The following is a 57,671-nucleotide window of genomic DNA, read 5'->3' as shown; positions in this document are numbered from 1 at the left end:
GCGTTCCCATCATTAGTGGGTAGCCCAATCATCAAAGGCCCTGTAGCCGCTCACCTTGATATTGTTATCAATGGTAAACCTGGTACGGCAATGCAGTCATTTAGCGCGCTACTTACACCACAACAGCTTGCTGCAGTGGTGACTTATGAGCGCAATGCCTGGGGTAATAACTCTGGTGATGCCGTTCAGGCTTCTGATGTTGATGGTCACGGAAAGTAAGGGATTAACATGAGCACAATTACACAAGACTCACCAGCCGCTAACGACGTGAGCCATGATGACCACCACCATGGCGCGCCAAAAGGTATTATGCGCTGGCTGTTAACCACTAACCATAAAGATATTGGCACCCTCTATCTTTGGTTCAGTTTTATTATGTTTTTAACCGGTGGCGCGATGGCAATGGTGATCCGCGCAGAGCTATTTCAGCCCGGATTGCAATTAGTCGAACCCAACTTCTTTAACCAGATGACCACTGTTCACGGTTTAGTGATGGTATTTGGCGCTGTGATGCCGGCCTTTACAGGCCTAGCTAACTGGCTAATTCCGATGATGATTGGTGCTCCCGATATGGCGCTACCGCGAATGAATAACTGGAGCTTTTGGATCCTACCTTTCGCATTTTCCATTTTGTTAAGCTCACTTTTTATGGAAGGTGGCGGCCCCAATTTCGGCTGGACATTCTACGCACCACTATCGACAACCTATAGCCCTGACAGTACCGCTCTATTTGTATTTGCAGTTCATATCATGGGGATTAGCTCAATCATGGGCGCGATTAATGTGGTCGTCACTATCGTCAATATGCGTGCCCCCGGTATGACTTGGATGAAGCTGCCGTTATTTGTTTGGACCTGGTTAATTACCGCCTTTTTACTTATTGCGGTCATGCCTGTGCTCGCTGGCACAGTGACTATGGTACTCACCGATAAATACTTCGGCACTAGCTTTTTTGATGCCGCCGGCGGCGGGGATCCTGTCATGTTCCAGCATCTTTTCTGGTTCTTTGGCCACCCTGAGGTGTACATCATGATCTTGCCGTCATTCGGTATCATCTCGGCAATTGTGCCAGCCTTTAGCCGTAAGCGCTTATTTGGTTACTCATCGATGGTTTACGCCACTGCGAGTATCGCCGTTTTGTCGTTCCTGGTGTGGGCGCATCACATGTTTACTACGGGTATGCCGGTATTTGCTGAATTGTTCTTTATGTATTGCACCATGCTGATTGCAGTGCCGACAGGCGTAAAAGTATTTAACTGGGTTGCGACCATGTGGCGAGGTTCTATTACCTTTGAAACTCCCATGTTATTTGCGGTGGCCTTTATTATCTTGTTCACCATAGGGGGCTTTTCGGGACTAATGCTGGCGATCACTCCTGCTGACTTCCAATACCATGATACCTACTTTGTGGTGGCGCATTTTCATTATGTATTGGTGACTGGAGCAATATTCTCCATCATGGCAGCGGCCTATTATTGGCTACCCAAATGGACCGGCCATATGTACAGCGAAACCTTAGGGCGCTGGCACTTCTGGTGTTCGGTAATTTCAGTCAACGTGCTGTTTTTTCCAATGCACTTCTTAGGCTTAGCCGGAATGCCAAGGCGTATTCCTGATTATGCTATCCAGTTCGCTGATGTGAACCAGATTGTATCGATCGGCGGCTTCGCATTTGGCCTTTCGCAGCTGATCTTTTTAGCCGTAGTGATTAAGTGTATTCGTGGTGGTGAAAAGGCTCCAGCCAAACCATGGGAAGGCGCCGAAGGATTAGAATGGACCATTCCTAGCCCTGCGCCATATCACTCATTTACCACCCCGCCAGAGGTGAAATAAAGATGACTGAGATGAAGCGTAACGCCAATCGCAAATTGCTCGCCATGCTAATTATTGGCGCTGTGGGCATGTTTGGGTTTGGTTTTGCGCTTGTTCCTTTATATGACGTGCTTTGCGACGCATTGGGTATTAACGGTAAACCCGCAAGTACCGCCAGTGTTTATCAGCCTGTCGTAGTGGATAAAAACAGAACCATAACGGTTGAGTTTGTGTCTCAAGTGCAAAGCGACATGCCTTGGACATTTAAACCTCAGGTTAATACCATGCAAGTGCATCCCGGTGAGCTTATTCGTACTCATTTTGTCGCTACGAATTTATCGGCAGAGCATATTGTGGGGCAGGCTATTCCGTCTGTTTCTCCCGGACAGGGGGCGGCATACTTTAATAAGACGGAATGCTTCTGTTTCAATCAGCAGGTATTGCAGGCTAACGCTGCAGCCGAGCTACCACTCATCTTTTTTGTGGATCCCCAATTGCCGGATTCAATCTCGACCCTGACCCTCTCTTATACCCTCTACAACATCACCGACAAGGGCTATGTAGTAAGTGCCACAAGTAATGTCGTGGAGCAAGGAGCTGCACAATGACAACTGAACATATAGATGAAAACTACTCCAGCAATAAAAACGTCGCTGTGATTAACACAGTGACTAAAACTGGGGCTAAAGCCGTTACAGGGCAAGGAGCGGCTAAATGACAACTGAACATAAACACGAAAACTACTACGTACCAGAGCAAAGTGCGTGGCCCATTATTGGCGCGATAGGTTTATTTCTTATCGCCTTTGGTGCTGGAAGCTATGTCTCTGAATTAAAAACAGAAGGCGGCAGTGGTGGCTATATTTTGCTAGCTGGTATTGCGGTTATCATTTTCATGATTTTTGGCTGGTTTAGAACCGTTATCGCCGAATCTATGGCAGGGCTCTACTCCAAACAGATGGATCGCTCCTTTAGGCAAGGAATGAGCTGGTTTATCTTTTCTGAAGTCATGTTCTTTGCAGCTTTTTTTGGCGCCTTATTTTATGCCCGAATTATCGCAATACCTTGGCTTGGCGGCGCCTCAAATAATGAGATGACCCATGAAGTATTATGGCCAATGTTTGAAGCTGCTTGGCCCTTACTGACAACGCCAGATGGCAGCCTGACCCAAGCGATGGACTGGACAGGACTACCGCTCTACAACACCTTAATTCTTTTGACCTCTTCGATAACATTGCATTTTGCTCACGTAGGGTTAGAAAAAAATAAGCGTACCGCGTTAACCGTTTGGCTATCGATAACCATTTTACTTGGGGTAGCGTTCTTATTCTTGCAAGTGGAAGAGTATGTCCATGCCTACCAAGAAATGGGGCTGACATTAAATTCAGGCATTTACGGTAACACCTTTTTCTTGCTAACCGGCTTCCATGGCATGCACGTTACCCTAGGAACGGTATTCCTTATGGTGTTGTTTTTACGAGTGCTTAAAGGGCACTTTACCCCAGATAAGCACTTTGCTTTTCAAGCAGGGGCTTGGTATTGGCACTTTGTCGATGTGGTTTGGCTGTGCTTGTTTTTCTTTGTTTATGTGCTTTAACCACTCATATTGCCGATATTAATACGATCACATAAACAATAATGTCATCAGTAGGGTCTGGAGTTAGGTGTTATGACTCCCGTCCCTAATGCCACCAGCAGTAACAGCACCACGAGTACAGAAAAGAGGACTCGGCGACCTAAGAATTGACTCATGGGGATACTCTTTTCTCCTTTCACCATAATAAATAGGGCTCGACCTAAATTAACCAGTATGAATAGCAGTAGCAGTACGAAAACTAATTTAAAGACAAACAAAGCAGACATGGCGCTTCCTCGCGTTAAGATGAATCTTGCTTGGTTATTTATTGTGCTTTCTACTGTGATTGTGTTTTCTATTTTGGTCAAGTTAGGTTTTTGGCAGCTTGAAAGAGCTCAATATAAGGCTCTCTGGCAGCAACAACTAACAGATAGACAAGCAGCTTCTGTATTAAACTATTCGCAACTGCTCAGCCTCCCTAAAGATGAGCCTTTAACAGGGTTTAAGCTAAAAACGGCGGTGACTCCCATCTCAACCAATGTTTTCTTGCTCGATAATCAAGTCTATGAGGGTAGAGTAGGCTACATTGCCTTACAAGCTTTGCAGGTCAGTGCATCAGAGCCATGGTTGTTAGTTGAACTCGGCTTTATCTCAGCGAGTATGGATCGCTCTAAGCTACCAAACGTAACAGCGATTACCAATCCTATAATGCTAGAGGGGCGGGTTTACCAAAAGCAGTTTAATCCGATGAGCTTTGATCTGATGGCTGAAGCTGGTTGGCCCAAACGCATCCAAAATCTCAATATCCCACAGCTGTCTGAACAACTTAATCAATCGCTCTCCGGCGTCGTATTACAGCCGAGTAATCTTGACAACCTATACCCTCATCCGTGGCAACCAATCCCGTTATCGTCGCAGAAGCATCAAGGTTATGCCGTACAGTGGTTTGCAATGGCAGGCGTATTTATATTGATCATGGGCTATTTATTTTTTCGCATGTTAAAACAACGATATAACAAGTAATCATATTGCTCTATTGCTAACGAAGGTTAGACGATGTAGGTTAGAAATTAAGCTCCTAGCCGTAATGGGAAGACTTAATTTTAATCATCAAATTTGATGGATTTTAGTAAGATAAAGAGGAGATGGAATGAACTCCCCCCAAAAAAGCGGCAAAAAAACACTGATACTGTTATTACTGGCTTTTGTCCTGCCTGTGATAGCGGCAAAACTGGTGCTCAGCTTTGACCTGTACCAAGGCGGAGCCACCAATAAGGGGCAATTGCTCGATACCGATACCAGCTATCAGAATCTAGCTATGGTGAATCCACTGCCCCATGAATGGCAGTTGCTCTACCTACTTCCTAGCCACTGTAATGCCGTCTGCGAAGATAGGCTCTATATTCTTCAGCAAAGTCATACCGCACTGGGTCGACATCAAGACCGTGTTCATACCATTATTTTGGTTAATGAGCACAGTGATACGACTGTACTCGACGCCTTTGATTTTGTAACCGCAACCCCCTCTAAAGCACTTAGCCAGCTGCTTGATCAGCAAGAATTAGTGATAGTCGATCCCTTAGGTAGCTTAGTGATGAGCTACCCAGTAGCTGAAGATCATCAAGCACAAATCATGCAAGGCAAAGCCTTAGTGGCTGACCTACGTAAGTTACTCAAACTATCACGGATTGGCTAAGGAGACGTTTGATATGCAGATTAAGTCGCTATTGAAAGTCACATTAGTGTTTACTTTATGCGTGATTCTGATGGGAGCATATACTCGACTATCGGATGCTGGTCTTGGCTGCCCAGACTGGCCCGGCTGCTATGGCATGCTCAAAGTCCCTACCCAAACTCATGAGCTAAACCAGGTGCAACAAGCCTTTCCAGAACATACAGTTGAAGCAGATAAAGCATGGCTTGAGATGATCCACCGTTACATTGCCGGTGCCTTGGGTTTATTGGTATTACTCATCTTAATCCTCAGCCTTAAGACTAAGGATGCGCCTAAGAAACTGCCTATGTTTATTGCAGCGCTTATCATCTTCCAAGCTGCGCTCGGCATGTGGACAGTGACGATGAAACTGATGCCGATTATCGTTATGGCACATCTATTGGGCGGGTTTGCACTGTTCTCGCTGCTGTTATTACTTTATCTACGCAGTAAACCGCTTAGGATCCCTGGTGGTGATGCTCCTGCACGAAAGATGGCAGGCTTTGCCGCCATCTGCATTGGAGTTTTGTTACTGCAAATTATTTTAGGTGGCTGGACTTCATCAAATTATGCCGCGCTGGCCTGCACCACCTTGCCATTTTGTGAGGGAAACTGGGTTGATAATCTGAGCTTTGCTCAAGCCTTCTCGCCATTTCAAGGTGAACACGCCAGTTATGAATATGGTGTTTTAGACTATTCAGCCAGAATGACCATTCATGTTGCCCATCGTATCGGCGCTGTGATTACCGCGGTCATGCTGCTGTATTTAGCCTTCAAGCTTATTCGCACCGCTAACTCAAACATCATGCGTAATACCGCATGGCTATTAGTCGCTTTGGTCATTGTGCAAGTCGCACTGGGGATCAGCAACGTCGTTCTGCACCTACCACTGGGCATCGCGGTTTCTCATAATGGCGGCGCTGCACTATTACTACTGACGTTAGTTTTTATTAATTACGCCTTATGGCGCAAAGCATAGGGGCCTTTTATGACAACCAATAATGCCCTTTTCATTTCGCAACACAATATCGAGAGGTTTCACTAATGCAAAAACCAATCGCACTCCAGCAAGACCACTCGACGCCGCTTATTCAATGGCGCGCTTATTACGAAATGACCAAACCTAAAGTCGTGGCACTCATGTTGCTCACCGTACTCGTCGGCATGTGCTTAGCCGTACCAGGCGCTGTGCCCATCGTGCCCTTAATTGCGGGCATGGCAGGGATAGGCATGATGGCAGGTTCCGCTGCAGCCTTTAATCATCTTATCGATCGTCGTATTGATGGCTTAATGGCTCGTACCTATAACCGCCCGCTGCCTAAAGGCCGAGTATCGATAGCAAAAGCACTGACGTTTTCATTTGGCCTTGGGATCCTGGGTTTTGTCGTACTGTACGCCCTAGTTAACCCATTAACAGCATGGCTCACCTTTGCAAGTTTGATAGGTTATGCCGTGGTTTATACCGCCTACTTAAAGCGTGCGACGCCACAAAACATTGTGGTTGGCGGCTTAGCGGGAGCCATGCCACCATTACTTGGCTGGACTGCGGTTACCGGCGAATTTCACGGTAATGCACTGCTGCTTGTCATCATCATTTTTGCTTGGACTCCACCGCATTTTTGGGCGCTAGCCATTCATCGTAAAGCCGAATATGCCAAGGTCGATATCCCTATGTTACCTGTGACTCATGGTGTCGAATTCACAAAAACCTGTATTTTCCTCTATACAATTTTGTTAGCCATCGCCTGCTTATTACCCGTATTAGTAGGCATGTGTGGTCCGGTTTATTTGGTGAGTTCAACATTGCTGAGCGCTGTTTTTATCTATAAAGCTTGGCAACTTAAGTTTCACGAAGCACCCGGCATGGCGATGCAGCTATTTAAGTTTTCAATCTATCATCTGATGCTACTGTTTATCGCCTTGCTGGTTGATCACTACTTGTGGGTATAAGCCTGTTTGCATAACCATTTGACGATAAGAAATATTTACAGCTGTTATTAGGTATTAATGCGCTAGGAGAAAAAAGATGAAGCTCACATGGATTATTACAGCTATTTTAATGGTCGCTGCAGGTGCCTACGCAGGAATTCAACTAAACCAGGCTAAACCGTTAGCGCTGCAAACTAGCTTCGAGTATCCATCGCCGCAACCGTTAGCCCCATTTTCACTCACAGACCAGCGTGGTAATACATTCACCAACGCTGACTTAAATGGAAAATGGAGCCTGTTTTTCATCGGATATACCTCTTGCCCCGACGTTTGCCCGACGACCATGGGTAAATTGACCTCGGCGTACCCAAGCCTGGCGCAAGATAAAGATCTACAGGTTATCTTTCTATCTGTTGACCCACAAAGGGACTCGAGTAGCACATTGGAAAATTACATGCGCTTCTTTAATCCAGAATTTGTGGCTATCACCGGCGAACATAAGCAACTGCTGCCAGTCACCCGTAGTCTAGGTTTTGTTTATGCCATGGTAGGGGAAGGAGATAATTACCAAGTTGACCATAGCGCCTCATTTGCCCTAGTGTCACCTAAAGGTGAGAAGGTTGCGATTATCAAGCCAAAATCAGAGATCCCCGGACAATTACCTCAGATAAAAAATCGCGATTTAATTCATGACGTCAATGCAATTATTGATAAGTACTCCAGTTAACTCAGCTCAAGATTTGAGTTAAAAAACGCACAATACAAGCCTGCACACACTTTTCCTTTCATCGTGGCTTCGGTGTTGTCAGTGTTGTGAGCTAAGTAAGTGCTTCGTGGTATATCGCTTTTAAAGCAAAGAACCCAGCTTATGCTGGGTTCTTTGCTTTGTGTTTAGTCATCAAATTTAAGCTTAACTTTTGGCTTAACTTTTGGCTTAACTTAGCGACATTTCCTTTGCAGGGGCTTTGTTATCATCTAATTAGCTATTCTGCTATCCACTGACCGTTAGATTTAGGTCGGATCCAAGGCTGTGAGAACCAGTAATAACTGCCTTTACTCTTACTCGGAGCCGTACAGTTATAACGTGAACGACCTGCGGGCAGATCCAACTCAGCCTGAATACTGAACTCATTTTCAGAGATCCAGTTAGGCTTCTTAGCCCCCTGCCCCTGAATAAAGCACATTAACTGTGATGCATTGATATCGCTCATGTCCAAAGTCACTTTAATCTCAGGTCGCCACTGACCTTGCTGCAACTGTGGATTGCTGTTGGTTTGCGAAATCACCGGCATATTTAAGCTATGTAGTTTTACCTTTAAACTGTTGAGGTCGGCATACACGCCAGCAACAGGAAAACGCGGTAGTGCCGTTAGCGGTGAATACGGACCGGCTGCACCCGACTGCTGACCAAATGCCACAAAACCATGTTTCTCAAGCATCGCTTCAATCTGTTGATTGTACTCACCATAAGGGTAAGCCAACATTTTCAAATTTTGTCCGGTCGCTTTAGCGATTTCTTTTTCGGTTCGCAGAATATTGGCTTCAATGCGTGCCAACCATTGTGCATCACTCTCACCCGCTTCTTTACGAATTAAGTGCTCATGCCCCCAGCTGTGGTTGGCAATTTCAGCTCCCTCATTAGACAAGGTGATAAGCTGCTGCCAGCTCATCATTTCGCCATATTCTTTGAGGATCGGCTCAACCGAGACAAAAAGCGTGTAGGGGAATTTATATTGCTTTAAAATGGGGTGCGCTGTATTAGCAATGCTGCGATAACCATCATCGAAGGTGATCGCAATCGTTTTTGCTGACAGCGTTTTTTTTGCCTTAATAGACTCCACCACCGTTGAAAGTGGTACCACATTAAAGTTGTTTTCCGTCAGGTACTGCATCTGCTCTTTGAACTGTGCAGGAGTAACACTGGTGATCGCAGGCGTGCTATCTGATACATGATGATATTGTAGAATCACCGCCGCGTGAGCCGAAAAACCTGTCAGCGCAAGTAGCGCTAGCAACACGTTTTTAACCATAAATATTAGACCTCTAAAATGATTGCCTTACTGTTAAACCCACAAAAAAACCGACAGCTATTTGCCCTTGCGCTCCCCATGATCCTCTCGAATATCACGGTGCCGCTACTTGGACTCGTCGATACTGCCGTTGTTGGACATCTTAGTAACGCCTATTATTTAGGCGGCGTGGCAGTTGGGTCAACGATTATAACCTTAATTTTGTGGTTATTAGGTTTTTTACGCATGGCAACCACTGGATTAGTGGCGCAAGCCTACGGCGCAAACGATACCCAGCAACAATTTAAGCTACTGGTTCAGGCCGCAAGTTTAGCATTACTATTTGGTATTGCTGCCATTGCCCTGCAATGGCCCATCCTTAACCTTGCCATGGCGATGTCCGACGCCAGCGTTGAAGTTGAACGCTATTGTCGTGAATATTTTCAAGTGCGGATCTGGTCGACCCCGTTTGCCCTCATGAATTTAGTCATGCTTGGCTGGCTGCTAGGACGCCAACAACCTAAGGCTGCAATGTGGCAGCTTATTATCGCCAACCTAGCCAATATTGTGTTGGATATCCTCTTCGTTCTCGTTTTCGGTTGGGGAGTTAAAGGCGCAGCATTCGCATCTGTCATTGCCGATATCTCAGGTTTCCTCGTCGCACTGACTATGGTACGCGGACAGCTTAATAAGCTTGGTGGCTTTAAGCTATTTCACGTGGTCAAGCAATTGTCACTGCAAAGCTACGGCAAACTAATGGGCCTCAACACCGACATATTTGTGCGTAGTTTATGCCTACAGCTATCATTTGCGTTTATGACATTTTACGGTGCAGGCTTAGGTGATAATACTGTTGCTGCCAACGCCGTATTGCTCAACCTGCTACTGCTTATCTCTTATGCACTCGATGGTATTGCCTATTATGCTGAAGCTGAAGTTGGCCGAGCCTATGGTCAAAAAAACAGTCGTTTAATGCAAGAGTCGGTGACATTAGCCTGGGCTTGGTCTGCTATCGCCGCATTAGGCTTTACGCTGTTTTTTGCCTTAGCCGGCTCGCACATTATTGCGCTGCTGACCAGTATTAGTGAGGTCAAAGAGGTCGCTGAGCAATATCTTATCTGGGTGATATTCTTGCCTTTGCTCGCCTTCGGCTCCTACTTGTTTGATGGTGTGTATATTGGTGCGGCTAAGGGTAAAGTGATGCGTAATAGTATGATTCTATCGACCTTTGGCGTGTTCTTCCCTGTGTGGTATTTGCTAGAACCGCAGGGTAACTTTGCACTATGGGCTGCGATGAGCTGCTTTATGCTGGCTCGCAGTGCCTCACTGTCGCTGCATTACTGGTTCAAGCTCAGATTGGCATTGGTATAAGTAAGCAGACATAAAAAAACGCGACCTAGCTTAGCGCTAGAGTCGCGTTTTTTAAGAAGACATCTGTATTACTGGTAAGAGTGCTCACCATGTTGATGCTCTGTGACGTCTTTAACGCCTGTTAGCTCACCAGGGAACATTTCAAGCAATTGCTTCTCGATACCATCTTTAAGCGTTACATCAACCATAGAACAACCATTACAACCACCACCGAACTGAAGCACCGCAATGCCCTCTTCAGAGATTTCGACTAGCGAGATGTTACCACCGTGGCTAGCTAGCTGTGGGTTGATTTCAGAGTGGATCACGTACTCGATACGCTCTGATAATGAAGCGTCATCTGACACTTTACGCATCTTAGCGTTTGGTGCTTTCAGCGTTAACTGAGAGCCCAACTGATCGGTAACGAAGTCAATAGTGGCTTCTTCTAGGAATGGTGCGCTCTTCTCGTCGACCATGGCGTTAAAGCCATTAAATTCTAGTTCAGTGTCGTCCGCTTCAACAGCATCTGGTGGACAATATGATACGCCACACTCAGCCTGCGCAGTACCTGGGCTGATAACAAATACTCGAATGTGAGTTCCTTCAGGCTGATCTGATAACAATTTAACAAAATGCGCCTGAGCTGCTTCGGAAATGGTAATCATGAAAACATGCTCCGTCAGGGATAAACCTGAGTGTTTTAGTAAGAATTAGCCCTATAATACTCTTACTCTGCAATCCTTTGTAGCCCCTAAGGCTCACAGATTAAGAATAAACACTAATTAGATCACAGTTTTTTATCTTCCCATAGAGTGGTTTTGTCGACGTGGAGCTGTTAATTTAACAACAATATTATAAATATAACGAAAAACTCCATGCTTAGAATCGGTTTCATTTTTTTATGCGCTTTTTTGATATTCCCCTCTTTTTTTGCTGAAGCAAAAAAGACGCGTTTAACCGATAACCCCCTTTATGGCGTAACCACAACCAGTCCCGAAGCATTTTTAGGTTACCCACTGGGAGAGCGTTTACTGCGCCACGATCAAATTAACTATTACCTTAAAGAAATTGCTAAGCAAAACCCCAGAGTCTCCATCGAACATACTGGCCAAAGCCATGAAGCAAGACAACAGCTCACCGCGGTTATCACCTCGCCAGAAAACCAAGCCAAACTCGATGAGATCTTAGCGCAAAGACAGCAGATCAAATATCTAGGCAAGCAAAGTGGGCCACTGATTATATGGCTAGCCTATTCAATTCATGGTGATGAAATTAGCGGTGCTCATAGCGCGATTAAACTGAGTCATATGCTAGCCACCAGCGAAGATAAGTGGGTTACCGATCTACTCGATAAGGCAGTCGTGCTAATTACGCCAAGCCAAAACCCCGACGGCCTAGACCGTTTTTCAACTTGGGCTAACGGTTATGCTGGCAAAGTGGCGGTGAGCGACCCTAACCACAAAGAACACAAACAAGGTTGGCCGACAGGTCGCAGCAATCACTATTTAGCCGATCTCAACCGTGACTGGCTGTTTCTACGTCATCCTGAATCACAGGGACGTGTTGCCTTGTTCCATCGTTGGCAGCCGCATTATGTCGGCGACTTTCATGAGATGGGCCATAACAACACATACTTTTTTCAGCCCGGTGTGCCAGATAGAACCCACCCATTAACGCCAGCAGCAAACCAAAAGTTAACCGCAAAATTGGCCGCTTATCACCAAGCTGCTCTCGATGATAAAAAGCAGAGCTATTTCAGCCGTCAATTATTCGATGATTTTTTCTATGGCAAAGGCTCAACCTACCCTGACATTAACGGCGCCATAGGGGTGCTGTTTGAACAAGCCAGTGCCCGTGGGCAACAGCAAGACTCTAAAAATGGTCTGGTGAGTTTGCAAGAGGCGATAGAAAATCAATATGCCACTTCAATATCAAGCCTTAAAGGCGCGCTAGCCTTAAAGTCTGAACTTGAGCAATACCAGGCTGACTTTTTCAAAAACAAACACCAACAAGCGATGAAGAAAAAACCTCGCCAGGCTGGACTGTTATTGAGCACAAATCATGATCCAGGCCGAATTAACGCACTGGCTAAGCTGCTAACTCAACATCAGATAGAGTATTACTATCTCACTAATCCGCTTACCCAGGGTGGTATCGAGTTCGAGGTCAACAGCAGTATTTTTATCCCGCAAAATCAGGCGCAGTCGTCACTACTTCAAGCCATGTTTGATGATAGAACAGAGTTTATCGACCCGACGTTCTATGACATTTCAACTTGGAACTTACAGCATGCTTTCGACCTAACATTGCGCCGTAATATCAAACTCGAGTTAAGTGTATTAAGTCAAAACGCACCAGAGTTTAAGCCCGATAGTTGGGACGACAGTACTACTGTTGCTTTGCTAGTTGATTGGCGCGAGAGCCAAGCGGCTTTGCTACTTCAACAACTTCTAGAGCAGGGAGTCATGGTCAAATTTGCGGCCAAACCCTTTAGCCTTGTCGTAGCCGAGCAAGAGATAGATTTTGCTGCAGGGACACTGCAAATTCCGTTAAAGCAGGACAACTTATCAACCAACGAGATCAGCCAGAAGGTGGGCAAATTCGCCCAAAAACTTAAGGTTAACATTGTGGCAGTGAACACCAGCGCCGCAAAAAAAGGCATCGATCTTGGTAGCCCTGACTTTAAGGTCATTAAGCCCATCCGGCCATTAATCCTCAGCGGCAAAGGCACCTCAATTGCCGAAGTGGGTCAGCTTTGGTATTACCTAGATAATACCTTAGGAGTGGCCACTACCTTAGTCGATATTAATAACCTTGCCTCAGTAAAACTCAGTGACTACAGCCACATTATTATGGCCGATGGTAACTACCTCACCTTAAATGAAAGGTTTGCTCGTAAGCTGGGGCAATTTGCTTCAAACGGGGGCGTAGTGATAGCACAAAAAGGTGCGCTAGATTGGCTTAGTAATTCGAATCTGCTAAAAACTAATTTACGTAGCGATCGTTTTTACAAACAACTATTCGATGCCGACGGCTTAACCTTCGACAAAAAGTCTACATTCAAAGCGAAGCAAGAAATTGGCGGCGCTATCTTGGAGTTAAAACTTGATACTAGCCATCCAATTAACTTTGGCCTAAATGGCGATCGGCTTCCGGTACTGAAAAACAAAGTGCTAGGCTTTTCGCAAACAACTAACGACTTTACCGTGGCAGCAAAGTACACCTCGGATCCTCTGCTAAGCGGCTATTTAGCCCAAGAATATCAGAGCAGCTTTAGCAACTCGCCCGCGATTATCATCGAGTCTCGCAATCAAGGCGCTGTTGTGGGGATGGCTGATAATTTGCTCTTTAGAAATATCTGGTTAGGCAGCCAAAAAGTCTATGCTAACGCGCTCTATTTTATTCCTGCGCTGCATTAGCGCGTATAGAGAGAAGTGTTCATAAAGATTAACTCAAGCCCGGTGCTTCTGCTCTTGCGAGGCACCACACTTGCACCTGAGTATGCTTACGCTGCAATAACCTCGCGATTTCATCAACCGTGGTTCCGGTTGTCACCACATCATCAATCAAGGCGACTCGCTGCCAATTAAACTCAGTTGAAAGCTCAAAAGCATTATTAAGGTTCTTACGGCGTAACTTGCCACTTAGGCCAGCTTGTGGCTGTGTGTCTCTGCTCCTTAACAGCATATTATCAACAAGGGGAATATCAAGCCGCTTTGACAGTGCACGCGCAATTAACCATGCCTGATTAAAGCCACGCTGTTGTAGCCTTTTTCGGTGCAGTGGCACAGCAATCAACACTTGTGGTAGCTCAATAAAGCCTAAATACTCTAGGTATAAGATCCGCTGCACTAAGGCGTCGACTAACACATCTATCACTGCAAATTGAGCCTGATACTTAATCTGTCCAACCCAATGCCCCATCCCTTGATGGTAGCTGCAGGGGGCTATCACTTTTAATTTTGAAGCAAGCATACAGCGTCCACAAAAAGGGATTTGCAGTGGCATTTCACTGCCACACCCCAAACAGATATCCGCTTGATAGCGGCAAGCATGTAAACACACAGAACAAATTCCGCGCTGAGCAGCCTCAATATGTTGATGGCACATCAAACAGCGATTGGGTAAAATAGCCGCAAGCACTCTATTCCAGAATATTATCTTGATAGGTGAAATCCTTTTCAATATTCCCCTGTTAACCAAAGACAACATGGATTAGGCAAAGCCTTTCAATGTTGCATCGTTACACTATGAGGTCCTAAGTGAGCCCAATAAAGCTACATGTTGAATCTATCGGTCAAGGCCCTGACGTCGTCATGCTCCATGGCTGGGGGGTTAATAGCGCCGTATTTACTCCACTTCACAGTGCATTAAACAATTATAGATTCCACTATGTCGATCTGCCGGGATTTGGCCATAGCCAAGCCGTTATGGGCGATATTGAAGATTGGCTTGACGCCATTATGGAACAAGTACCAGAGAAGGCCATTTGGACCGGCTGGTCACTGGGTGGGCTCGTTGCCACTCTGGCTGCAATTAAGCAGCCGCAACGTGTATCAGCACTGTGCACCATAGCCTCATCACCTTGTTTTATGGCCCGAGAAAACTGGCCGGGGATCCCATCTGAGGTATTAGGCCAGTTTGCCAGCCAGCTGACTCAAGATCTGGATAAAACCGTTGAGCGTTTCTTAGCAATTCAAGCTATGGGCAGTCAAACAGCCAAGGGCGATATTAAGCAGTTGCGTGAGTTAGTACAGGCTCGCCCTTCCGCTCAGCAGAGCGCATTAGCACAAGGCTTAGACATGCTTGAAAATGTCGACTTACGTTCGCAGCTATCCCAAATAGAGCAGCCTTGGCTAAGAGTGTGGGGACGATTAGACGGCCTAGTACCTCGCAGAATGATAACGGCTATGCCACAGGTTTCAGCCAGCGAAGATATGCTACTAGCCAAAGCTTCCCATGCACCATTTATTAGCCATCAAGCCGAGTTTCTCGATGGCTACAAACCTTGGCTAGACAAACTAACTAACAGATAAGCGACTCTGGCCGTAGCGCTTTATTTTTACGCTGAATTCGATTAAGATTTAACCACACCTTTCAGTGGGAAACATTATGTTAGTGGTGACCAACTATCCCAACGTGCCGATTGCAACATCTAATGCTGCAACCGATGCTGCGCGCACCGATGGTCAACAGCGCCCACCGATTATAGCGCCGCAACAAGCCACTAAAGGTCATGAAGAACGCGCCTTTAATCCACAGCATGAACGCACCGCAGATCAGGCACAAAACCAAGCCCGGCTTCGCGAGTCGGTGCAACAAAAGCAGCAAGGTCAATCCCAGCAACACGAGCAATCTGGTCAAGAAAAACAGAAACAAGCAGCCAACTTAAATTTAAAGCAACTGCTTAGCCAGCGGGCTCCACTCAAGCGCAGCGATATTAAACTGCCGGGACAACAACCGCCGCCAACCCATACCAGCGAAGCCAACCACCTTATGCCTAACGAGAGCTTGCAGTTTTACCAGGCCTTTGGTGTACGTATTGAAGCTTTTTACTATCAGCGAACCGAGCCCGATATACTGCCAAATTTTTTAGAAATGGCATAAAAAAACCGACAAACTCAGTTGTCGGTTTTTTTGTGTCTCTCACTAATTAGAAGTTTATAATGCTTACTTTTTTAACTTCGCGAAAGCATCGGCAAACGCGTTGCCCATGGCAGCATTGGCTTGCTGCTTAGGTTTATGGCTCTTCTGTTGGCCGCCGGGCTTATTAGCACCTTTGTTATTAGCGCCTTTATTTGCAGCACTATGGGCTGGTCGCGGTGCACTCTTAGGCGCATCGCCGGCCTTATCATCAAGACGCATGCTCAAGGCAATACGACGACGCTCAGCATCCACTTCCATCACCTTCACTTTAACGATATCACCGGCTTTAACCACCTTATGTGGATCATCAATAAACGTGTCTGTCATCGAAGAAATATGCACTAGGCCATCTTGATGAACGCCCACATCAACAAAGGCGCCAAAGTTGGTCACGTTTGTCACCACACCTTCTAAGATCATATCTAGCTTCAGATCTTTAATCTCTTCTACGCCCTCTTTAAAGGTCGCTGTCTTAAACTCACCACGAGGATCGCGACCCGGCTTATCAAGCTCAGCGAGAATATCGGTTACTGTAGGTAGACCAAATTCGCTAGTGATAAAATCTTTTGCTTCCAGTGCTTTGAGCAGCTCTGAGTTACCAACTAATTCAGCAACTGAGACCGCTTTTGCGGCAGCAATTGACTCAACTAATGAGTAGGCCTCAGGGTGCACAGATGAACCATCAAGTGGGTTGTCTCCTTCACTAATACGTAGGAAACCCGCAGCTTGCTCATAGGCTTTAGGCCCAAGACGCGCCACCTTAAGCAATGCTTTACGGTTGTTAAAACGGCCTTGCTCGTCACGATGAGTCACGATATTACGCGCTAAGGTTTTGTTTAACCCCGCAACCTGTGCAAGTAGCGCTGCTGATGCCATATTAACGTCAACACCTACACCGTTTACACAGTCTTCAACCACCGCTTCTAGCGAGCTTGATAGCTGGCTCTGACTCACATCATGCTGATATTGACCAACACCAATCGCTTTAGGTTCAATCTTTACCAGTTCCGCCAACGGATCTTGTAAACGCCGCGCAATAGACACTGCGCCGCGAATAGACACATCGACATCTGGAAACTCTTCAGAGGCTAGTTCAGAGGCTGAATACACTGATGCGCCCGCTTCACTGACCATAATTTTGGTCAATGTCGGCAAGTCAGCTTTAACTTGACTGATTAAGTCTGCTGCCAGCTTATCGGTTTCACGCGACGCAGTGCCGTTACCCACTGCAATTAACTCAACCTTGTGCATTTTAACGAGGTTACTTAAGGTTCTTACCGACTTATCCCACTGATTTTGAGGAGCATGTGGGAAAATAGTCGTGTGCGCCACCAGTTTGCCGGTGTCGTTCACAATCGCCACTTTTACGCCAGAGCGAAGACCGGGGTCTAAACCTAGGGTCGCTTTAGCACCCGCTGGTGCCGCCATCAGTAGATCACCTAAGTTACGTGCAAATACCTTAATGGCTTCTTGTTCGGCGCTGTCGCGCATACGGCCAAGAAACTCGGTTTCCATCTGTAGCGCAATCTTCACTTTCCACGTCGCGGCAACCACGGTTTTAAGCCAAGCATCAACGGCAGTATCTGTGAGTCCCAGTTTGAAATGCTCAATAATGATCACTTCACAATAGCTCGCTCGCTTCGGCTCTTGATGCGGATCGGCATTCACATTCAGGCTCAACATGCCTTCATTGCGACCACGCAACATCGCAAGTGCACGATGTGATGGCACCTTGGTCAGCTTTTCAGAGTGTTCAAAATAATCTCTAAACTTAGCGCCTTCTTTCTCTTTACCTTTAACCATGCTGCTTTCAAGAACAGCATTTTGCTCAACTTGAGTACGAATTTTTTGCAGCAGCTCAGCATCTTCAGCAAAACGCTCCATCAAAATGAAACGTGCGCCATCAAGTACGGCCTTAGCGTCGCTAAAACCAGCAGCAGGGTTGATATATTCGCTAGCAACCGCTTCACAATCGACTTGGCGATTCGCTAATAAGAAGTCGGCTAACGGTTCGATGCCCGCTTCAATAGCAATAAGCCCCTTAGTGCGACGCTTTGGCTTGTAGGGAAGGTAAAGATCTTCTAGGCGCGTCTTACTATCGGCAGCAATAATGGCGGCTTTCAGCTCAGGTGTTAACTTACTCTGCGCTTCAATACTCGACAAAATCACGTTACGACGATCATTAAGATCCCGTAAATAGCCTAAACGACTAAATAGGGTACGCAGTTGAGCGTCATCTAAGCCACCTGTGGCTTCTTTACGGTAACGGGCAATAAATGGCACGGTTGCGCCATCATCGAGTAATGAAATGGTATCGATAACCTGTTGCTGACGAACATTAAGTTCCTCAGCGATGAGCTGTGCAATATTTTGCATAAATAGAGGTCGAGCCTAGTTGATAAAGGGTATTGCGCCAAAGATACCACAGCACATGGATTTGGTTAATGCTAATACTAAGACAATTATGTTATTTGCATGATGAAACAGTGCAGCCAATGAGTTTGACTGCGCTTAATCTGTCAGAAAGGTAGAGACGTTACGCCTCAAAGCCTTGATAAGAGATACGATTGATATACCAAACCTGCTCACCGTTAGGCGTCTTAATCACAGCTTCGTCATCGACCTCTTTCTTTAATAAGCCACGCGCCATAGGCGAGTCGATTGAGATGTAATCTTTACGACCAAAAATCTCATCATAGCCCACGATCTTAAACTGCAGTTTATTGCCGTCATCGTTTTCAATTTCGACCCAAGCACCGAAGAATACCTTACCCTCTTGTGCTGGAGAGTAATCAACAATCTGTACATTTTCTAAGGTTTTACGTAAATATCGAACCCTACGGTCAATTTCACGCAGTTTTCTTTTATTAAAGGTGTAATCAGCATTTTCACTACGATCGCCCAAGCTCGCAGCCCAGCTCACAATTTTAGTGATCTCAGGTCGATGCTCACGCCAAAGGTAATTTAGCTCTTTTTGCAATTTCTCGAAACCTTCACGGGTGACGATAGCGGTTCTCATAGGTTCTACTTTCTAAAAGGAATTAATCAAAATTGATGGACAAAAATCATAGCACAGATCCAGTCAAGCTGAGCCATACCGCATCAAATAGCCATATAGAAAATATAACCACAAACGTTGCTGCTATCAATTTGCTTACAATTTCAGGTACACCGCAGATAAATTATATTTTCATTAATATTCAAAAGCTTAATTTAAGCTGAAATGGATTTAACTCGCAGTATTAACCTATAAGTTAAAATGCCTGCTAGTCATTAACATATTAAAACAGCTATATTAGGAACAATCGCATTCAATATCAGCTATTTGCCTACCAAGAAGGGTTGGCAGCCGAGAAAAAAGGACCGAAAGCATGGGACAAGAAACCTCAAAAATTCTCGTCGTCGACGATGATATGAGACTACGCGCTTTATTAGAACGCTACTTGATGGAACAAGGTTATCAAGTACGTAGCGCAGCCAATGCTGAGCAAATGGACCGCTTATTAGAACGCGAAAACTTCCATCTACTGGTACTGGATCTTATGCTTCCGGGCGAAGATGGTCTGTCTATATGTCGTCGACTACGCCAAACGGGTAACCCGATCCCTATCGTCATGTTGACAGCTAAAGGCGATGAAGTAGATAGAATTATCGGCTTAGAACTCGGCGCCGATGACTACCTACCCAAGCCGTTTAACCCTAGAGAATTGCTGGCACGTATTAAAGCCGTTATGCGCCGCCAAACACCAGAAGTACCAGGAGCCCCCACTCAGCAAGAAGAAGAGATCACTTTTGGCGAATACTCTTTAAATCTTGCCACACGCGAAATGCATCACGGCGAAGAAAGTATCGCCCTAACAAGCGGTGAGTTTGCAGTGCTTAAAGTGTTGGTCAGCCATCCACGTGAGCCCCTATCGCGCGACAAATTAATGAACCTTGCCCGTGGTCGTGATTACTCCGCTCTAGAGCGTTCGATTGACGTGCAGGTTTCTCGCCTACGTCGACTGATTGAAAACGACGCGGCTAACCCACGCTATATTCAAACGGTATGGGGCTTGGGCTATGTGTTTGTGCCCGACGGCCAATCACGAAAATAGCTAGACGACGATATCTAAGTGACGACATCTAAGTGCCCTTAAACAGACGATGGTGGCAACGCTTTTTGCCACGCAGTTCCTTCAGCCAAACTGTCATGTTAATTGGCTGCTTACTGCTAACCAATCAGCTAGTGTCATACATCTCTGTTGCCGTTTACTTTATTAAACCCAGCTATCAGCAGATAAACCAACTAATAGCGAGGCAAGTTAAATTACTGTTTGTTGACGGCGTTGATATCGGCCGCGAACACCTCACTATAGTCGATGCGCTCAACGCTAAAGTGCGCGACGACACCATGCAGTTTTATAACCAGAAACAAGCCCGCAAAGCCGGCATTGACCGTGCTGTTTACTACAGTTTTTTATCTTCTCAGATGTCTGAGTACCTTGGAGGTGAAGCAGAAGTGCGCATCGCTCAAGGGGAAGAGTTTGAGATCTGGATCCGCCCGCCTCAAGCTCCCTCTATCTGGATCAGGGTGCCACTAACCGGACTCAATGAGAAAAACCTTTCTCCACTCACCTTATATTTAATGGTCATTGGCGCCTTAAGTGTGGCGGGAGGATGGTGGTTCGCCCGCCAACAAAACCGTCCACTGAGAAGATTGCAAAAAGCGGCGATTGCGGTGTCACGAGGTGATTACCCCGCACCTTTACCACTAAGCGGGTCTACTGAGATTGTTGAGGTGACCAACACGTTTAATCAGATGTCTCATAGCATGAAGCAGTTGGAGCAAGACCGCGCCCTGTTAATGGCCGGGATCTCCCATGATCTGCGCACGCCCCTTACCCGTATTCGATTAGCATCCGAGATGATGGTTGAAGAAGATCAATACTTAAAAGATGGCATAGTCAACGATATAGAAGATATGGATGCCATCATCAATCAGTTCATCTCTTATATTCGTCAAGACCAAGAAGGTACCCGAGAGCTTGAGCAGATCAACGACCTAATTCAAGATGTGATTCAAGCTGAATCTAACCGTGAAGGCAATATTGATTCAGAGCTCACTGAATGCCCTAACGTGCCGATGCAAGGTATTGCCGTCAAACGCGTACTGAGCAACCTAGTCGAAAATGCCTACCGCTACGGCAACGGTTGGGTCAAAATTAGCTCGCAATTTAACGGTAAATACATCGGCTTTAGTGTCGAAGATAACGGCCCCGGTATCGATGAAGAGCAGATCCCCAAACTGTTCCAACCTTTTACTCAAGGTGATACAGCCAGAGGTAGTGTCGGCTCAGGTTTAGGACTCGCGATTATCAAACGTATCGTAGATAGGCATCAGGGCAAGGTGATCCTCACCAATCGTAGCGAGGGCGGATTGCATGCCCAAGTTTGGTTGCCAATTGAATAGCTTTTAATTAACCGTTCCTGTGTAATTTTTTTGTAACCCAAATGCCATATTCTAGCGCCACCTCTTGCAGTTGGCGTGAAAAATGAAAATCTCAACCCTCTCCCTTTCAGCCTCTATAACTTTACTATTGATTGCGGCACTATTGGCATCGGTCATACTTTGGAGCAACGATAGACGTCAGTTTATCGAGCAACAAACCCTACAAGTTCAACTGATCCAGCAAGGATTTTTAGTCGACATAAGGCGAGAGATCGATACTTACCTTGCCAGTGGCGATAGCAGTAAACTTAAAAATGCCAAGGGCGAACTCGAACAGATGCAGACGCAAATTGCTACACTGCACGACCTCAATACCGAGCCACTCCAACAGATTGTCACCGCTTTTATTCATGCCCTAGATAGCGACTATCGCGCCGCAGGCAAGCTGGCTGGTAACCCTCGGCAACTATTAGCCCACGCTGAATCAGAAATGCTCGGTTACAACAGTCGTTTAGCAGATTACGCCATTATGGGCTTAGATGAGCACCCTGCACTTGCGGATCAATACCTAAACTTAACCCGGCTATTACCGCCTCTGGTTTATAACCTTTCGCAGATTAGTGATAGCTACCTTGTCGGTAAAGATAAACAATTAAAATCGATTCTTGAAAGTCATATTACTGAGTTAACAGACTGGCACGCCCAGCTAGACTCACTCACTTTAATCGGGATCTACCAGGCGCAGCAGTTAGATGAATTTGCCCTCGGTGAAGATGAGCCTGCAATGATAGAGATCGGTGAAGATGCCAGAGCCGAACTTCTCAGTCTCAGCAGTCGTTATAACAAAGAAATTAATAATACCCACGAGCTACTGATTGAAAACCAGCGTTCACAACACTTATTAAGCCAAGATATTAATGCCATAGAGCAGCAATTGTTAGCTTTAGGTATCGAGCAGCAAGAGCAAACTCAACAGCTCAAACAGGAACTGATGTTTGCTATCTATTCCATGGTATCTATCCTGATAATCTTTGCGGTCAGTTACCTCATCGTGTTGCAGCAACGAGTGGTTAATCCGCTAAAGCACCTCAGTAGAGCCTTCCATAAACTCACCAAATCAAATAGCCGTGAACGAATTGCCATCCAAAGACGCTGTGAAACAGGTCAGATAGCCAACTACTTTAATCAATTGCTTGAGCGCTTTGAAAAAGAAGATGAACAGCAACGCCAGCAGATGACCCAAGTCTCTAATTCATTATCCCAGCTCGTTAATCGTATTGGCCATATATCTGCCAGCACGGAGCAGACCCAGCGAGTCGTACTAACCGCTCAGCAGCAAACGGAACAAATTCGTATCTTAGCTAAAGATGTCAGCGATACGTCAGAGAGAGTTGAGCAAAGTGCACTGCAAACCCAACTACAGATGCAGCAAAGCCAACAGGAAGCCCAAGCTGTTTTGGATGCAACAGACGAAACCCAAGCAGCGGTCAAACACTGTCATCACGCACTAACGGGGTTATCAACCTCCGTCACCGATGTATCACAGATCATCGATGTTATCGGCAATATTGCAGAGCAAACTAACTTATTGGCGCTTAACGCAGCCATAGAAGCCGCTAGAGCTGGCGAACAAGGTAGAGGCTTTGCCGTTGTAGCGGAAGAGGTGCGCAACTTATCTCAGCGTACTCAAGTGTCACTAAAAGAGATCATGGACATACTTAACCAACTCACTCAAGCCAATAGCGAATTAGGTATAAGAGTCAAAGGTATCGAAGATGCCAGCGAGAGCCAAAGAGCTCGCGCTCAAAGCCTATGGCAAGTCGCACAAAGCGTGCAAACACAAGCGAGTGAAATGGCGATTACGGCTCAGCAAGGCGCCAAACATAGCCACCAGCAGGTGTGCTATTTAGATGACTTTACCGCTGCCATTATTAGCTTAAGGAATCATGCAAAAGCGGCATCAAAGCAATCTGACGAGATAGCCAAAGAGGTGCAACAGAGCGTAGAAAATATCGAGCTCAATCTTGGGATTCGGGTGGCTTAACATCATAAGGGAGCCAAAGGCTCCCTTAATCTAGCAAATATAAAATGCCGTTATAGTGCAGCCAAAATCGCTTCAGCCGTGCTGACCTCAAACGACTTAGGCGCTTCAACATTAAGCGTTGTCACCACACCATTATCGACAACCATGGCATAACGTTGTGAACGCACACCACCAAAACCAGCAGTGTCCATTTCTAGCCCGAGTGCCTTAGTAAAGCTAGCATCGCCATCGGCCAGCATCATTAATTCTGAGGCATTTTGCGCTTCGCCCCACGCCTTCATCACAAAGGCATCATTAACCGATACGCAAGCAATCAAATCGACGCCTTTGGCTTTTAATTGGTCGGCAAATACCACAAAACCCGGCAGGTGAGCCTCTGAACACGTTGGCGTAAACGCGCCAGGCACGGCAAACAGTATCACTTTTTTACCGGTAAATAGCGCTGCAACGTCATGGTTAACCATGCCATCTTTGGTCAGTTGTGCCAATGTACCCGCTGGCAGTGTTTGTCCTTGTTCAATCATGGGAGAGCCCTTCAATGTTTATAGTAAAGGATATCCTATGCCAATTTTGGCAGCACAAATACCGATAAAGTGTAAGGTTTATCCTCTCAATAACGAACACCCCAAACAGCATGTATGTATTGTTAGCACTTCCTGCCAAATCGGAACTATCAACCTCTACCACATCAAAGCTGCAAAATGTTATTATTCCCACGAATTACACACAATAACGACTCACAAAACCATTGCGAGTTAACACGTTAATCAATATAGTTGCGCAGTTTTTTACAGCCTCACTTTAAGGTCGGTTAACCATGTCATTGCCAAAAGATGAACACCCTATCGATAACAGCCAACATCAAAGCGAAACAGACTATGAAACGCCTGAGTTAGCCATGGTCGAAGTGAGCCAATCGGTTGAGCAACTGACCAATGCAGAGGGCGAGCAGCAGGCTGAACTATTCCATGACATGCTAGAAGAAGCCGAGCCCGGTACTGTGGCTTTGTTGCTAGAGTCATTACCGCTAGATGAACGTTACGAGCGCTGGTTGCAAGTTGAAACGAGTGAGCGTATTGGCGTATTAGACTTGATGCGTGCTGATCCACGTAATGGCATTTTGGATGAGATGCCTGAAGCTGAGTTAGACTTGCTGTTCTCTCAGATCTCACCTGAAGATTTGATTGAGTGGAGTGATACGCTATCTGACGCCATGACCGAGCGGGCGCTGTCACAAATGGGTGAGCGCCAACGACAGCACTACGATCGCTATGACCAATACTCTGAAAATGAAATTGGCCGTTACGCAGAGCATCAATTCTTAGCGTTAAACCTGACCTCAACCGTGTCACAAGCTCAGCGCTTCTTTCGCCGTATTAAACTCGACTGTAATGATCATGTCTTCCTGCTCGATGATGATGACAAATATATTGGCAGCGTACGTCGCCACGATGTGTTTCGTGCCGCACCAGAGAGCACACTCGCTAGCCTACTCTGGGAAGACAGTCGCTCGATTCTCGCCGATGCCAGCTTAATTGAAGCCGCTGAAGCCATTGAACACAGTAACGAATTAGAAATTGCCGTCGTCGATACCAACGGCATTATGATTGGTCGCATGACACTGCGCAGCGCCACTGCACTCGTGCGTGAGCATTACGAGGCGCAGTTAATGGCAACCGCAGGTATGGACGAGGACGACGATCTGTTCGCGCCAATTACCGTTGGTGCTCGTCGCCGCGCAGTCTGGCTAGGCATTAACTTATTGACCGCACTTCTAGCCTCAGCCACCATCGGCTTATTTGAAAATGTGCTGGAAAAAGTGGTTGCCTTAGCAGTACTGATGCCGATAGTTGCATCGATGGGCGGTATTGCAGGTAGTCAGTCACTCACCTTGATGATCCGCGGTATGGCCATGGGGCAGGTATCCTCAGGTAACGTCATGTCACTGCTAAAAAACGAGCTCGGTATCGGTATCTTAAATGGTGTGCTGTGGGCGACAGTGATTGGTCTGATTGCCGGCTACTGGTTTCACGATCCCATTATTGGCACTGTGATTGGCGCGGCTATTTTAATTAATATGGCGGTAGCGGCCATTGCAGGGGTAATGGTGCCGATGATATTGCAGAAAATGAATCAAGATGCCGCGCTGTCGGGCTCGGTCATTTTAACCACCGTCACTGATGTGGTGGGCTTCTTCTGCTTCTTAGGCCTCGCTTCGGTTCTGTATTTATATTAATAACGAACAATCAAAAACAGCAAAGCCTAGCTAAAATAGCTAGGCTTTTTAATATTAATGATTACAAGACTTCCCACCAAACTAGCTCTTGAGCGGATACATCCACAAATGTGCTGGGTTATTCAACCTTTGGCTGGTTAGCTTGTTGTACTAATCTCACAGGCAGCCCAAGCTTAACTAAATGATTGAGAATGAATCGTCCACTCCAAGCCCAACTGCTTAATGAGATTAAGTTGTCGTCACGCCCAATTAGTTTTATATCACCATCGATAGATAAACGCAGCGGAGTGTTATCTTCTGCGGCTACTTGAATATCGGCACAAGCAATATGACTCATTGTAGATCGCAATATCGTCCTCGATTCATGACCACTAATGCTAGAAGAACTAGAAGTACCGGGAGTTAGCAGCCAAACGGCATCTCTAGTGGTGCAAACAGCCTTAAAAGAGCGAGATTTAATATCGCTATAGAAGGTAAATATGAATACAAAGCTCGGCAAGGCAAGCATGATAAAAGTAATGACCATCATAACGACCACCCCCATATCTGACATAGACTCAGTCCTATTAATGACATCACGAAATTTATTTCGATAGGGACCTACTGGCAATATTGCTTTAAAAAAGCCTGGTAGCAGAAAAACATAGGTGTATATACCCGCGATAGCAAATAGAAATGGTTTAACACTGGCTCGCCATGACTTTTTAGTCACTGTGCGCCCTCTTGTCATTGATAGATGCTGATTCAGAGTGGCAATTACCCCATCTGCATCATCCTCTTCTAGCGAGATAGAGCCTATATATTCGATTGCTTGCTCTATACCTTCAGCTTGCTGTGGTAGCACTTCGGTTTGTTGTTCTAAGAAATAGATGTCAAAACGTTTAATCAGCAAACAGTTAGACTGCTCATTTTCTAACAGCAGATACTGACTATCCAAAGGTAAAGCAAATTCACATTGACGCTGTAACAGTCGGTAAATAAAAATTAATATGCAAAACTGGTACGCTATGATGCCAATGGCTATAAAGTTAATATTGGCCAGAGCATAGGTATTACTAACGATGCTAATAACAATAAAAAAGCCAAATACCCATTTATCAAAAGCAGACATTAGAACTGACTTTACGACAACAACCACATTATTTTTAAGATAAATAAGCTGTCGCTGCCTCGCTTTAAAAGCAAAACTCACAATCGCGTAAAGGGTTAATAAAACAGTAAAGCAAACAGAGAAAGCCAAAGCATCATAAAAATAAGACCAAATCAGTAACCCAAAGCCGATAACTAGAGATGCCTTTTGATAAATACTTCGAGTAAATGGCGTGAGCACTGCGTCTTGAATACTAGCCTTTATATTCACTTACTTTCCTCACATTAATCAGGCTGCTTGCTGTATTGTTTCTGCAGCCTAATCAGATACTTTTTGCATCTTGAATATAAGCATTATTTTTATGCTCACTTAGTGTCACCTAAAATCATGCTCAACTGTTTATCTAGCGCATTAACAACCTGACAAAAAAAAGCTCTTATTAGCTAATCTAACAAGAGGCCATTTTTACGGAAAATTCGCAGATTAGAGTCTTATCCAATCCAAAACGTTACGCTTTATATCATCCCACTAAGCTGTCATCGCCGCTTTTACGTAAACATCGAAACGATTTTTCTTAGTGGCAATCACCATGCTCGGTTTGACGCCATCTAAATCATCAGCATAATCAGGGCGCTTAACCACTACGCGCTTAGTGGCTAATGACATTGCAGGTGCAAGTAAGCCGTCGGCATCAAGATCGGCACCAACTAACGACTGGAACACGCGCATCTCTTTTTTCACTAATGCTGACTTTTCACGGTGCGGATACATAGGATCTAAATACACCACATCCACTTCGATATTCGACGCACCTGCCGCATCGGCTAATGAATCAATACTTGAGCCGTGAAACAAGCTCATACGCTCTTGCATCCAGCTACCAATTTCAGCGTCTTCATAGGCGCGGCGCAGGCCATCTTCTAATAACGCAGCCACAATCGGGTGACGCTCAACCATTAACACCTTGCAACCTAAACTTGCCAGTACAAAGGCGTCACGCCCAAGCCCTGCGGTACCATCAACCACTGTAGGCATTACGCCCTGTTTAAGTCCTACCGCTTTGGCGATTGACTGGCCGCGACCACCACCAAATTTACGACGATGGGCAACCGCGCCTGAAACGAAATCGACAGAGATCCCTTTCAGCTTTGGCTCATCGCGCTTGATTAACGTCAGGATATTATCTTCAAAGACCAACTCAAACTCTGCATTAGGATCATAAACCAGTCCCCAGCGCTCGCAGGCCGATTCGATTGTTGGGTAATGTCGATTAAAGAAAATGCTGGTCACAATTAGGCTCTATGTTTGAGTGTTAACCTGCAGATAATACCACTCCTCGCGATGAAACCATATCAGCCGCCAATGGCTGTTTTGCAGAAATCAGGCTTATTTTGCTCAATGCCCCCCCTCAAAAAGCCTCAAAACAGCTCAAAACGGCTGAAATCGGCCTAAAAAACTTCAATATAACTATAAATAGGTAGCTGTTCACGTTGCGCTATCGGTGCTTGAGGCACACTTTTTTGCGTCGTTGATAAATCAAGCGACTTAAAGAAAATATATAAAGAGAGATAAGTGATGATGAACGCAAACAAATTCAAAACAAGACTGTGCTATGCCACGCTTGTAGCAGCCTGCTCAATGAGCATGGTGGCTTGTTCCGGCGATGATGGTAAAGACGGTGAAGATGGCAAGCCAGGTGGTAACGTAACCACGCAGGCTAAAGTGCTTACAGTAACAATCGATAAAACGACAATTACCGATAACACGCTAACGATTGATTTTAGCGCTGAGAGCGAATTAGCGATTCCAGTGGTAAAGATTGCCGCAATTAAGTTAAACGCAGCCCAGTTAATGCCGCAAGTTGAAGGCGAGCGTTCACAGTGGCAAAAACTTGCTGGTGAAACCTGTTCACCCGCTAAAGGCTGTGCAGGCACATTAGTCGACAACATGAACGGCAGCTACAGCTACACCATGAGTGCAGCTTTAGTTGCTGGCGATATCAGCCACAATGGCGAATACACCCAGCGCGTATTATTTAGCGTTTTAGAAACGGACAACCTGCCAGCAACTGAAGTTATCTCTGACTTCAATCTTGATGGTAGCGAAATCACCAACAATCGCAGCATCATCGACGGCAGTTCTTGCCTAAGCTGTCACGATGATATCGCCTCGATTAAACATGGCGGTGCCAACATTGAAAACTGCGCCAGCTGCCACACCAATAACAACATGGATAATCCTGCCATGGTTTGGCCGGTATTAGCACACACTGCGCATATTGGTATAACCCCGCAGGCACTAGGTAACTGTACCACTTGTCACGCAAAAGAAATCAGCGAAACTGAGCTACAAGCGACTAACTGGAACCAAGTGCCAACGCGTGAGGCTTGTTCAAGCTGTCACGAAATGACCACCAATCCAGTATATGACCATAGCACTCAGCCTGATAACGGTAACTGCTTAACCTGTCACTCACCAGAGAATACTTACGATGTTCATATGAGTAACTCAGAGAAAGCAGTAGAGGAAGATCAGCGCAATATCGTCAACATCAGCCTTGAAGACGCTAAGCTCGTAGAAAAAAACGGTGAGCACTTTGCTGAAATCAGCTTTGCCATGCTTGATAGACAAGGGCAACGTATTGCTGTTGCAAACAATAACCCTGCTGATGCCGACTGGATTAAAAACCTGCAGCTTTATGTAAACTGGGGCACCTCGGTGGACTTTACCACCAGCCGCGGTTACAGCATTTTTGTTAAGAGTAACAAGAAAGACATCACCCAAGATGGCAGCGGAAACACTCCCGCTGGCGAACGTGAGCGTACACCACTAAACAAGTCTCAAGACAACGTATTTACTTACCTAATGGGCCCAGTTGTTACCCAAGATGCTATTTCTGGCGACTTGATTGATGACGCAGGCTTTATTACTAACCGCTTTATTTACTGCTTCGACGACGCGCAAAACCTCGTGAGCTGCGATCAAGCAGGACATACTAAAAATGCCGAAGCTAACAAGCGCTGGTTCTTCAACAAAGACGGCCTAACTGACGCACCTGAAGCTAAGCGTCCTTTGATTGTTAGCAACAAGACTTGTGGAACGTGCCATGGCTACGATGAGTTTAACGACAACTCAGAGCTTGCTTGTCGTAACTGTCATAGTCGCAAGACTGAGATCAACAAAGAGCTAGCAGATACCACCTGTTTCTCTGGTCACGATCACGACGAACTGGGCGAGCATGTACGTCCATTTGAAGAGCGCGCTATGATGCCAGGCGGTAAGCCAGGTTTCTTAAGCTCAACAGCCGACATTGTTGATCCATGCTTAGCTTGTCATAACCCGAACACCCCGCCAACTCAAGCAATTCGAGAAATGCACACTAAAGCAAGTGATTGGGACTATGTTGAGCAGCTTACGGTAAGCCATCCAGACCACAAGGTATGGATGCACTCACTGCACACCAATCAACGTGCGACCCAAGATCGTGCAAACGGCGTGCGTAATATTGAGTTCCCTGCTGATAAAGCTAACTGTTACCGCTGTCACGAAGGCGATACCTTCGGTGTTGAACGCCTAACGGCAGTCGGTCGCCCATTGGCACTGGATCTAGATTACAACCCAGATTCAAGAGCACACCCAGCGATTGATATCACTGTTGATGCGTATACTTCACCAGTTTCTGCAACGTGTTATGCCTGCCATGCTAAGCAAGAAGATGCTGACGGTAAGATGGTGATCAACAAAGCGGTACGTGCACACATGGAGCAAAACGGCGGCCGATTTGGCGTTACAGCCAACGAATTACAAGTAGAAGCTTGCGCCGTTTGCCATTCGCTAGACAACCTTAAACAGGTGCATAACCTTTAAGGTTAAACCCAAAAAGTAATTGATGTCCCTGCAAGCACATCAGCAGCCCAACGCTTTGCGTTGGGCTGCAACTTTTATCAAGAGTTAGCAAAGTTCGCGCGGCGATTCCCTTTACGAGTTTGATCTGAATTTGCCATTGATATACGTAAGTCGATTTTCTTATACCAGCAAACTTGTTGCGCTAGCCTGCAAGCTAGCTATAAAGCAGGAACTGGATCAAAGTTTACGGGCTTCAATTTCCCCAGCTATAAACGTCAGAATATACTCAATTAGATAACTGTTTTATTAGAGAACTTCTGTGCAATTAACGCCAACGCTAAGCTTAAACGTGACTCAACAGCACCTAGTCGATGCTGAGGATTTATCACGTATCGAACTCAGCTATGCCGAAACAGCCGTTCTGCAGTTAATGCTCAAACATCAGGGCACGTTAATCACCCGTGAAGCCTTATTAGAAGCAGGTTGGCACGACAGAGTGGTTTCAGCATCATCATTACAACAGTGCGTTAGTGTATTGAGAAAAAAACTAGCCAACTATCCAGAAGTTGAGCTCAAGACCATTCCTAGGCATGGCTATGTATTACACCTATCAGGTCACAACCAAGCACTCTCTACCATAAAAAAGCCAACAGCCGTCCTGCTTTTTTCCATTGCCGTTATCATCTTCAGCCTATTACTCGGCTACGCTTATCTCACTCATAGCCAAACGCCTTATAACGAAAACCTGATTGCGAGTCAGCTCAGTAATGTCGCGGGTGAGGTACATGTGTTTACCCCTGCAATAGATCGAGCATTGAGCCCTGATATCATCAATCAGCGTTTTGCTAACCAGATCGGTAACGAACCTAATTGGCTGGCACCATTTAACGCATTTACCAGTTTCGCCCTACTCAGCGCCAAGATGGACAGCTTTGCCATCTGTCCGGATTATCAACACGGTCAATGCAGTGGCAAACAGCTGATCAACATTAGCGCTGAAAAAGACCACGGTAGCCAACTCGCCCTGTCTGATTTTTTGACCACTAAAATAAGAATGGAGCAAAAAACCTATAATAAGCTAGACCTGCCAGAGCTTAGAAAGCATCAGGGCAACTTAAAAGAGCAGATTTACCATGGCGATCTATATTTTTCGTTTGATAACAATCGTCTCGTTCGCAGCGATATCCGTATATCTCTGGTCGATTTAGCACCTGATAGCGGCATTTTTTACTTTGCCGCCTGTATCACCGATGAAGACTGCTATACCACGCCTATTCGCTACGAGATCCGTGGCCAATTCAAGCGCACCACAGAAAAATGGCAACAACGTCAGGTGGAACGCTTTGATATCGAAGTCGGTAAAACCACATTGTCTTCACCCAACGCGCTATCAGATACCGCACAAATCATCTATCTAGCGTTAAGAAAACAACATCTAACTCAAGCGAGCTTAAGCTTTTATCGCATCTACCAAGACGACGGCACAGCCATTTGGCAACTACCATTAGTCGATGAAAATATTATGTGGATGCAGCGACAAACTCTCAAATTATGATACCGAGCAGGAGTTGTTGTATAATCAGCGTTCTCTCCATCTTTGGTTTTAAACGCAATGTTAAGTTATCGTCACGGCTATCACGCAGGCAATTATGCCGATGTTCTCAAGCACGCTATTTTGCTGCAAGTGCTAAAACTCATGCACAAAAAAGACAAGCCTATGGCTTATATCGACACCCATGCGGGTGCGGGTGGCTACGCGTTAACCGATGAGTTTTCTAAGAAAACTGGCGAATACTTAGATGGTGTAGCCAGACTGTGGGACAGAACAGATTTACCTGAGTCATTAGTGCAATACATAGAAGATGTAAAACACTTCAACCAAGGTAAACAAGATCTGGAGTTTTACCCAGGCTCTCCTGCCTTTGTAGACATGAATATGCGTGAAAAAGATCGCATGGTATTACACGAACTGCATGGCACTGACTTTCTCACCTTGGAAGAACAGTTTGCAGGCGATCGCCACGTTCGTGTGATCAAAGGCGATGGCCTTAAAGGTCTTATCGCTGCAGTGCCGCCACTTGAGCGTCGCGGCGTGATTTTGATCGATCCAAGTTATGAGATTAAAACCGACTACCAAGACGTAGCAAAAGCGATTATTAAAGCTCATAAACGCTTTTCAACTGGTGTATTCATGCTTTGGTACCCCGTTGTAGACCGAGACCAAACTGAAGGTATGCTTAAGCTATTAGCCCAGAGCGGTATTAAAAATCAACTTCGTATCGAGCAAGCGATTAGACCCGATAACAATGATTTTGGTATGACGGCAGCAGGCCTATGGGTTATTAATCCACCTTGGCAGCTCGATACTACCGCCAAAGAGATGCTCGACTATTTAGAGCGTCGCATTGGTCATAACGGCGGCAAAACAACTGTTAAGCAAGAAGTGCCGGAATAAAGAAAGAGCTTAAAAGATAGATCCTAGGTCCGAGGTTCTAGGTCCTAGGAAAAGCTAAGCCGAGAACAGGCTTTGCCCTGCTAGGACGTGACTGCGTCACTTCGAGAAAGAGCTTATAAAGATAGGTCCTAGGTCCGAGGTTCTAGGCCCTAAGAAAAATCCAAGACAGTAAAGCACCAATCAAAAGATTACCGGCGCGATGTGTCAGCTTTAGCCTTTGCTTTTAGCTTTCCTAGCAGCCAACTTGTTGGCGTCCTAGTCGGTGCGTAGCACCGCCCTAGCAGTGAGCCTGCGAACGTCCTAGAACCTAGGTCAAATCTCCTAACCTGATGCTTATAAACACTCTTGGTCATCATTCAGCTGACGGCTAAATACCCCAAAAATTGCATTTAAGATACCGACTTCGACATCTTTATTATTTTGAGTTGATGCTGTCGAACTCCCACCAATTGATTCTCGCTGCTCTCTTTGCTGTTCGTTACTGTGGGCGCCGCTAACAAAATCACAGCCTGCATTTGCCACAGAGCTTGACGAACATCCCACACTGTTCAATGCCAACATAACCAGCAAGATTACCGAAATCCGTTTCATATTATTCCTTTATAATCGTTCCTTTATTAAACACTACCACTTTTGAGTTGCTAGATCCTAGGCCTAAGGAAATGCCAAGACGGAAAAGCTTAAAAGACAGGTTCTAGGTGCGAGGTTCTAGGCCCTAGAAAAATCCAAGATTTAAAAGAAACAAGCAACAGATTCAGGCTCCATGAATCGGCTTTAGCCTTTGCTTTTAGCTTTCCTAGCAGCCAACTTGTTGGCGTCCTAGTAGGTGCGTAGCACCGTCCTAGCAGTGAGCCTGCGAACGCCCTAGTACCTGCTTTCCTGTTATTGCAGCACCGAGTGCAACTCTTCAAATAACCAATGCATCACCGGGCCTATCTGCTTATCGCGGCGATTGACCACGCCCATCTCTACCAATAACGGATCTGTAATATATTCACTCGATAGCGCGGTTAAATCTTCAATATACCAATCTGATTTTGCTACATGGTCTGGCACTAACGCCCAGCCCACACCTTGTAGCACTAAAGCGATGATGTAGTAATAGCTGTCTATATACCAATAATTGCCTGATAACGGCTTGGTTTGAGACTGGCCTGTAATGTCACAAATCGCCAGCTGCCGGTATAACATTAACTGCTCAAGGGTCGGCGCAGGAATAGAGGCCAGCGGGTGAGTCGGCGCGACCACTAAGCTATGCTTAAACTGGCCTATCGACATAAAATCTAGTGAGTCTGGCAACATAGTCGAGGTGTGGAACATAATGCCAATATCTGCACGCCCCGCATCAACCCATAGAGCGATATCTTCTTGTGAGCCATTGATAATGGTGAGCTTTAGTAGCGGGAATTGAGTCGAAATCCGTTGAAACAGGGCTTCAAATGCGTTTACTGGTACAGCTTCATCCATCGCAAATGTTAGCACCACTTCTTCACCAGATGTCACCGTCATCGCCCGCGCATTGAGTCGCTGGCACTGGGCTAGCACCGACTGCGCCTCGATAAACATCTCCTCACCTAAAGGCGTCAGCATGGGTAGTTTGGCGCTGCGGTCAAATAACTCAAACCCTAAACTAGCTTCTAAATTACTGATGGCAGTACTAATTCTAGATTGCGCCTTGCCCATCTTTCTGGCTGCCGCCGAAAATGAGCCTAACTTAACCGAATTAACAAATGCATTAAGCTCGTCTAACGTCCAATTCATCGCTTCACCTGCCAATCAACCTATATCTAAAACAGATAGTAACTAACTTTATTCAATCTTAAATACAGAGTAATGTGCCGCCCACTATTCATCAACCTTTACACGCAAATGTTAGCTCCGATCCCCGAAGATACTCATAATCACTCTATTAGCCGTACTTTTTGGCGTTACACCCTACCTGCAATCGCCGCCATGCTGGTTAACGGCCTATATCAAATTGTCGACGGTATCTTTATCGGTCATTACATAGGTTATGAAGGCTTAGCCGCAATTAACATGGCTTGGCCAGTGATCTACTTTATGGTGGGTTTTGGCATCATGATCGGCATGGGGAGCGGGAGTTTGCTCTCAATTCAACGTGGTAAAGGTGACACTCGTGCAGCGCCGACTATTTTGACCACTAGCTTACTGTTGATGCTAGGTCTTGCGCTTATATCGACCAGCATTTTGTCGCAGTTCAGTACTTTCTTTATTGAGGCCCAAGGTGGCGCGGGGGCCACTCTGGGGATGGCGCAAGATTATATCGGGGTGTTCATATGGGGAGCAGCGGCGACAATAATAGCCTCGGCACTACCACTGCTGATCCGCAATGATGAAAGCCCTAACATTGCCACTGGCTTAATGGTGCTAGGTGCGCTTGTCAATATTGGCTTAGATTACCTGCTTATTGGTGTCTTTAACTTTGGCTTGCTTGGCGCAGCAATCGCGACCATTAGTGCTCAATCTATCGTCTGTATCTTAGGACTTATTTATTTTTGTACACGTATCAGCAATATACGTTGGCCTGCAAAGTTTACGTATTTCAAGATACCCTTTGCCAAGCAGATCATGCTGTTAGGCTCATCTAGCCTATTTATGTATCTTTATACCAGTTTCGTTTTTGCGCTGCATAATCGACTGTTTATGGAATATGGCACGCCGCTAACAGTCGGCGCTTTTGCGATTGTTGGCTACCTCATGGTGCTGTATTACTTAGTCGCTGAGGGGGTGGCGGAAGGCCTACAGCCACCAGTGAGTTATTACTATGGCGCAGAGCAGCACGAAAACATTAACAAGATGCTAAAGCTATCGGTCAAGGTCACCCTGATTGCAGGCGTTAGCTGGATAACCTTGTTGAATGTCATACCGCACGCCATGGTTGGGCTATTTAATAGCAATGATTCAGAGCTGATTGCAACGGCGGTTGATGGGATCAGACTGCACCTGTTTGCTATGCCACTCGACGGTTTTATCGCTCTGTCTTCGGTGTACTTTATGGCGACGAATCAAGGGGTGAAAGCCCTCGCGATAGCATGCGGGAATATGCTTATCCAGCTGCCATTTTTATATGTTTTGCCAAAAATAATGGGCGTTGATGGCGTGTGGATGGCGATGCCAATCTCTAATATCGTACTGTGTTTTATCGTGGTGCCTATGGTTTGGCTGGATGTTAAAGCACGCTCGCGAACAGTGGGCTTAACGGTAAACAATCCTATTTTGGCGGCAGCCTAATATCAATCGGTTTAAGCTCGAGTAAAAAGCGCTAACTGCTACGGTAGCGCTTTAACAATATCTGCACTCGCTCAACATAGGCTTGAGTTTCAGGGTAAGGCGGTACACCATTGTATTGGTCTACCCTTGAGGCGCCTGCATTATAAGCGGCGCATGCCAAACTAATATCACCATTAAAACGCTTAAGTAACTGCGCTAAGTAACGGCTGCCAGCATCAATATTTTGCTCTGGATGAAATGCATCGCTCACCCCTAGCTCTTTTGCGGTTGCCGGCATTAGCTGCATCAAGCCTTGAGCGCCAGTTTTAGATACCGCTGCCGATTTAAAGGCGGATTCAGCATGGATAACGGCGCGGATCAATGCAGGCTCTAAGTGATAAGCCTTGGCCGCACTGGCTATTTGTAGCCGGTATTGAGAGGTAAATAGCGGGATCGATTTCCAATTAATATTTGATTCTGGTTTACAGGCGTAACAATCAAACAGTAGAACCTGATAATGCCCCTGCTGCGGAGCATGATCGCTAAATACCAACACGCCAGTAGTCGTGCGGTAATGATAAACCTTCTCACCTTGAGCACGGCTATTGCTGATGACATTGGCGCTAGTTAATGTATGAGTTAACCCTGTGGTAGTTTCGTTAACCTTAATGGTTTTCCCCAACACACTTTTATTTAATGGATTAGCCACAAAATGTGGCTTCTGCCCCAAAGTCTGAACCTCGGCCTGCACAGTAACAGCTAAAAACAACAGTAAACTAACGAGCGATCCTTGCTTAATCATAATCCGGTCGATTGATCTAATTGCAGTACGTCGACTATAGCAAAAAGCTGCTTCATCTCTTTATTTATCTGACTAAATTCATATTCAAAGGTTGCCGCTTTAAATATCGAAGCCATTTCAAAGCGATTATCTTTACTGCCGAGCATGATAAGCAGCTTATTTTGGTAAAAAGCACATTGGATCTTGTTATCAAAACTTGCCGATAACGCCTGCAATCGCTCCATAAAAGTGACAGTTAAGAGATAACGCGCCTCAATTTGGTCAGTAGAAAATACATCAAACTGCTTTTCAAAGATGGGATCTTCTAATTTTACCCGCTCTAGTCCCTTAAAAGAATCAGATAGAAAGTTCACTAAACCGCCGCGAGTCTTAACCACAACCGTATGCCCACGAAAGCCTTTGTGACTGCTTAGCTCAATCATCACTCCTTTAAACACGGTGACCGTATCAGTATTTTTATCGCGCTTAATCTGCTTGGTAAGGTGCAGCTCATTAAGAGCGATCTCCGTATTCTTATAAGTCCCCTGCACATAATCTTCAAAGTTAGCAGCATCATAATAAGGCAGCAGCTTTGAGGCTTTAAGCGCTGCTAGGCTCATCTTATGATCAGGACTAAAAATAAAATCATGGCCAAAATACTTAAAAATTAGCGGGTAGATCTTCTGCTTTACATCGCTTTTATAATGCTTAATCGGATTAAACACCCACCAGGCAAACGGCAGCGCTAGCACCACTAACCCGATAAGGTAAATCATCAAAGGATCTGTAGTGTTCAAGTAAGGCATAAACAGAAATGCCAGCGCGGCAACGCTAAGATAAATAGCACTGCAAAGATATAAACGCTGACGACAAGACTGCAGACTGGCAACACGCGCATTTTCAAATTTGCTTGTCAGGGGCTCAAGGTGTTGCTGATAGTATTGCTTAAACTCGGCAATCTCAGCAGGGGCGGCAACTAAATTATTACTGTTACGGATAGGCTTTATCGATGCGCCAAAAAGAAAACTAATGAGGTTCATATTGTACTCATGTACTCCGATGATCTCAGTAACAGCCATCACCGCAATGCTGATATGAATTGCGGCTATTACTGAAAAGTCACAATTACTTCAAATAATCAGTCACTTAAAATAATCAGTTATTTTAAGTAATCACTGGCATCTACAGGGGCTGTTGACGCCTCATCGGCTTCATAAAAAGGCATCACCTTGACGCTGGCCATTGAGGCAATAATAGAGCCGGGAAAAATTTCAACTGCAGTATTAAGCTCAGACACTGCCGAGTTATAGAAGCGACGCGCCGCAGAAAGCTGCGCTTCCACTTCGTTATAGGTTTGCATTGCTTGCAGCATGGTATTGTCTGATTTAAGGTCAGGATAATTTTCAACACTGACCATTAACTGCGACATTTTTTGATTCAGCTTTTCAGCGACTTCTAGATGGGATTTAACGGCTGTAGGATCGGTATCGTTATAGCGCTTAGTTGCCAAGGTGCGTAACTCGGTGATCTCTGTTAGTAACGACTTCTCATGATCCATATACTTTTGTGCGATCTTGAGAATATTAGGTACTAGGTTAGAACGCTTCTTCAGCTGAACATCTATGCCTGATAAAGCTTCTCGTCCCGTATTACGCTTTTTAATTAAGCTCACATACCATAAGTAGCCAATAATCACGACTAGACCTAACCCCAACAATATCCCTTCCATTTGTATTTCCTATCTATTTTTTTTTATTAAAATGGCTTCGCTATTTCCTTATGGCTCTTACTGTTACTTATTTGAGGAACGAAATCCAGCTTCTACCGACATTTGCTAGCCTTCAATAGCGTCACTTTTTAACCTAAGCCACAACAAACTCTTATAAATTCGGTCAAAAAACGCTAACTAAACATCTACTAATGCCACCTTTATCCATTTAACGGTTCAAGCAAGAGTAAAATCTTAGCGGCCGTACACTCTCTGTTCACCACAAAAACTAATACTGTTTAAAATCAGTAGTTAAACACAAATAGCAGTCTATTGTTTTTTGAACACCTCAAAAGTTATCTCGAGTATTTTGCAAACTAATATGCCCTAACAGGCAAACTAATCAGTATTTTTATTTAACTTTGAGCTTACTTATTTATTTGTATTCTTTTGGGCATTTAAGCCAAGCAGCCACTAACTGCCCACACCAAGCAGCAGATAAAAGTGAGCGACAACATTACCCTATACTTATTCAGTCTAGATACAGCTAACTTTAGCTATAGTATTAGGTATAGTAATCACGCTTCTAACGGACACCCCCAATATCTATCCCTTTTGGACTCATTTAAATGAGTCCATTTTTTTTATCTAAACAACTGCACGCAACCCTCTAATATCAGGGAATTAGACTTAAAAACACTTAGCAACATCTAAGATTAACAACTGTTAACCCAAGTCGTTTTACCCATTCAGCTTTGATACAGCTAACCCTAGCTATAGTAATCTCAATCCCAACGGATATTGTTAATCAATCCCTTTTGGACTCATTCAAATGAGTCCTTTTTTTTGCCTAAAATTCGCTAAATACCTCCTCCTTAATTCAAGTTTAAAATCCTGCAAAGCCGCACTGGCACTCACGATTACGGCAAACTACGCTAACAACAAATGAGCCGATTTAAGGTTTAATTAATTTTTCTTATCCATCATGCCACATCGGCTTAACAAAACAGTGCTCATTTGTAGTCACTCGAGTCGAAGAAAATTAAAATAAAAACAACAAAATAAAGAACTTACTTTGAAGGAAGATATTATGAGCACCAATAACGGCGATAGTTTGCCCTTGTCCGACGATCTCCCCTCAGCTCCCAATAACAAACCTAATGGCTGGTTTGTTCGCTTCCTAAACGTGGTTGAGCGACTCGGTAACTTACTGCCTCACCCTATCACCCTATTTGCCATGTTTTGTGCTGCTGTTGTGGTAATAAGTGGCATAGCAGGCTATTTCGAATTAACCGTTGTTGACCCAAGACCAGAAGGCGCATCGGGCCGCAATAGTGATGGACTTATCCATGTTGTCAGCCTGATGAACGGCGAAGGCTTAAGGCTGATAGTGTCGAATTTGGTGACCAATTTCACAGGCTTCACCCCACTAGGTACAGTACTTGTTGCCCTACTTGGTGTTGGCATAGCTGACCGTTCAGGCCTGCTATCTGCCGCTATGCGCTTACTCGTGATGGGAGCCTCAAAACGCTTAGTCACCCTCACATTGGTGTTTGCCGGTATCGTCTCTAATACCGCATCAGAGCTGGGTTACGTGGTGTTAATCCCAATGGCGGCGATGATATTTCACTCCTTAGGTCGCCACCCACTTGCCGGACTCGCAGCCGCTTTTGCTGGCGTATCGGGCGGATATAGCGCGAACTTATTACTTGGCACCGTAGACCCATTACTATCGGGGATCACTGAAGCTGCGGCGCAGATGATCGACCCTGACTACCTTGTAGGCCCCGAAGTAAACTGGTACTTCATGTTTGTCTCCACTTTTTTAATCACTTTCCTTGGCGCACTCGTTACCGAAAAAATCGTTGAGCCTAAGTTAGGTAAATATGATGTGAGTGAAGCAGCAATCGATCTTAGCCAGCAGAAAATGGATACGGTTAGCGCTCTAGAAAAGAGAGGATTAAAGGTCGCGGGACTAACGGTTTTGGTGATGTCAGCAGTGTTAGCGCTCACCATCATTCCTGAAGGCGCACCATTAAGAAACCAGGAGACAGGCTTAGTGGCCGGCTCTCCTTTCTTAAAGGGGATCGTGGCATTTATCTTTATCTGCTTTGCCATTCCAGGCCTCGTTTATGGCCGTGTTGTGGGCACCATGAAGCGCGATATTGATGTGATTAACGCCATGTCTAGCAGCATGAGCAGCATGGGGATGTATATTGTGTTGGTATTCTTCGCCTCGCAGTTTGTCGCCTTCTTTAAGTGGACTAATCTAGGCGCAGTACTTGCCGTATCTGGCGCAGATGCCTTAAATGCAGTCGGCTTAACCGGACCATTAGTATTTGTGCTGTTTATTATGATGTGTGGCTTTATCAACTTGATGCTCGGCAGTGCCTCTGCACAGTGGGCCGTTACCGCGCCTATCTTTGTACCTATGTTGATGTTGGTAGGTTACGCACCAGAAACTATTCAAGCGGCTTATCGAATCGGTGATTCGGTGACCAATCTTATCACCCCGATGATGAGTTACTTTGGCCTGATCTTGGCCGTCGCATCTCAGTATAAGAAAAACCTCGGGATAGGAACCTTGGTCGCCACCATGCTGCCATACTCGATTGTGTTCTTTATCGGATGGACCTGTTTCTTCTTTCTTTGGGTGTTTGTATTTGGCCTGCCAGTAGGTCCTGGAGCTGCCACGTATTATACGCCTTAGAAGGTAAAAGATAGGGCCTAGGTTCGAGACCCTAGGTCCTAGGAAAAGCTGAGACGGTAAAGCTTAAAACATAGATCCTAGGCCCTAGGCCCGAGACCCTAGGTCCTAGGAAAAGCTGAGACAGTAAAGCTTAAAACATAGCTCCTAGGTGCGAGGTTCTAGGGCCTAGGAAAAGCTGAGACAGTAAAGCAAAGATGTAACGCTGTTATCTTTACGCTTTTCCTAGCAGCCAACTTGTTGGCGTCCTCGCAGTGAGCTTGCGAACGTCCTAGGATCTATCTCCTAGAAGTGAGCTTGCGAACGCCCTAGTATCTAGAACCTAGTACCTTCCTAGCTCTTACCTAAACGGTAATACCAAATCGATAGCGGGACAAAAATAACATTCATCATGGTAGTGAAATTCCAACCAAAGCCGCTTTGATGCAAGGTACGAATGGCTTCCTTCGACGCTGACCAATCCACATGCATATAAATTAAATCAATAATAAGCCCTGTCGCCAGTATGCTCAAAAATAACAGCGCTCCCATCCAACGTGCAGGTTTGGTGCCGTAATATTTGGCATACACTCGCAGCATAGGAATAGTTAGCACATCTGCCAAAATAAAGCCCATTACACCACCAAATGAAATACCGCCGTGCCACAAGGCTGCCGCCAATAATAAGTTACCAACAGAGCATACATAGGCAATCACAGCCACAAAGATACCTATGAGTACATCTAATAAGGAATGTATCCATGCGGGCAGGCTAGTCTGACTACTGATAAACAACTCTCGCCACCAGTCTGCAGGCACTAAGGCAATCAATACCGAAGAAATGACCACCCCAATAACGATATCTTTACCTATCATGCCGATATCCATGCAGAAGTAACCCGCACTGCGACGAACCTTGTCCATATAACTCGGCTCCGCCGCATTATGTGCCGCACTAGAGCCTGACATATCCGCACCACATTTCCCTGCGCCGCACTTCATCTCTTTAGCGCTCTTGTTTGCGTTTGAACCAGGGGTTGAGCTTGGAGTAGGCCCAGTGCTTGGGTCTGCTTTAGCCATTTCAGGCATATCTGCACCGCACTTCATCTCTGTAGCGCTCTTGTTTACGTTTGAGCTTGAACTTGAGCTAGGGGCTGGACTAGCGATTGGACTTGGGTTAGCGGCTGAGGTTGATGTTGAACTTGCAGCAGCCATACCGGGCATGGTCTCACCACATTTCATTTCAGTCGAAACACCTTTCTCTTCAGCCAACAACTTGTCACGTAATGCCCGAGACTGCTCTTTAGGATAGAAACGGAAAATAAAGCCCACTATGACAATAAGTAACAGGCCGCCGATTATCTCACCCCACAAAAACTGCCAACCAAGCAACGACACTAAGACGATAAACATTTCCAAAATCAGATTGGTACTTGCCACTAAAAAAGCCATGGCATTAGGCAATGTAGCGTGTTTAATCAGTAGTGTTTTAGACAGTGAGGCCGCAGCATATGAACAAGAAGACGAGACCATCCCCAAAAGCGTGGTAAGCAGGAGACTGGTTCCATTGGTTCTGCCTAAGTGCTTTACAACGACATCAAGGGGCAAAATATTACGCAGTACAGACGACAGCATTAAACCAAAGGCCAGCGGCCAATAAATTTGCCACACCATACCACTTAAGGTACTAAGAACATGCAAGATTAGTTCAAAGAAACTCTGCATCATATTGCCTCTATTAATTCGGGAACATTTACTACGGTAACAACGTTGGCTAGCGCTAATCATTACGGCTAAGGAGGAAGAAAACGGCTTCACCATAATAGTTAGTTGTTATTTTAGTTCACCCAAATTGATCCATCGCTTTTTTGTCATTAAATCTAATTAATTACTAGATTTATCGAGTAACAGGGTTATATTTAGCAGCTGTTTTATCTCTCTAGGCATAGTTTATGAAACTCTTTATCGCCTCTGATTTACACGGTTCCCTTTCAGCCACGCAAGCCATGTTGGCCCGGTTTGAACAATCCAACGCACGTTATCTTGTTTTGCTTGGAGATCTACTTAATCACGGCCCTCGTAACGCCATTCCAGAAGGCTATGATCCCGTTGCAGTAGCTGAAGCACTGAATCTCTATGCAGATAAAATCATCGCAGTTCGCGGCAATTGCGACAGTGAAGTCGACCAGATGCTGTTGCTATTTCCAATGAGCGCAAGCTTTGCTCAGGTATTACTACCACAAATGCGTCTATTCCTGACCCACGGCCATATTTATAGCCCTGACAAACTGCCAGCACTTCAAACGGGTGATGGACTCGTCTATGGCCATACTCACATACCGGTTGCTGAATACCGCGACAATATATTGCTGTTCAACCCCGGTTCAACCACAATTCCACGCAATGATGGTCGAGCTTCATACGGCTTAATCACAGACACCGAGTGCCAAGTGCGCGCACTCGATAACGATGAGCTGTTACTAAGCTGCCCGGTACGACACAGATTGTAGGAAAAGCAGAAACGAGATCGGGCTTCGCCCTGCGAGAGCGCGACCTTGTCGCTTCTAGAAAAGGCCAAGACGGAAAGATTAAAAGATAGGTCCTAGGTGCGAGGTGCTAGGCCCTAGGAAAGCAACAACCAAAAGATGCTAAGCACTACGAGTAGGCTTTAGCTTTTAAGCTGTTAGCTTTTCCTAGCAGCCAACTTGTTAGCGTCCTAGAACCTAGGTCCTCGTAGGTGCGCAGCACCGTCCTCGCAACGAGCTTGCGAGTGCTCTATCTTTTAGCTTTCCTCGCAGCCAACTTGTTGGCGTCCTAGAACCTAGGTCCTCGCAGCGAGCCTGCGAGCGCTCTATCTTTAAGACAACAAAAAGCCCAGCAGATGCTGGGCTTTTTAGTCTTAGCGCGTTAACGATATAACCCTAAGGTTATTTGTTAGCTTTCGCTGCCTTAGCTTCCGCTTTAGCTGCTCTGCCTTCTGCTTTAATCGCTTTAGCTGCATCTCGTTCGCGCTTACTGAAGATACGCTCAACAATCACGAAGAAGATTGGGATAAAGAAGATCCCCATAAAGGTCGAGCTCATCATACCGCCTAGTACCGATGTACCAATAGCATTCTGGCTACCAGAGCCTACACCATTACTAATCGCTAGCGGCACAACACCTAAACCGAATGCTAGAGACGTCATCAAAATTGGACGTAGACGCACTCGAACCGCGTGTAGTGTTGCTTCAACAAGACCAGCGCCTTTCTCGTAGAACTCTTTAGCAAATTCTACAATCAAGATGGCGTTCTTGGTCGCTAGACCTACGGTTGTCAGTAGACCCACCTGGAAGAATACGTCGTTTGGTAAACCACGACCATTCATCGCAAGTAGCGCACCAATAATACCCAGAGGCACAACCAGGATAACCGCAAATGGAACTGACCAGCTTTCATAAAGCGCTGCTAGTACGAGGAATACCACCACGATAGACAAAGCATATAGCATTGGCGCTTGGTTACCAGATAGACGTTCTTCATAAGAAAGACCGTTCCACTCGATACCAAATCCTGGCGGCAGCTTCTTAACCATGGCTTCGATATCATCCATCGCCGCACCAGTACTGTAACCTTCCGCTGTACCACCTTGAATATTCATCGCTGGTAGGCCGTTGAAACGCTCTAGACGTGGAGAACCATAGCCCCAGGTGCCTGAAGCAAAGGCTGAGAAAGGAACCATCTCGCCTTTAGAGTTGCGTACATACCAAGAATCAAGATCTTCTGGCTGCATACGATATTCAGCTTCACCTTGAACGTATACTTTCTTAATACGGCCACGATCAATAAAGTCGTTTACGTAGTTACCACCCCAGGCAGTGCCGAGCACGCTGTTAACCGACTCAATATCGATACCTAAAGCTCGCAACTTACCATGGTCTATATGTACCTGGTAAAGTGGTGCATCTTCTTGACCATTTGGACGAACGCCCACTAGGTTTGGATTCTGCGCCGCCATACCCAGCAACATATTACGCGCTGCGACTAGCTTGTCATGACCTTGGCCATTCTTATCCTGCAGGTAGAAGTCGAAACCGTTAGCGGTACCCAATTCGATTACCGCTGGCGGTACGAAGGCAAACACGAAAGCTTCCTTCATCTGCGAGAACATGCCCATGGCACGATTTGCAACCGACTGTACGTCTTGACCAGGCTCAGTACGCTCAGACCAGTCTTTAAGACCAACGAACGCAATACCCATGTTTTGGCCATTACCGGCGAAACTAAAGCCCGAAACCGCAAATACTGATTTAACGCTGGCACTTTCATCTTCTAGATAAAAGTCAGACACTCTTTCAAGTACTTCTTTCGTTTCTTGCTGAGTCGAGTTAACTGGCAAAATAGCCTGAGTAAACAAGATCCCTTGGTCTTCATCCGGTAGGAATGCTGTAGGCATACGCATAAAGATCCAACCCACAGCAACCGTGATCGCTAGGTACACCATCATAGTTCGACCTACACGCTTGATCATCGCCGCCACACTCGCTTCATAACGAGAGGTTAGCGCATCAAACTTACGGTTAAACCAACCGAAGAAACCGGTTTTTGCATGGCTATCACCTTTAGCAATCGGCTTAAGCATGGTGGCACAAAGTGCAGGAGTCAGGATAATCGCAACCATCACAGACAATGCCATCGCCGACACAATCGTGATTGAGAACTGACGGTAAATCACACCCGTTGAGCCAGACATAAATGCCATAGGTACGAATACTGCAGACAGTGTTAGACCAATACCCACCAGCGCGCCGGTGATCTGATCCATCGACTTCTTAGTGGCCTCAATTGGACTGAGGCCCTCTTCTTGCATCACACGCTCAACGTTCTCCACCACCACAATCGCGTCATCTACCAGAAGACCAATTGCCAGTACCATAGCGAACATGGTTAAGGTGTTAATAGAGAAGCCGGCTGCAGCCAACACCGCAAAGGTACCTAAAAGTACAACAGGTACCGCAATGGTTGGAATCAGTGTTGCACGGAAGTTCTGTAAGAACAGGTACATGATCAAGAACACTAATACCACTGCTTCCAGCAGCGTATGCACAACACCTTCAATTGATTTCTCAACAAATGGCGTGGTGTCGTAGGGATAAACCACTTCCATCCCTTCAGGGAAGAAAGGCATCATCTCTGCAATCTTGGCACGTACACCTTCAGCAGTCGCCAATGCGTTTGCACCCGTTGCTAGCTGAATACCGATACCCGCTGCAGGTTTGCCATTATAAAATGACTCAACTGCATAGCTTTCAGCGCCCAGTTCAACACGAGCCACATCTTCTAGGAACACTTTCGCGCCCGATGTATCGGCTTTAATGATGATCTTTTGGAACTGCTCAGCGGTTTGTAGTCGGCTCTGAGCCGATACAGTCGCGTTTAGCTCTTGGCCTGGTAACGATGGCGCACCACCTAACTGACCTGCCGATACCTGCGCATTTTGCTCTCTGATAGAGCTAATAATATCTTGGCTGGTTAGGTTATATTGCGTCAGCTTTAATGGATCAAGCCAGATACGCATCGCGTACTGGGCACCAAATAGCTCAATGGTACCCACACCCGGAACACGGCTTAGCGGATCCTGAATATTAGAGCCCACGTAATCGGCAATATCGTTTTTATCCAGTGAACCGTCTTCAGATACGAAGGCGGCTACCATCAAGAAACCCGCGCTCGACTTAGTTACGTTAACACCTTGCGCCTGAACTTCTTGCGGTAGTAGAGGCAGAGCAAGCTGTAACTTGTTTTGCACCTGTACCTGCGCGATATCAGGATCGGCTTCGGCGTTAAAGGTTAAGGTAATTTGCGCATTACCAAAGCTATCGCTGGTCGATGAAATGTAGCGAAGGTTGTCAAGACCAGTCATTCGCTGCTCAATAACCTGAGTTACCGAGTCTTCCATTGTCTTAGCCGACGCACCAGGATAAACAGCACTAACCACAACCGACGGAGGTGCAATACTCGGGTACTGAGATACGGGTAGGCCCACAATAGAGAGCACACCTGCCAGCATCACAATAATAGCGATCACCCATGCAAAAATTGGGCGATCGATAAAGAAACGTGCCATAACTCTGCCCTATTTCTGTTGTGTTTCAGGTTTCTTATCTGCAACCAAAGGACCCGCTTTAACAGGGGCACCCGGACGAATTTTTTGCAGGCCTTCAACGATTAGCTCATCACCGGCTTTAAGACCGCTGGTAATACGCCATTGGTTATCAATAACCTCTGCCGTAGTAACGATACGCGCAGCAACCTTGCCATCTTCGATAACCATAGCAACGGCTTCACCCTTGGTATTACGGGTAATCGCTCTTTGCGGCACTAAAATCGCTTCAGGATCGGTACCTGTGTTTAATACCGCACGCACATACATGCCTGGCATCAAGACACCGTCAGGGTTAGGAAACTCTGCACGGATAATTACTGAACCTGTGTTTTCGTTTACTGTCACTTCAGAGAACTGCAACACACCGGTTTGACCATAAGGCGTACCGTCTTCAAGGATCAGCTCAACATTGGCATTAGCTGCTGCTTCAATTTGACCACGCTTTAGTTGAGACTTAAGACGCAACATCTGCGTGCTCGATTGAGCGATATCAATATTCATTGGGTCAAGTTGCTGAATCGTCGCCAATGTTTGGCTCTGATTTGCAGTAACAAGTGCACCAGCAGTCACGTCAGACTTACCAATACGACCAGAGATTGGCGCTGTTACTTTGGTGTACTCTAGATTAATTTGTGCAGTATTGATTGCCGCTTTAGCAACCGTTACACGCGCTAATGCTTCTTTGTAAGCCGCATCTGCTTCATCATAATCTTGTTCACTGATTGAATTAAGCTTTACTAGCTTCTCAAAACGCTGTGCCTTTGCTTTAGCCGATACTAAGCCAGCTTCTGCACTAGTAAGATCAGCCTTGGCACTCACCAGTGCAGCTTCATAGGTCGATGGCTCTATTTGATATAGAGATTGTCCTTTCTCGACATCTCTACCTTCAACAAAGCCGCGTTCCATAATAATACCGCTTACCTGTGGACGTACTTCCGCTTCCAAATAAGACTTACTACGGCCCGGTAATTCAACCATAATTGATTGAGGTTTAGTGGCGATAGTTATCGTACCGACTTCCATTGGTCCACGCTGCTGAGGCCCTTGTTCAGGTTTTTGCTCACAGCCACTTATCCATAACGCCACACTTAAAACAGAGGCAATTTTCACTATTTGCCGCATGAGAACTCCTAATAAAAGCCATCTACTCGGTAATCAAATTTTTGAAAGCAGAAAGTGCCGTCAAACCCACCTTTGGAAGCATAATTTTTTGTCAAATATATAACGGACCTTTATCTCACAATGTCCGCGAGTCAACAAGAAAAACTCCCAGTTTAAATTGTAAGTTAATGAAAATTTACGCATGAAATCAGCTGCATGTGTTTACCAGATGTTAACAAGAGTAATAACAAGCAAAACATGTTAACCCCAGGTTAAGGCAAGCCTGTGCATCGCGGGCCACATTAACATCGGAACAGCATTAACATTTAATTTATAAGGATTTTATGTCAACAAGATTAAATCAAAAATAATCAGGTTGAAGCTTAAATTCGATTATCGCCAACACTGCAAGCTAAGACTCTACTGATATCGGCTAGACTGCGCCCTGACTCTTGTTGCCAATGATTAAACACATCTTGCACCTGCTTTAATCCAGCTTTTGAGCTAAAGCCATAATCCACTAGACCTTGACTCTTTAAATAGCCTTGTACGTCATTGGTTAACAAAAAGGTATCTTTGCCCATAGCGCGCAAAAAATAAGGACCGGTGTTGCCCCCAAGACGAGTGCCTTTGCGTTTAAGTTCAGCCCAGAGTCCGGTGATATTATCGCTCGGCCAGTCTGCAATAAATCGAGCAAAACTGCCGTGCATAGCCGCAAGATCGTTGACCATATGAGCATTGTCATAGATCGCCATGGTTTTTTTAAGGTGACGTATTAACTTGGGATCACTGGCGCGTTCTTGTAGCTGCTCTGGAGACAACATCAATACCTTAAAGGGCTCGAAACCGAAAAAGGCCTGCTCATATTCAGGCCACTTAGCTTCTACAATCCGCCATACGAAGCCACTTTGAAACACCTTTTTGCTGAGTTCAGATAGCAATTGTGCATCACTATATTGAGTCAACTCTTGAGGTGACAAACTGCCTGGTAGCAGCGCTTCTAGTCCTTCATCCCCGCCCTTTCGCTTTGATGCTCTAGCGTAAATAGCAGCAAACTTTTCGATTTGGCTCATATTCTCTCTCGTTATTTAAACTCTATCGCTAACGGATTAACCTTTTGCTTATATTCACTAAACGATCCATGTGACCCGATGCTTTATCCCAATCACACAGCTATCGGCCTCAAGCCAGAGTCTGCAGCATTGAGAGTCCAAGGGTTAGCGACTAAGGTTAATAGTAATCCTTAAAATTACGAACCGATATTGGATATGGATCTGTATTACCACCCACTGGCGCGCCAGTCACAAAAAACACTTATCGCCCTCTATGAAAAACAGGCAAATTTTTATCCGCACGTCATAGATCTCACTGATGTTTTTCATCGACGCAATTTTATTCGTCTTTACCCGTCAGGGCAGCTCCCTACTTTGCAACTCAAGTCTGGGGAGTCTTTTAGCGATGCCAGCATCATTATCGAGTATCTGGATAACTATATCAGCTCTGGCACCCAGCTTATTCCTATCGACAAGATGCAAGCCTTATATGTCAGGTTCTACGACAGACTCAGCGATAATCGATTAGACAGAAGCATTGAAGAGTGGTTACAGGCCCGCGAGACCAGCCATGATCAGATTTACACCAAAAATTTAGAAAAAGCGGTGCTTGCGATATTGGAAGAGTTCGATAAGCGACTCGCGAGCAACCATTGGGTATGTGGTGACAGTTTTACCTTGGCAGACTGCGCGCTGATCCCCTGCTTGAAAACCTTAGAAAAGAAACTACACCTGCTCGATTATCAGCATATTGGTCGCTACTGGATCCAGGCAAAACTAAGGGGGTCTGTAGTGCAAACCATCGAAGAGATAGAGCTCACTCACGCCACATTAGGCCAAAGTGAGCGCTTTAGTCATACCTAGCTCAGTGGCACTGACTGCAGTTAGCGACTAACAGCACTTAGTAGCTAACAACTAACGGCACTTAGCTGGCCGCTTTAAATTCTATCGTCTCACTCGGCTTAACTGGTAAATTACATTCTTTCTTAAGCTGTAAAAATGCTTTCCATTTGACCACCTCTGCTGGCATTGGCGGCGCCGGTTGCGTAAAGCCAACCTCTTCCAGCATGGTGGTTATGGCAACTTGCTTACCTTTACAGACAAACACTCCGCGTACATGGGCAATGCAATGTAAGCCTCGCTCGCTAACGAAACGCTGCTCAATATAAAAATACTTTTCATCCCAGCCCACCAGCTTGGTTTCAATTTCAAACTTAGCGAACGGCTTAATATCGCGAATGTAGGTGAACTCCGCCGCATTGACGATCGGCATCCAACCTAACTTTAAAAATCGTTTCAAAAATCCCATCTCCGCCATCATGTAGGTGCGAGCAAGATCCATAAAAGCCGGGTAACGAGAATTGGTAAGATGAAAGTTAACATCGCAGTCACTTGGCAGGGCGCGATATGACAATGTGCTGGTGTCTAAAAATCCGATTTTTTGACAATGACGCGTACGCCATAAAAATAACCAAAATAGCCTAAAATACAGATTCATTGACAATACCACCTAACATCCTTGGAAAGAGCCGAAAGGCTAACAGAGGTCATACCAGATCACAAGTGTGAACCAGCTCAAATAAAAAAGGCGCTAAAAGCGCCTTTAATGATCTTGCCAGTTAATGACTAACCGGTAATACCGCTATGTCTAAGCAAAGCGTCAGTTTGCGGTTCACGACCACGGAAACGCTTAAATAGCTCCATAGGCTCCTCGCTACCGCCCATCTCTAAGATATTTTCTAGGAAGCGCTTACCTGTTTCAGGGTTAAAGATCCCCTGCTCTTCGAACAGTGAGAATGCATCAGCAGAAAGGACTTCGGCCCACTTATAGCTGTAATAACCTGCCGCATAACCACCGGCAAAGATGTGGGCAAAACTATGCTGGAAACGATTAAACTCAGCGGCCTTGATCACTGCAATTTGCTCACGTACTTCATCTAACTTTTGTTGAATTTCAGCGCCTTTAGCTGGGTCAAACTCAAGGTGCATCTTAAAATCGAACAGTGAGAACTCAAGCTGGCGCAACATCATCATGCCTGACTGGAAGTTCTTCGCCGCTAGCATCTTATCTAACATGGCTTTTGGTAAAGGCTCGCCTGTTTCATAGTGACCAGAGATCTCAGCTAAGGCTTCCTCCTCATAACACCAGTTCTCCATAAACTGACTAGGCAACTCAACCGCATCCCAAGGCACACCGCTAATACCCGACACGCCACCCACATCAATCTTAGTCAGCATATGGTGAATACCATGGCCAAACTCATGGAACAGAGTCGTAACTTCGTCATGGGTAAACAGTGCAGGCTTACCTGCCACTGGCGCATTGAAGTTACAGGTTAAATAAGCCACAGGATCTTGTAAGCCATTTTCTGTCATGCGACGCGCTCGGCAATCATCCATCCAAGCACCGCCACGTTTACCTTCACGAGCATAAAGGTCGAGATAAAAACTACCACGATGCTCATTATTGCTGTCAGTGATATTAAAAAAGCGTACGTCTTTATGATAAGTATCAAACTCTTTTTGCTCTTCAACCTTTAGGCCAAATAGGCGCGATACGGTATAGAACAAACCTGATAAGACTTTGTCTTCAGGGAAATAAGGGCGCAGTAACTCTTGCGAGATCTCATATCTATGATGCTTAAGCTTTTCAGCGTAGAAACTTAGATCCCAAGCCTCAAGTTCAGTTACACCGCACTCTTTCTCTGCAAATTCAGTTAGCTCTGCAAGCTCAGTCTCACCTTGAGTCTTAGAGCGAGCTGCAAGTTCGGTTAAAAAGTCGAGTACTTGCACAGGAGACTCTGCCATCTTAGTCGCTAATGACTTATCAGCGTAGCTGTCGAAACCAAGCAGATTTGCAAGCTCATGGCGCAAAGCCAGAATTTCATCCATCAAGGGGCCATTATCAAACTCACCAGCATTTGGACCTTGATCCGATGCACGCGTAACGAAAGCGCGATAACACTCTTCGCGCAGTTCGCGGTTTTCACTGTAAGTCATCACAGGTAGGTATGATGGAAAATCTAGTGTAAATAACCAACCATCTAACTCTTTTGCTTCAGCCATTGCCTTTGCTGCCGCAACAGCTGACTCAGGCAAACCGTTAAGCTCTGCTTCATCGGTGATAAGCTTAGTCCAAGCCTGCGTGGCATCTAATAACTGATTAGAAAACTGACTGGTTAGCTCTGACATTCGCTTCACAAGCTCGCCGTAACGCAACTTGTCACTATCGCTTAAGCCAATACCTGATAATTCAAAGTCGCGTAGACTATTTTCAATCAACTTCTTCTGCGCCTGGGAGTAGTGAGCAAACTCTGCCGACTCAGCAAGTGACTTGTAGGCTTCATAAAGCCCCTGATGCTGACCCACAAATGTACCGTACTCAGACAGTAATGGTAGACAAGCATCATGGGCTTTACGCCACTCTTCGCTGCTAACAACCGAATTCATGTGCGAAATAGGTGACCAGATTTTACCCAGTTGATCATCAACCTCTTCTAGCGGTGCAACGAAATTGTCCCAGGTAAACGGATCTTGGTTAGCCAATACTTGTTCGATCTTTTGACGACAATCGTCAATACCTTGCTCGACAGCTGGCTGAATATGTTCTGGCTTAATACTTGAAAAAGGCGGTAGCTTGTTGCTGTTTAGCAAAGGATTGCTCATTGATGATTCCTTAACATTCTATGTTGATACTTAAGAGATAAGGGCTAATGAGGCCTTATTCAATATTTAGCCCATAATTCTTTGTAAAGATTGTCAGCTCTAACAGCTGGAAAATCGATTTACCATGACGAAAGTCAAACTTTTCAGCACAAATTTTATGCGCTAACGATACTGCAAACCAGATCGCAAATACGAGCCATTATCATTTACATTCTTACGTTTAAATCTAGTATGCGAGAGGTCAATTTCTTTCGCCAAAATTTTGAGTTCACACATGATAAAAACGAGCCGATGCACAGTCTTATTGTCGTTATTAATCAGTACTGCAGCCTTTGCTGATGAAGCGCCCAATATCGATGATTCGCACAATACTAAAATCATCGAAAAGCGAGCACTTGATGATAGCGGACAAGTTCAGGGGCTTATCGATCTAGGCTGGGACTCAAAATACATCTCAGAAGGCCGTAATAACCTAGACAAAGGTGGCATTTACTGGGCGACTGCCGCAGTACAAAAAGATAACCTTAATCTGTATGCCAGCGTAGGTCGTGGGGACAGCCAAAACTATATCGAATGGAACTTTGGTATTGAATATGGTTTTCAGCTCAGCGAAAACTTAAGCGGTAGCGTCGGCTATCAGCGTTTAGAGTTTTATGGCGACGAGCGCGCCCATGACAATGAACTGTTTAGCTCATTGGAATACACAGCTGTTGAGTGGTTAATTCCTTCTGTGAGTTACACCTATTCTACCGAAGCTGCAGGCTATTTTGTTGAAGTCAGCCTGCATAGCAATTGGGAGTTGGCCGAAGGCTTAACGGTTAGTCCATATGTCACCCAAAGCTTTGACTTTCAATACGTCACCGAAGAACATGATGGCCCGAACCATTTTCAGTTTGGTGTTGAAGCCGAATACCAACTGCCTAATAACCTTGTCTTATCAGGTCATATCAGCCACACCATAGCTCAAGAAGACATAAAGTTAGAAGCGCGTAATGATGGCATTACGGGCAGCCTAGATGAAACCTTTGCAGGCCTGCACCTGAGCTGGAATTTCTAGGCGATACCGTTAATAACACCTAGCGGGTCGCTATGAATAAACCCAAGCAAGCCGCACTGAAAAAATATTGTCAGCTATACTCATTACTGAGCAGCTAACCGCTTGTGCTCTTGCTTGATAACACTTATTCAAGCTGGAGCAATTCAATATCCTGATACGAACACTGATACAAACACATATGAGATTACACGGACGCTAATCTTGCTACAGAGGAACAGGGAATGTTACTTCTATCTCGTCTATTGATAGCCACACTTATTATCTTATATAGCCAGACAAGCTATTGCAGTGAGCTTATCTCTAGCAGTAAACCAACCTCTCGCAATAAGCCTAATTCTCACAATGAACAAGATAGGCCTTCACTCGACTTAGGCAGCGTCCTTAATGATAAAGGACAGCCGATAACTGTCCCCAGCGAAACCCAGAGTCACTTTAATTACTCAGCCCCCGCCATTGCAGCCTCTTCGCCAGCCAATGCTAAAAACAGCAAGACTAACAAAACAAAAAAAGCCAAACCTCAAAGCCGTAAACAACAACTTGCCAGTCGCAGCAAGGTAGCCAACGATCCTGGTTGTCGCTGGCTTAATGGCCGCATGAACAGCCTAGAACGCAACTTAAGCTCTGGAGTCAACTCACGCAATCGCCACCACCAACAAGAGTTAAGCGTCAGACAAGGCGAATGGGAATGCATGAAATGCGGCGCCGAGGGACCGGATCAGAGTGACCACGGAAACTGTCAGCATAAACGCTAACACAAACAACTTAAACGCAGCCACCGCCCCCGATAGCATTGCCAATGATGCGGGCTTTCAAAACGCTAAACTTAAGTCATCTAGCTCATAATTTATAGGGCTAGCTGGATCAAATTTTTCCCTCTACAATGGTGTGTTCTTGAACTGGCACAAAGCCAATAAATTAATTCGTGATTGCTTGTTTATCGGATTTAAACAACCCACGGATTAATCATAATTACAGGTACAAAAGCCCCACTCATCTGCTTTTGTCCAACAGTTCGCAACTTTATTGGAGATACACATGGCTCAACATTTTGATTATATCTGTCTTGGCGCTGGTAGTGGCGGTATTGCATCGGCTAACAGAGCGGCTATGCGTGGCGCCAAGGTTCTGCTTATCGAAGCCAAAGAGCTCGGTGGCACATGTGTCAATGTGGGTTGTGTGCCTAAAAAAGTGATGTGGTACGGCGCGCAAGTCGCTGAAGCCATGCACCTGTACGCCAAAGACTATGGCTTTGACGTTACCGTCAACAAGTTTGACTGGAGCACATTAGTTGCCAGCCGCGAAGCCTATATCGACCGTATTCATGGCTCTTACGACAGAGGCCTTGAAAGCAACGGCGTTACCCTAGTACGCGGTTACGGTCGTTTCGTTGATAAAAGCACCATCGAAGTCAACGGTGAGCATTACACGGCCGATAACATTTTGATCGCCACTGGCGGCGCAGCAACCATTCCAAATATTCCTGGTGCCGAGTACGGTATCGACTCTGACGGTTTCTTCGCATTAGCAGAGCAGCCTAAGCGTGTTGCCGTTGTCGGCGCAGGCTACATTGCGGTTGAAGTGGCAGGCGTACTGCAAGCACTTGGCAGCGACACCCACCTATTTGTACGTAAGCATGCACCACTACGTAATTTCGACCCAATGCTAAGCGAAGCATTAATGGAGTCGATGGCGATTGATGGCCCAACTCTACACACTCACAGCACGCCAGAGTCGGTCACCAAAAATGATGATGGCAGTTTAACGCTTAAGATTGAAAATGGCGAAAGCTACGATGTTGATTGCCTCATTTGGGCTATTGGCCGCCTGCCGTCGACAGGCAATATCGGCCTTGAAAACACTAACGTTAAGTTAGATGCCAAAGGTTATGTGATCACCGATGAGCAGCAAAACACCACAGACGCTGGCATCTACTGTGTGGGCGACATTATGGCTGGCGGTGTTGAGCTAACCCCAGTTGCCGTTAAAGCGGGTCGCCTGCTGTCTGAGCGCTTATTCAACGGCATGACAGATGCCAAGATGGACTACAACCTAATTCCAACCGTAGTATTTAGTCACCCAGCCATTGGCACTATGGGCTTAACCGAGCCAGAAGCTAATGCCCAATTCGGCGAAGACAATGTGACGGTTTATACCTCAGGTTTTACTTCAATGTACACTGCGGTAACGGCTCATCGCCAAGCGTGCAAGATGAAACTAGTTTGTGCAGGCGACGACCAAAAAGTTGTGGGTATTCACGGTATTGGTTACGGCATGGATGAAATTTTACAAGGTTTTGGCGTTGCGATGAAGATGGGCGCAACCAAAGCAGACTTTGATGCTGTTGTGGCAATTCACCCAACGGGTGCTGAAGAGTTCGTTACAATGAGATAATTCGTTCATTATCAATATTTTATTAATAAAAAAGCCGCTAATCAGCGGCTTTTTGGTCTCTTGAGTTTGACGCTCAATACCAGTAAATCCTTTAACTGGTATTGAACTCACACGCTATACAGCGCTAACAATATGCTTACTTAGCTAGGGGTATTCAAGCGTGCCTGAATAGCCAGCTTAACATCTTCCTGAGCCTGCAAGGCTTCCCCTTGCTCCTTCTCACGCATAAGCGTATCAAAGCCAACTCGCGCTTCCTGCGCAAGTTGTGACGCTTCTAACTTAGCCTGTTTAGCTTTCATCGAATCATCTGTTAACTGGCGTAGCTGCTCGATAATCTCGTCGGGTGCGTCACCTAGCTCAACACTCGACTCTCCGCGTGCCAGCGCTTCTCTACGCAATTGCTTTTTCAGCTCCCAGATAGCATCGTTAGCTTCACGCTCAAGTTCAGCCGCTTCAATCGCGTTATCACGTAGTCCTTCAAAACGTGCCAATGCCTGACCTTCCTTACTCCAAGGATCAACATCTGGCAGATCAGAAATATTGATCACCGGATCGACATAATCATCTTGATGCGCTAAGTCTAAGGTCGCTGCTTTAACGCCAGAGATCATCAACATAACTGCGATAATCAATAACGGCAAACCACCTACAATAGCCGCAGTTTGCAAGGTTGCCAAGCCCCCCATAAACAATAGGGCCGACGGCATTAATG

48 protein-coding genes (2 of these 48 cut by a window edge) are annotated in these 57,671 nt (G+C 45.7%); 27 read left to right on the top strand and 21 right to left on the bottom strand.

Going from position 1 to position 57,671, the window contains the following annotated elements; all coding sequences use genetic code 11:
- The 4 genes from coxB to ACVBJC_RS00755 all read left to right on the top strand — a co-directional run.
- Positions 1-219, top strand: partial view of a cytochrome c oxidase subunit II gene (coxB, locus tag ACVBJC_RS00770; protein ID WP_447158986.1) — the 3' portion only. The gene continues 1,368 nt to the left of window position 1, outside the view; only the last 219 of its 1,587 coding nucleotides appear in the window; the start codon falls outside the window, past its left edge; its stop codon occupies positions 217-219.
- 9 nt (positions 220-228) lie between these two features.
- On the top strand, positions 229-1,833 hold the full coding sequence (gene ctaD, locus ACVBJC_RS00765; protein WP_447158987.1) for a cytochrome c oxidase subunit I: 1,605 nt from the start codon (positions 229-231) through the stop codon (positions 1,831-1,833).
- A 2-nt stretch (positions 1,834-1,835) separates the two neighbouring features.
- Positions 1,836-2,420 carry a cytochrome c oxidase assembly protein gene (locus ACVBJC_RS00760; protein WP_447158988.1) on the top strand — a complete coding sequence of 195 codons (585 nt, stop codon included), beginning with the start codon at positions 1,836-1,838 and terminating at the stop codon, positions 2,418-2,420.
- A gap of 106 nt (positions 2,421-2,526) precedes the next feature.
- Complete coding sequence (locus tag ACVBJC_RS00755; RefSeq protein ID WP_447158989.1) at positions 2,527-3,408, top strand: cytochrome c oxidase subunit 3; 882 nt, start codon at positions 2,527-2,529, stop codon at positions 3,406-3,408.
- A 47-nt stretch (positions 3,409-3,455) separates the two neighbouring features.
- Here the strand turns inward: ACVBJC_RS00755 and ACVBJC_RS00750 are convergent, their stop codons facing one another.
- A complete protein-coding gene (locus ACVBJC_RS00750; protein ID WP_447158990.1) occupies positions 3,456-3,674 on the bottom strand; it encodes a DUF2909 family protein in 219 nt (72 codons plus the stop codon).
- On the opposite strand from ACVBJC_RS00750, the gene ACVBJC_RS00745 reads away from it, so the two are divergent.
- The 5 genes from ACVBJC_RS00745 (at position 3,673) to ACVBJC_RS00725 (ending at position 7,757) form a co-directional block, all read left to right on the top strand.
- Positions 3,673-4,410 (top strand): SURF1 family protein, encoded by a 738-nt coding sequence (locus ACVBJC_RS00745; RefSeq protein ID WP_447158991.1) that lies wholly within the window; start codon positions 3,673-3,675, stop codon positions 4,408-4,410. The genes ACVBJC_RS00750 and ACVBJC_RS00745 overlap by 2 nt on opposite strands.
- A 127-nt stretch (positions 4,411-4,537) precedes the next feature.
- Positions 4,538-5,083: a hypothetical protein gene (locus ACVBJC_RS00740; RefSeq protein ID WP_447158992.1), complete on the top strand. Its 546-nt coding sequence runs from the start codon at positions 4,538-4,540 to the stop codon at positions 5,081-5,083.
- Positions 5,084-5,096: 13 nt separating this feature from the next.
- A complete protein-coding gene (locus ACVBJC_RS00735) occupies positions 5,097-6,080 on the top strand; it encodes a COX15/CtaA family protein (protein WP_447158993.1) in 984 nt (327 codons plus the stop codon).
- Between the two features lie 65 nt (positions 6,081-6,145).
- Complete coding sequence (gene cyoE / locus ACVBJC_RS00730; RefSeq protein WP_447158994.1) at positions 6,146-7,051, top strand: heme o synthase; 906 nt, start codon at positions 6,146-6,148, stop codon at positions 7,049-7,051.
- Between the two features lie 76 nt (positions 7,052-7,127).
- Positions 7,128-7,757, top strand: a complete 630-nt coding sequence (locus ACVBJC_RS00725; RefSeq protein WP_447158995.1) for an SCO family protein — start codon at positions 7,128-7,130, stop codon at positions 7,755-7,757.
- A gap of 256 nt (positions 7,758-8,013) precedes the next feature.
- Here ACVBJC_RS00725 and ACVBJC_RS00720 read toward each other — a convergent pair whose 3' ends face one another.
- Entirely contained in the window at positions 8,014-9,060 is a 1,047-nt protein-coding gene (locus tag ACVBJC_RS00720; protein WP_447158996.1) for a polysaccharide deacetylase family protein, read from the bottom strand.
- Positions 9,061-9,078: 18 nt separating this feature from the next.
- Between ACVBJC_RS00720 and ACVBJC_RS00715 the strand changes: the two genes are divergently transcribed.
- Complete coding sequence (locus ACVBJC_RS00715) at positions 9,079-10,410, top strand: MATE family efflux transporter (RefSeq protein WP_447158997.1); 1,332 nt, start codon at positions 9,079-9,081, stop codon at positions 10,408-10,410.
- Between the two features lie 68 nt (positions 10,411-10,478).
- Here ACVBJC_RS00715 and nfuA read toward each other — a convergent pair whose 3' ends face one another.
- On the bottom strand, positions 10,479-11,057 hold the full coding sequence (gene nfuA / locus ACVBJC_RS00710; RefSeq protein ID WP_447158998.1) for a Fe-S biogenesis protein NfuA: 579 nt from the start codon (positions 11,055-11,057) through the stop codon (positions 10,479-10,481).
- A gap of 210 nt (positions 11,058-11,267) precedes the next feature.
- Here nfuA and ACVBJC_RS00705 point away from each other — a divergent pair, with 210 nt between their 5' ends.
- Positions 11,268-13,811 carry a M14 family zinc carboxypeptidase gene (locus tag ACVBJC_RS00705; protein ID WP_447158999.1) on the top strand — a complete coding sequence of 848 codons (2,544 nt, stop codon included), beginning with the start codon at positions 11,268-11,270 and terminating at the stop codon, positions 13,809-13,811.
- A 28-nt stretch (positions 13,812-13,839) separates the two neighbouring features.
- Here ACVBJC_RS00705 and ACVBJC_RS00700 read toward each other — a convergent pair whose 3' ends face one another.
- The gene (locus ACVBJC_RS00700) at positions 13,840-14,604 is read right to left on the bottom strand and encodes a ComF family protein (RefSeq protein ID WP_447159000.1); all 765 of its coding nucleotides are present in this window, start codon (positions 14,602-14,604) and stop codon (positions 13,840-13,842) included.
- Between the two features lie 50 nt (positions 14,605-14,654).
- Between ACVBJC_RS00700 and bioH the strand changes: the two genes are divergently transcribed.
- A complete protein-coding gene (gene bioH, locus ACVBJC_RS00695) occupies positions 14,655-15,428 on the top strand; it encodes a pimeloyl-ACP methyl ester esterase BioH (protein ID WP_447159001.1) in 774 nt (257 codons plus the stop codon).
- 76 nt (positions 15,429-15,504) lie between these two features.
- On the top strand, positions 15,505-15,999 hold the full coding sequence (locus ACVBJC_RS00690; RefSeq protein ID WP_447159002.1) for a hypothetical protein: 495 nt from the start codon (positions 15,505-15,507) through the stop codon (positions 15,997-15,999).
- Between the two features lie 63 nt (positions 16,000-16,062).
- On the opposite strand, the gene ACVBJC_RS00685 is transcribed toward ACVBJC_RS00690, so the two are convergent.
- Together ACVBJC_RS00685 and greB are read right to left on the bottom strand one after the other, a co-directional pair.
- On the bottom strand, positions 16,063-18,414 hold the full coding sequence (locus tag ACVBJC_RS00685) for a Tex family protein (RefSeq protein WP_447159003.1): 2,352 nt from the start codon (positions 18,412-18,414) through the stop codon (positions 16,063-16,065).
- 160 nt (positions 18,415-18,574) lie between these two features.
- On the bottom strand, positions 18,575-19,057 hold the full coding sequence (gene greB / locus ACVBJC_RS00680; protein WP_447159004.1) for a transcription elongation factor GreB: 483 nt from the start codon (positions 19,055-19,057) through the stop codon (positions 18,575-18,577).
- A gap of 352 nt (positions 19,058-19,409) precedes the next feature.
- On the opposite strand from greB, the gene ompR reads away from it, so the two are divergent.
- From ompR to ACVBJC_RS00665, 3 genes are all read left to right on the top strand, one after another.
- Positions 19,410-20,135 (top strand): osmolarity response regulator transcription factor OmpR, encoded by a 726-nt coding sequence (gene ompR / locus ACVBJC_RS00675; protein ID WP_447159005.1) that lies wholly within the window; start codon positions 19,410-19,412, stop codon positions 20,133-20,135.
- A 32-nt stretch (positions 20,136-20,167) separates the two neighbouring features.
- A complete protein-coding gene (envZ, locus tag ACVBJC_RS00670) occupies positions 20,168-21,490 on the top strand; it encodes a two-component system sensor histidine kinase EnvZ (protein ID WP_447159006.1) in 1,323 nt (440 codons plus the stop codon).
- An 82-nt stretch (positions 21,491-21,572) separates the two neighbouring features.
- Positions 21,573-23,513: a methyl-accepting chemotaxis protein gene (locus ACVBJC_RS00665; RefSeq protein ID WP_447159007.1), complete on the top strand. Its 1,941-nt coding sequence runs from the start codon at positions 21,573-21,575 to the stop codon at positions 23,511-23,513.
- Positions 23,514-23,563: 50 nt separating this feature from the next.
- Here ACVBJC_RS00665 and ACVBJC_RS00660 read toward each other — a convergent pair whose 3' ends face one another.
- Positions 23,564-24,037: a redoxin family protein gene (locus ACVBJC_RS00660; protein WP_447159008.1), complete on the bottom strand. Its 474-nt coding sequence runs from the start codon at positions 24,035-24,037 to the stop codon at positions 23,564-23,566.
- Positions 24,038-24,330: 293 nt separating this feature from the next.
- Here ACVBJC_RS00660 and ACVBJC_RS00655 point away from each other — a divergent pair, with 293 nt between their 5' ends.
- A complete protein-coding gene (locus ACVBJC_RS00655) occupies positions 24,331-25,749 on the top strand; it encodes a magnesium transporter (protein ID WP_447159009.1) in 1,419 nt (472 codons plus the stop codon).
- Between the two features lie 118 nt (positions 25,750-25,867).
- Here ACVBJC_RS00655 and ACVBJC_RS00650 read toward each other — a convergent pair whose 3' ends face one another.
- The gene (locus ACVBJC_RS00650) at positions 25,868-27,109 is read right to left on the bottom strand and encodes a hypothetical protein (protein ID WP_447159010.1); all 1,242 of its coding nucleotides are present in this window, start codon (positions 27,107-27,109) and stop codon (positions 25,868-25,870) included.
- Between the two features lie 258 nt (positions 27,110-27,367).
- Complete coding sequence (locus ACVBJC_RS00645; protein WP_447159011.1) at positions 27,368-28,129, bottom strand: class I SAM-dependent methyltransferase; 762 nt, start codon at positions 28,127-28,129, stop codon at positions 27,368-27,370.
- A 285-nt stretch (positions 28,130-28,414) separates the two neighbouring features.
- Between ACVBJC_RS00645 and ACVBJC_RS00640 the strand changes: the two genes are divergently transcribed.
- The 3 genes from ACVBJC_RS00640 to ACVBJC_RS00630 all read left to right on the top strand — a co-directional run bounded on the left by ACVBJC_RS00640 (position 28,415) and on the right by ACVBJC_RS00630 (position 33,140).
- Positions 28,415-30,706 carry a multiheme c-type cytochrome gene (locus tag ACVBJC_RS00640; RefSeq protein ID WP_447159012.1) on the top strand — a complete coding sequence of 764 codons (2,292 nt, stop codon included), beginning with the start codon at positions 28,415-28,417 and terminating at the stop codon, positions 30,704-30,706.
- A gap of 298 nt (positions 30,707-31,004) precedes the next feature.
- A complete protein-coding gene (locus ACVBJC_RS00635) occupies positions 31,005-32,240 on the top strand; it encodes a winged helix-turn-helix domain-containing protein (protein ID WP_447159013.1) in 1,236 nt (411 codons plus the stop codon).
- A 57-nt stretch (positions 32,241-32,297) separates the two neighbouring features.
- Complete coding sequence (locus ACVBJC_RS00630) at positions 32,298-33,140, top strand: 23S rRNA (adenine(2030)-N(6))-methyltransferase RlmJ (protein WP_447159014.1); 843 nt, start codon at positions 32,298-32,300, stop codon at positions 33,138-33,140.
- A gap of 333 nt (positions 33,141-33,473) precedes the next feature.
- Here ACVBJC_RS00630 and ACVBJC_RS00625 read toward each other — a convergent pair whose 3' ends face one another.
- Both ACVBJC_RS00625 and ACVBJC_RS00620 read right to left on the bottom strand, forming a co-directional pair.
- Positions 33,474-33,731, bottom strand: a complete 258-nt coding sequence (locus tag ACVBJC_RS00625) for a hypothetical protein (RefSeq protein WP_447159015.1) — start codon at positions 33,729-33,731, stop codon at positions 33,474-33,476.
- A 291-nt stretch (positions 33,732-34,022) separates the two neighbouring features.
- The gene (locus ACVBJC_RS00620; RefSeq protein WP_447159016.1) at positions 34,023-34,901 is read right to left on the bottom strand and encodes a LysR family transcriptional regulator; all 879 of its coding nucleotides are present in this window, start codon (positions 34,899-34,901) and stop codon (positions 34,023-34,025) included.
- Between the two features lie 108 nt (positions 34,902-35,009).
- On the opposite strand from ACVBJC_RS00620, the gene ACVBJC_RS00615 reads away from it, so the two are divergent.
- Positions 35,010-36,392 carry an MATE family efflux transporter gene (locus tag ACVBJC_RS00615; protein ID WP_447159137.1) on the top strand — a complete coding sequence of 461 codons (1,383 nt, stop codon included), beginning with the start codon at positions 35,010-35,012 and terminating at the stop codon, positions 36,390-36,392.
- A 31-nt stretch (positions 36,393-36,423) separates the two neighbouring features.
- On the opposite strand, the gene ACVBJC_RS00610 is transcribed toward ACVBJC_RS00615, so the two are convergent.
- The 3 genes from ACVBJC_RS00610 to ACVBJC_RS00600 all read right to left on the bottom strand — a co-directional run bounded on the left by ACVBJC_RS00610 (position 36,424) and on the right by ACVBJC_RS00600 (position 38,881).
- Positions 36,424-37,173: a lytic transglycosylase domain-containing protein gene (locus ACVBJC_RS00610; RefSeq protein ID WP_447159017.1), complete on the bottom strand. Its 750-nt coding sequence runs from the start codon at positions 37,171-37,173 to the stop codon at positions 36,424-36,426.
- Positions 37,170-38,192, bottom strand: a complete 1,023-nt coding sequence (locus tag ACVBJC_RS00605) for a DUF3137 domain-containing protein (RefSeq protein ID WP_447159018.1) — start codon at positions 38,190-38,192, stop codon at positions 37,170-37,172. The genes ACVBJC_RS00610 and ACVBJC_RS00605 overlap by 4 nt, the downstream gene beginning before the upstream one ends.
- A 119-nt stretch (positions 38,193-38,311) precedes the next feature.
- Positions 38,312-38,881: a LemA family protein gene (locus ACVBJC_RS00600; protein ID WP_447159019.1), complete on the bottom strand. Its 570-nt coding sequence runs from the start codon at positions 38,879-38,881 to the stop codon at positions 38,312-38,314.
- A gap of 1,069 nt (positions 38,882-39,950) precedes the next feature.
- On the opposite strand from ACVBJC_RS00600, the gene ACVBJC_RS00595 reads away from it, so the two are divergent.
- Positions 39,951-41,570 carry an AbgT family transporter gene (locus ACVBJC_RS00595; protein ID WP_447159020.1) on the top strand — a complete coding sequence of 540 codons (1,620 nt, stop codon included), beginning with the start codon at positions 39,951-39,953 and terminating at the stop codon, positions 41,568-41,570.
- 330 nt (positions 41,571-41,900) lie between these two features.
- Here the strand turns inward: ACVBJC_RS00595 and ACVBJC_RS00590 are convergent, their stop codons facing one another.
- The gene (locus tag ACVBJC_RS00590) at positions 41,901-43,274 is read right to left on the bottom strand and encodes a permease (RefSeq protein WP_447159021.1); all 1,374 of its coding nucleotides are present in this window, start codon (positions 43,272-43,274) and stop codon (positions 41,901-41,903) included.
- A 224-nt stretch (positions 43,275-43,498) separates the two neighbouring features.
- Between ACVBJC_RS00590 and yfcE the strand changes: the two genes are divergently transcribed.
- Complete coding sequence (gene yfcE, locus ACVBJC_RS00585) at positions 43,499-44,056, top strand: phosphodiesterase (protein ID WP_447159022.1); 558 nt, start codon at positions 43,499-43,501, stop codon at positions 44,054-44,056.
- Between the two features lie 417 nt (positions 44,057-44,473).
- On the opposite strand, the gene ACVBJC_RS00580 is transcribed toward yfcE, so the two are convergent.
- The 3 genes from ACVBJC_RS00580 to ACVBJC_RS00570 form a co-directional block, all read right to left on the bottom strand.
- Entirely contained in the window at positions 44,474-47,653 is a 3,180-nt protein-coding gene (locus ACVBJC_RS00580; protein ID WP_447159023.1) for an efflux RND transporter permease subunit, read from the bottom strand.
- Between the two features lie 9 nt (positions 47,654-47,662).
- Positions 47,663-48,814 carry an efflux RND transporter periplasmic adaptor subunit gene (locus tag ACVBJC_RS00575; RefSeq protein ID WP_447159024.1) on the bottom strand — a complete coding sequence of 384 codons (1,152 nt, stop codon included), beginning with the start codon at positions 48,812-48,814 and terminating at the stop codon, positions 47,663-47,665.
- A gap of 362 nt (positions 48,815-49,176) precedes the next feature.
- A complete protein-coding gene (locus ACVBJC_RS00570) occupies positions 49,177-49,866 on the bottom strand; it encodes a DNA-3-methyladenine glycosylase I (protein WP_447159025.1) in 690 nt (229 codons plus the stop codon).
- Positions 49,867-50,061: 195 nt separating this feature from the next.
- Between ACVBJC_RS00570 and ACVBJC_RS00565 the strand changes: the two genes are divergently transcribed.
- On the top strand, positions 50,062-50,709 hold the full coding sequence (locus ACVBJC_RS00565; protein ID WP_447159138.1) for a glutathione S-transferase family protein: 648 nt from the start codon (positions 50,062-50,064) through the stop codon (positions 50,707-50,709).
- A gap of 61 nt (positions 50,710-50,770) precedes the next feature.
- Here ACVBJC_RS00565 and ACVBJC_RS00560 read toward each other — a convergent pair whose 3' ends face one another.
- On the bottom strand, positions 50,771-51,343 hold the full coding sequence (locus ACVBJC_RS00560) for a thioesterase family protein (RefSeq protein WP_447159026.1): 573 nt from the start codon (positions 51,341-51,343) through the stop codon (positions 50,771-50,773).
- A gap of 128 nt (positions 51,344-51,471) precedes the next feature.
- Entirely contained in the window at positions 51,472-53,511 is a 2,040-nt protein-coding gene (prlC, locus tag ACVBJC_RS00555) for an oligopeptidase A (RefSeq protein WP_447159027.1), read from the bottom strand.
- A gap of 274 nt (positions 53,512-53,785) precedes the next feature.
- Here prlC and ACVBJC_RS00550 point away from each other — a divergent pair, with 274 nt between their 5' ends.
- From ACVBJC_RS00550 to gorA, 3 genes are all read left to right on the top strand, one after another.
- The gene (locus tag ACVBJC_RS00550) at positions 53,786-54,568 is read left to right on the top strand and encodes a hypothetical protein (protein ID WP_447159028.1); all 783 of its coding nucleotides are present in this window, start codon (positions 53,786-53,788) and stop codon (positions 54,566-54,568) included.
- A 221-nt stretch (positions 54,569-54,789) separates the two neighbouring features.
- On the top strand, positions 54,790-55,320 hold the full coding sequence (locus ACVBJC_RS00545; RefSeq protein ID WP_447159029.1) for a hypothetical protein: 531 nt from the start codon (positions 54,790-54,792) through the stop codon (positions 55,318-55,320).
- Between the two features lie 283 nt (positions 55,321-55,603).
- Positions 55,604-56,959, top strand: coding sequence for a glutathione-disulfide reductase (gorA, locus tag ACVBJC_RS00540; RefSeq protein ID WP_447159030.1), 1,356 nt, complete (start codon positions 55,604-55,606; stop codon positions 56,957-56,959).
- Positions 56,960-57,099: 140 nt separating this feature from the next.
- Here gorA and ACVBJC_RS00535 read toward each other — a convergent pair whose 3' ends face one another.
- On the bottom strand, positions 57,100-57,671 hold the end of the coding sequence (locus tag ACVBJC_RS00535) for a BCCT family transporter (RefSeq protein WP_447159031.1). Its footprint extends 1,381 nt past the window's final position; 572 of the gene's 1,953 nt are visible here — the last part of the coding sequence; its start codon lies beyond the right edge, outside the window; its stop codon occupies positions 57,100-57,102.

The sequence above is a fragment of the Shewanella sp. 0m-6 genome (assembly GCF_052977325.1).
This window is presented reverse-complemented; position numbering and strand designations above follow the sequence as displayed.

Bases quoted from the DNA above. Each gene is read 5' to 3' on its own strand.
- ctaD (WP_447158987.1), top strand. From the start codon at position 229: ATGAGCACAATTACACAAGACTCACCAGCCGCTAACGACGTGAGCCAT.
- ACVBJC_RS00760 (WP_447158988.1), top strand. From the start codon at position 1,836: ATGACTGAGATGAAGCGTAACGCCAATCGCAAATTGCTCGCCATGCTA.
- ACVBJC_RS00755 (WP_447158989.1), top strand. From the start codon at position 2,527: ATGACAACTGAACATAAACACGAAAACTACTACGTACCAGAGCAAAGT.
- ACVBJC_RS00745 (WP_447158991.1), top strand. From the start codon at position 3,673: ATGGCGCTTCCTCGCGTTAAGATGAATCTTGCTTGGTTATTTATTGTG.
- ACVBJC_RS00750 (WP_447158990.1), bottom strand. From the start codon at position 3,674: ATGTCTGCTTTGTTTGTCTTTAAATTAGTTTTCGTACTGCTACTGCTA.
- ACVBJC_RS00740 (WP_447158992.1), top strand. From the start codon at position 4,538: ATGAACTCCCCCCAAAAAAGCGGCAAAAAAACACTGATACTGTTATTA.
- ACVBJC_RS00735 (WP_447158993.1), top strand. From the start codon at position 5,097: ATGCAGATTAAGTCGCTATTGAAAGTCACATTAGTGTTTACTTTATGC.
- cyoE (WP_447158994.1), top strand. From the start codon at position 6,146: ATGCAAAAACCAATCGCACTCCAGCAAGACCACTCGACGCCGCTTATT.
- ACVBJC_RS00725 (WP_447158995.1), top strand. From the start codon at position 7,128: ATGAAGCTCACATGGATTATTACAGCTATTTTAATGGTCGCTGCAGGT.
- ACVBJC_RS00720 (WP_447158996.1), bottom strand. From the start codon at position 9,060: ATGGTTAAAAACGTGTTGCTAGCGCTACTTGCGCTGACAGGTTTTTCG.
- ACVBJC_RS00715 (WP_447158997.1), top strand. From the start codon at position 9,079: ATGATTGCCTTACTGTTAAACCCACAAAAAAACCGACAGCTATTTGCC.
- nfuA (WP_447158998.1), bottom strand. From the start codon at position 11,057: ATGATTACCATTTCCGAAGCAGCTCAGGCGCATTTTGTTAAATTGTTA.
- ACVBJC_RS00705 (WP_447158999.1), top strand. From the start codon at position 11,268: ATGCTTAGAATCGGTTTCATTTTTTTATGCGCTTTTTTGATATTCCCC.
- ACVBJC_RS00700 (WP_447159000.1), bottom strand. From the start codon at position 14,604: ATGTTGTCTTTGGTTAACAGGGGAATATTGAAAAGGATTTCACCTATC.
- ACVBJC_RS00690 (WP_447159002.1), top strand. From the start codon at position 15,505: ATGTTAGTGGTGACCAACTATCCCAACGTGCCGATTGCAACATCTAAT.
- ACVBJC_RS00685 (WP_447159003.1), bottom strand. From the start codon at position 18,414: ATGCAAAATATTGCACAGCTCATCGCTGAGGAACTTAATGTTCGTCAG.
- greB (WP_447159004.1), bottom strand. From the start codon at position 19,057: ATGAGAACCGCTATCGTCACCCGTGAAGGTTTCGAGAAATTGCAAAAA.
- ompR (WP_447159005.1), top strand. From the start codon at position 19,410: ATGGGACAAGAAACCTCAAAAATTCTCGTCGTCGACGATGATATGAGA.
- ACVBJC_RS00665 (WP_447159007.1), top strand. From the start codon at position 21,573: ATGAAAATCTCAACCCTCTCCCTTTCAGCCTCTATAACTTTACTATTG.
- ACVBJC_RS00660 (WP_447159008.1), bottom strand. From the start codon at position 24,037: ATGATTGAACAAGGACAAACACTGCCAGCGGGTACATTGGCACAACTG.
- ACVBJC_RS00655 (WP_447159009.1), top strand. From the start codon at position 24,331: ATGTCATTGCCAAAAGATGAACACCCTATCGATAACAGCCAACATCAA.
- ACVBJC_RS00640 (WP_447159012.1), top strand. From the start codon at position 28,415: ATGATGAACGCAAACAAATTCAAAACAAGACTGTGCTATGCCACGCTT.
- ACVBJC_RS00630 (WP_447159014.1), top strand. From the start codon at position 32,298: ATGTTAAGTTATCGTCACGGCTATCACGCAGGCAATTATGCCGATGTT.
- ACVBJC_RS00625 (WP_447159015.1), bottom strand. From the start codon at position 33,731: ATGAAACGGATTTCGGTAATCTTGCTGGTTATGTTGGCATTGAACAGT.
- ACVBJC_RS00620 (WP_447159016.1), bottom strand. From the start codon at position 34,901: ATGAATTGGACGTTAGACGAGCTTAATGCATTTGTTAATTCGGTTAAG.
- ACVBJC_RS00615 (WP_447159137.1), top strand. From the start codon at position 35,010: ATGTTAGCTCCGATCCCCGAAGATACTCATAATCACTCTATTAGCCGT.
- ACVBJC_RS00610 (WP_447159017.1), bottom strand. From the start codon at position 37,173: ATGATTAAGCAAGGATCGCTCGTTAGTTTACTGTTGTTTTTAGCTGTT.
- ACVBJC_RS00605 (WP_447159018.1), bottom strand. From the start codon at position 38,192: ATGAACCTCATTAGTTTTCTTTTTGGCGCATCGATAAAGCCTATCCGT.
- ACVBJC_RS00600 (WP_447159019.1), bottom strand. From the start codon at position 38,881: ATGGAAGGGATATTGTTGGGGTTAGGTCTAGTCGTGATTATTGGCTAC.
- ACVBJC_RS00595 (WP_447159020.1), top strand. From the start codon at position 39,951: ATGAGCACCAATAACGGCGATAGTTTGCCCTTGTCCGACGATCTCCCC.
- ACVBJC_RS00590 (WP_447159021.1), bottom strand. From the start codon at position 43,274: ATGATGCAGAGTTTCTTTGAACTAATCTTGCATGTTCTTAGTACCTTA.
- yfcE (WP_447159022.1), top strand. From the start codon at position 43,499: ATGAAACTCTTTATCGCCTCTGATTTACACGGTTCCCTTTCAGCCACG.
- ACVBJC_RS00580 (WP_447159023.1), bottom strand. From the start codon at position 47,653: ATGGCACGTTTCTTTATCGATCGCCCAATTTTTGCATGGGTGATCGCT.
- ACVBJC_RS00575 (WP_447159024.1), bottom strand. From the start codon at position 48,814: ATGCGGCAAATAGTGAAAATTGCCTCTGTTTTAAGTGTGGCGTTATGG.
- ACVBJC_RS00570 (WP_447159025.1), bottom strand. From the start codon at position 49,866: ATGAGCCAAATCGAAAAGTTTGCTGCTATTTACGCTAGAGCATCAAAG.
- ACVBJC_RS00565 (WP_447159138.1), top strand. From the start codon at position 50,062: ATGGATCTGTATTACCACCCACTGGCGCGCCAGTCACAAAAAACACTT.
- ACVBJC_RS00560 (WP_447159026.1), bottom strand. From the start codon at position 51,343: ATGAATCTGTATTTTAGGCTATTTTGGTTATTTTTATGGCGTACGCGT.
- prlC (WP_447159027.1), bottom strand. From the start codon at position 53,511: ATGAGCAATCCTTTGCTAAACAGCAACAAGCTACCGCCTTTTTCAAGT.
- ACVBJC_RS00550 (WP_447159028.1), top strand. From the start codon at position 53,786: ATGATAAAAACGAGCCGATGCACAGTCTTATTGTCGTTATTAATCAGT.
- ACVBJC_RS00545 (WP_447159029.1), top strand. From the start codon at position 54,790: ATGTTACTTCTATCTCGTCTATTGATAGCCACACTTATTATCTTATAT.
- gorA (WP_447159030.1), top strand. From the start codon at position 55,604: ATGGCTCAACATTTTGATTATATCTGTCTTGGCGCTGGTAGTGGCGGT.